The following is a 54136-nucleotide window of genomic DNA, read 5'->3' on the forward strand; positions in this document are numbered from 1 at the left end:
AGCGCCGCCCACCACCAGCGCGACAATTCGAGTCCGAAGCTCCAAGCTATACCCACGTACCCCGGCTGTATTCATGAAGCTATTATGTCAAATGCTCTAGAAGAAGCTCTAAAAAAATATACGACTAACCACGATTTAGAAATGATTACTCCCAGTTTTTCTTATGCAGACAAGACAGTTCAAGAAGCTAGTTTTTTCACAGGCCGCTCTGGTGAAAACACTAGCATTGAAAACAACCTAAAAAAGATTGCCTTCAATGCTAGTGGTTCAAGTAACTCCACTGAAGCAGCTTTTCTTATTACAAGTCGCCTCGACGGATAGAGAGAATAATATTACTGAATTAGTTCTTACATTAGTTCCACTCTCTTTCGGCCTGTCTACTTTCTAACGCCCAGCGCTCGCAGCCGCACATAGTCGGCCACCCAGGCTTCGCCCTTCCAGAGCCAGGGGTGGGCCAGCTCCTCGGCTCTGGCGATCACTCCGGCCCGCTCCGCTTCACCCAAAGGCGAAAGCCAGCCGGAGCCGAACCCCACCAGCCAGGCCCGGAAGCCGTCCTCGCCGCTCAGCATCGAGGGGCGCTCGAACAAGTGCAGGCGCTCGACGGTGAAGCCCGCTTGCTCCAGCAACGTTGCCAGTTCGGCGGACGTGGGAAAGACCCAGGGATGTTTCAGTGCCGGCAATCCCAGCTCACTCAGTGCCTGCTCCACCGACTCGCGCACGGCCAGCACATTTGCCCCGCCTCCCATTTCCAGCGCCAGCCGTCCGCCGGGCACCAGGGCGCGGGCCACACCTGCGAACACGCTGTCCAGCGGAGCCATCCAGTGCAGCGCGGCGTTACTGAAGACCGCTTCGAATGCGGCCTGGTAGGGGAGGGTATGGGCGTCCTGCACCTCGAAGGCCAACCCCGGATGCTGTGCTTGCGCCGCCGCGATCATGGCTGCAGAGGCGTCCACACCCGTGACCTGCGCGCCGCTGTGGGCGATCTGGGCGCTGAGCTCGCCGCTGCCGCAGCCCAGGTCGAGAATGCGCTCGCCTGCCGCTGGCTGTAGCCAGTCCGAAACCAGGTCACGGCTCGACTCGAAAACGAAGGCGTGGCGCTCGCGGTACTGCCCGGCATTCCAGTGATCGGTGGGGGAATCGTTCATCTGGTTTTACTGTACGCGGAAGAAGCGGGGGGCAGCGCCGCATCCCGCTTCCGGCGCGCTACACTCCCGGCGTGAAACTGGCCGACCTTCAATTGCTGCCGGCTGACCTGCGGACCGCTGCCCTGCGCCGTTGGGTTCCGGCGCAGGGCGAGACGTTGGGCGCGGCGGCGCTGGCCCTTGGCGCGGGGTTGCCCGGGCTGGCGCGGCGCTGGGCGCAGACGGGGGGTCCGGCGGGCGCGGCGCTGGAGGCGGCGGCAGCCCTGCGCCTCGGGCAGCTTCAGGAAGCCCTGGCCCTGATCGGCACGCTGCCCAACGATGCCCGACGCGCTGTGCTGCTGGGCCGTGCCCGCTGGCTCGGCGGCGATTCCGAGAGGTGCTGGGCCGAGGCCGCCCGCCGCCAGGCCCGCCAGGAGGGAGACGCTCCCGCCCTGATCGCCGCCGTGACGTTGCTGGGCGAGATGCAGCTTGGTGATCCCCACGCCGCCCTCAGGACGCTGGCCGAGGGACTGAAGGTGGCTGAGATCACCGGGGAGGCCGCCGACGCGCACCTGCTGGCGGTGCTGGCCTACACCCAGCGCTTTGTTGGGAGCGGCCTGGTGGGGAGCGCGGCCAAGGCGCAGCGCACTGCCCACAAAGCGCTGGAGCGCGCCGACCCCGGCAGTCCGGCACGCGTCTGGGCGCTGCTGGCCCTGGGCCGCGAAGCGGACGCCAGTGCCGAGGCCGCAGCGGGCCAACTGGCGGCGGGCTGGTGGCCCAGGCGCTGACCAACAAAGCGGTGCGGCCCCACCGGTTGAAAGGCGGGGCCGCACCGAAGAAAGCGTCTTGTCCGGACGCCGTTTTTACTTGTCGAGCGGATCGGGGTTGTTCGAAGCCTTCTCGCCCTCTTCCAGGGTGAAGGGATGGCGGCGCATGTGGTCGCGCTCGGCCTCGTCGCCGACGCCGCTGTATTCACGCCTGCGCGGCGGCAGTTCCTTGTTCGCATCGTCCATCACGGCCTCGTCGTCCGGCCCCACCGGATCGACCGGCTGGCTGGCCTGCTGCGTCTGGCTGCCGACTTGAAGAGGGATGCCCTCCGTGGGGGTGTCGTCACTCATGCGTTCTTCCTCCTTAGCCCGCCAGATGCGCGAGGCGGCGCTGACCACGCTCAGGCGCGGTGGGGACGGCTGATGGTCCACAAATGTCGGCGCATTGCCCGCTGCCGAACGGATTGGTGCATCTGAGGGGGGCACCGATCCGTTCGGTCCCAGGTCTGGCAGGTCACCGAGATTGGCCTCGGTCTGCTGACGGCCGGACTGGTCGTCTGACGGTTCACGCTTGGTCAGTTTGACCAGGGGCGAGCCTTCCAGCGCCGACACTTCGGCCGGGCGGGTGCGGGCCGCCGCCGTCTGAACCGCTTCGCGGTGCGTTTCGGCCTCGTCTGCCGCCTCGCCGAGTTCGGCAATCAGGCGTTCACGGGCCGCCGTCTCCTCATCGAGCCGCCGCACCTCCTCGCGCAGACCTTCAAGGACCGTGTCATCGGCCCCAGCGTGGTAGGCACGGCCCAGGCGAGCGTATAAGCTGTCGAGTTCGCGTGAGAGCTGGTAGACCTCCAGACGTAAGCGGGCGCTCTGGGCCACTTCCTCGCCCCGGCGTTGGACTTTCTCGGCTCCCCGTTTGACAGAACTGAAGATGGTATCAAGCATGCCCGCTCAGTCTGTACTGACCCAGCCGCCTTTGGGTGAAGGCGTACCAAGCGCAGTCTTCACGTTCTCGCGCTCCACGCGGGCGGCGTCCTCGGCGTCCTGGCGCTTGACCTGAAGGTCTTCCAGGGTCTGCGACAGCACGTGCTTTAGCTGGGTCAGGCCCTCGCCACTGTGGGCACTGACGGCCACACCGCCGAGGCGCATTCGCTCGCGCTCCAGCGTCTCAGCGTCAGTCCGGTCAGCCTTGTTGAGCGCCACCACCGTGGGCAGGTCACCGATCTCTAGGTCACCCAGAATGCGCTGCACCGCCGCGTGGCGCGTGTCGGCCCCCGGCGAGGCAACGTCCACCACATGCAGCAGCACGTCGGCGTCGCCGATTTCTTCCAGGGTGGCGCGAAAGGCCCGGCTCAGATCGCTGGGCAGATCACGGATAAAGCCCACCGTGTCGGTGAAGACCACCGGCCCAATGCCTTCCAGAAAGCCCTGACGGCTGGTGGGGCGCAGGGTGGCGAAGAGTTTGTTCTCGGCCAGCACCTTGCGAGGCTCCTCGGCAGCGTGGGTAAAGGCATTCAGCAGGGTCGATTTGCCCGCGTTGGTGTAACCCACGATGCTGATGACCGGCACGTCGTTGCGGCTGCGCTGCTTGCGGCGTTCCTCGCGCCGCACCGCGACTTCCCTCAGCTGCTGTTCCAGAAACGCCAGGCGGTCGTTGATGCGCCGCCGGTCGAGTTCCAGCTTGGTCTCGCCGGGGCCGCGCGTGCCGATGGCCCCGCCCGCTGCCGAGCCGCCCGACGCGCCGATGCGTGAGAGTCGGCTGCCGGCGCCCAGCAGACGCGGCTTCATGTAGCGTAGCTGCGCCAGTTCGACTTGCAGCCGCGATTCGGCCCCCTGGGCGTGCAGAGCGAAAATGTCGAGAATCAGCTGGGTACGGTCAAGGACCTTCAGGCCGGTGGCTTCCTCGATCTCGCGGGCCTGCGCCGCGCCGAGTTCCTGGCCAAAGATCAGCAAGTCCGCGTCCTCGTGGTAGGCCTTGCTGGTCAATTCTTCGAGCTTGCCCGCGCCGATCAGGGTGCCGGGCTTGAGGTGACGGCGGAAAATCAGCTCACGGTAAACCACCTCGGCCCCGGCGGTGCGGGCCAGTTCACCCAGCTCGTCGAGGCGCTCCTCGGCGTCGAACTCACCCTGGTCGATCTGCACCAGGATGGCCCGCTCACGGTCTTTCTTGGCTTCGCGGGTGCGCTGGGCGCGGGCGATTTCCTCTTCCAGCGCGCTGACCTGCGCGCCCAGATCGAAATTTTCCATCTCACCGGGGCTGGCCGGCGGATACACGCGCCAGTCCTCTTCCTCGCCCACGGTGCCGGGCGGCGTCAGGTGCGCCAGATGCACGTTGCCGGGAAGGCCCCCGTCGCGCACCTCGATGGCAGCCACTGCATCCAGGCGGCTGAGAAACAGCGCCGAGAGGTCGTTTTTACTCAGCCCGCCGCCTTTGGGATGGGTATGCAGCAGGTGAAAGCCCGAGAGCCGGGTCTCGCCCTTGCGGACGCTGGGCAGCTCAGCTCCCTTGGCGTCGGCCACCGACACGCTGATCACGCGGCCCCGCCGGTCGATCAGGACGCTGATTTCGCGCCGGATCTCGTGCGAGAGTTCGCTGAGGTTGCGCGCCAATTCGGGGCTGGTCACGCTGCCGGGCGCGAGGCGGCGGCGGTACAGGTTGCTGAGGCTCTTTTGCTGCGCGGTCTTGAGGCCCGAAATGTTACCGTGAACTTTCTCTATGGTCAGTCACTTCCTTGGAGGGAGAGGAGGAAAGGGCAAAGCCCCGGCCCAGGTGGGGCAGGGCAAGTTGAGATGTGAAGGGAGCCTAGCGCAGCCCGGCGTGCACAACCGTGCGCGGGTGCCGCATCGTGGCCGACTCAGTTAGGCGGGCGGCGGCTCAGCGCCGGACGATCAGGATCATGCGGTCAGTATCGCGCTGAACGGAGCCGTGGCGCATCGGCACAATGGCTTGCCCGGACTTGCTCTGGGTCCTGCGGCTCAGTCGAGCACCTGCGAGGCCAGCCAGCGCTCGAAGTCGGGCAGGGCCATCGGCGGCGCGTAGAAGTAGCCCTGTGCGGCGTGGCAGCCCGCCGCACTGAGAAGCTGCGCCTGGGACTGCGTCTCCACGCCCACCGCGATCACGTTGAGGCCCAGCTTGCGCGACAGGTCCACCGTGCCTTCCAGCAGCGCCAGCGGGCGCGGGCCGCTGAGCAGGTTGGCCACGAACGAGGGGTGCAGTTTGACACCGCTGAGGGCGAAGCGCTCCAGCGAGGTGAGGCTCGACGCGCCGTCTCCGAAATCGTCCACCCAGATCTGTGCGCCTGCTGCCCGCAACTCGGTTAGCGCCGCGTTGATGTGTTCGGGAGCGTTCAGCTGAGTGGGATCCGGCTGAATCAGGCTGCCCGCACTGAGTTCGAGGTCAAGGCCGCCCACGCCGCGCACCTGAGCACCGAGTTCGGCCAGCAACTCCGCGTCAAGCAGTTCGGGGGCGCTCAGGTTGAGGCTCAGCCGGAGTTTGGGGTGACTGCTTTGCCAGCGCTGCCGCTGGGCGCTCACCTCGGCCACCACCCAGCGTCCCAGCGTGGGCAGCAGTCCGGCGTGGGCCACCAGCGGCAGAAACTGAGCGGGCGAGAGCTGGCCGCGCGCCGGGTGCTGCCAGCGGAGCAGCACTTCCGCCGCCTGCACCCGGCCATGCTGCAAGCTCACCACCGGCTGAAACTGCAAGCTGAACTGCTCGGGCAACGCGGCGCGCAGATCGTGTTCGAGTTGCATCGAATCGGTCTCGAAGCTCATCAATTCGGGGCGGTAGGCCTGGTGTCCGGCGCGGCCGGTGCGCCGGGCGGCCAGCAATGCGGTGCGGGCGTGTTCGAACAGTTGATCGACCGGCTCCTCGCCGCAGGCCACGCCCACGCTGGCCGTGACCCGCAACTCGCGGCCACTGACCCGCAGCGGCAGGGTGAGCAGGTGCTGCACCTCGCTGGCCAGCAGCAGGCCCTGCGCGCCGCTGACCCCGTGCAGGACCAGCGCGAAGTGCTCGCCGTCGAGCCGGGCCACCTGGGCGTCCTTGCGCCAGTGGTGCAGCCGGGCGGCCACCTGAATCAGCAGATGGTCGCCCGCCGAACGGCCCAGCGCCGTTTGCAGCACGCCGAATTCGTCGATACTCAGGCCCAGCACGCATAGCGTCTCGCCCTGGCGCTGCGGCAGTTTTGAGCGCAGCCCCGGCCAGTTGGGCAATCCGGTCAGCGGATCGTGGGCCGCGTCGTGCTTGAGGCGGTCTTCGAGGTGACGCACGGTGGTCACGTCGTGCAGGTAGAGCGCCAGCGGCTCACCTTTGTGCGGGGTGCCCTCGCCGGTGATCAGGCGGGCGGCGGTGATGGTCACGTAGCGGCGCAGGCCGTCCGGGCGGGTCAGCACCGCCGAGAGGTCGCCGCCGTCCAGGCTGGCCTGGGTAGTCAGCGTCACCGGCGAAAGCGGCGTCAGATCGGGGCGCGCGAGCTGCACGCCCAGGCCGCGCAGCAGCTTGCCCAGCGCCATGCCGCCCGGCACGTTCAGGGCGTCCTTGTCGACGCCGAGCAGGGCGGCAGCGGCCTCGCTGGCCAGCCAGACCGGGCGCTCGCCGCTGTCGTCGGCGGCCCCCAGCAGCAAGGTCGCCTGCGGGCTGTGGGCGATGACGCCCGCCAGCAGGTTTTGCTGCACGCCGCTGAGCGGGTGGCGCTCGTGAAAGTGGAATTCGGCGACCAGCAGCGTCTCGTCTTGCTCAGCGCCGTGCTCGGTGGTCTGCGCGGTTCCCTGGCCCCGGTGCAGCGAGATGGTGGCGCGCTCGCCGCCCATCACCTGCACAGCACACTCGAAGCGTTGCTGCGGCGTGGCCAGGGCGTTTTGCAGCGCCTGCTTGAGCTGCTGCTGGGCGTTCGGCGTATCCGACCAGATCGGCCAGTTCCACAGCGCGCTGTACTGCGGGTCGGGCGCTTCGGGCAGGCTGCGGCGCAGCGACTCGCTGCGTTCGAGCACCTCGCCCCCGGCACTCAGCACGGCGGTGGGCAGCCGCGCGCCGTGCAGCAGCGCCTGCACCCTTGAGGAGAGCGAGACCTCGCGGGTGACGTCGTACATGGTCCACAGCACCCCCGCCGCTGCGCCGCCGTAGTAGGGCCGCACCTGCGAGCGCAGCCACACGCCGGGGCGCTCCGGGCCGCCCGGCAGCCACTCGCGGTCCTGGCGCGCGGCCCGACCCGAGGTCGCCTGCTGCAAGAGTTGCGCGGTATCGCGGCGCGCCGGGAACACCTGATCGAAGGTCTTCCCGATCACCTGGGCCGCGCTCAGGTCGTGCAGCTCCAGAAACCGGCGGCTGACCTGCTGAAACACCAGCTCACCGCTGAGCCAGGCGGCTCCCTCGGGCAACTGGGTAATCAGCACGTTGGCTTCGCGCTGCGCGCCGTCGTCCTGGGCGGCGGCCAGCAGCATGGTCAGCAGGTGCACGCTGCCCTCGGCCACCGCCTGGGCCGACCACAGCAGGCCCAGCAGCGCTCCGTCGCGGGTCAGCCAGATGAGTTCACCGCTGTCGAACCAGGCGTCGGGCGGCGTCAGGTCACGCACGGTGGTGGTCGGGGCATCGGCACTCAGCAGCAGCACCTGCTGCCCGAGACTGGCCAGCAACACTGCGCCGGGCGCGTGGCTTCTCAGCAACTCTCGTAAGGTATCAGGCAATGCTGGATTTACAGTCAGGGTCATGAATGCGGGGTCCTCTCTGCATTCCATTGTCCTCAGCGTGTCTTACAGTGCCCATGCAAACTGTCGCCGCGCCGTGAAGGACCCGCCTGAACGCGGCGAACAGCGGCCCGGCGCGGCGGTGGAACCTGATCGATCCGGTTGATGCCGCTGGGCCTGTAGCCTGACGGCATGACTGATCTCCACGACGCCACCCGCTTTGCCGTGTACTTCGTGCCGCCTGCCGGGAGTGCTGAGTACGAACTGGGCAGTGATTTGCTCGGCTACGATCTGCGCGCGCGCGCCGCAAGGCCCCTGCCCGACTTCCTGCGCCCCGAATGGCAGGCCGTCGCCTCACCCTACGGCTTTCACCTGACGGTGGTGGAGGGCTTTTACACCGACCCTGAGCGGCTCGGCGACATCGAGCGCGAAACGCGGGCCTGTCTGGCCTGCCTCGCGCCGGGCGCGGACGTGGGCCTGGAAGGCGGCCACATCGAGGTCTGGGACGAAGGCGAAACCTGGGTGCAGCGCTTCACGCCGAGTCCGGCACTCTTGGTGCTGCACACGCTGCTGCTGGCCCGGCTCGCCCGGTTCGTCACGGCCTCGCCATTCGCCGGGGAGGTGGCGGCAGGCCACTACGGGCGGCCCTTCGAGCAGGCCAGGATGGACCTGCTGCACACCCCGCGCGGTCTGGACAGTTTCCAGCCGCACTTCACGCTGGTGCAGCCCTACGGCGGTGATCAGCCGGAGGTGTTGCAGGCCCGGCTGGAAGCGCTGACGCGGCCCCACGCCCGGTTGACCCCCGCATCGCTTTGTCTGTGCCTCAAGCCGCAGGGCGAGAGCCACTGGCAGGTCCTCAGGGAGTTTCCACTTCAGCACGCCTGACCAGGCTTGGGCTGAAACTGATTGAGAGCGTCATTCTGTCTAGATGAGAGAGGCCTCATCATCAGAAAGGGCCGGGTCAGGCGTGGGCGCTCTACTTCACGCATGCTTTCACGTCAATGGATCGTCTGGCACGGCTCACGTTTCGCAGCCCAGCGTGAGACCGGCTTCGTGCGCGCCGGGCATCCGGAGCGGGTGCGTGAGATCGCCCTGCGGCTGGGCCGCGAACTGAAGCTCAGCCGTAGCGAGCGCCGGGCACTCGGCGAGGCGGCGCTGCTGCACGACATCGGGCGGGCGCTGCTGCCGCCGCACCTCGGCGAGAAGTCGCACCCCAGGGTGGGAGCCGACCTGCTGATCGGCCAGGAGCTGCCGCCCGGCACGCGGGACGCGGTGCTGCACCACCACGAGCGCTGGGACGGGCGCGGCTACCCGCACGGGTTGCGCGGCAGCGCCATTCCGCGCCTGGCCCGCGTGCTGGCGGTTGCCAACGCCGCCGACCACCTGGGCCGCCTGCTGCCGGAGATGCAGGCCGAGCGCCTGGCCTGGGAGCGCGGGCTGGCGCTCGACCCCGAGATCGTGAACGCGTATCTGCGGCTGATCTGCCCCGAAGCCTGACCAGCTCCCCCGGACTTTGACTCGTCGGTAACGGTTGCCCGCCGCCCGCCTCTCTACACTGAAGGCATGAAGCGCCGTCCACTGCTGCTCGCTGCCCTGCTGACCCTGTCCGCGCTGCTGAGCGCCTGCCTGCCCACGCCGCTGCGGACGCAGCCCGGCTCGGCCCTGACGCTGAGTGCCCGGCTGGACGACGCCCTGAAGGTGGCCGACGGTGAGTACCGCCGCCCTGGCCCGGCGCAGTTGCAGGTGGACGCCGGCTTGCCGGGAAGTTTCCTCTACGCGCTGCTGCTGCCCGACCAGAGCCTGGCGTCGGCAGCCCCGGCCCAGCTCCTGACGCCCCGGTCATCCGGCGAACAGAGCGCCACTTTCAATCTGCCGCCCGAAGTGGGCTTCACCCAGGTATTCGTGGTGGGCAGTCCGCGCCCGCTGACGTTTCCGGCGCTGGGCCGCAGCGTGGGCCAGCTCTCGGACGCGCTCAAGGCGGCCACCGCCGACCTGACTCCCGGAAGCTGGAACGTGACCACGCAGGTCTACCGTGTGGGCGACTACGGACAACTCAGGGTGCTGAGCAGTCCGTCCGACGCCAACGTGTATCTGGGCGGCACTTACCGGGGCCGCACGCCGCTCGATCTCAGCGCGGTGCCCGCCGGTGACGTGGCGCTGCGAATCGAGCGCCAGAACTACGTGCCGCTGACCCGCACAGTGACGGTGCACCCCGACCAGACCGCCGGGCTGAAGGTGGCCCTGCGCCCGCAGCCCGCCGTGGGCCATTTGACGGTGCAGAGCAGTCTGCCTGCGCAGGTGCAGGTGCTGGGCAACCGGGAGCTGGGCAACCAGGCCGTGCGCGGCCCCACGCCGCTGAGCGCCGATTTGCTGGCCGGAGACTATGCCCTGACCGTGACGCCGCTCAACTCGCCGCTCAAGGCCGCCTGGCTGGGCCTGACCCTGACCCGCAACCAGACCGTCAACGTCTCGTGCGCGCCGGAGGGTGAGCAACTGGTGTGCCGCACCCAATGAGGCCCCGGCCTGCTGTGACGGGTCCGCTCTCCAGGTCGCCGGAGCCGCTCGACTCGGCCCGCCGCCGGGCACGTGTCGCCGGGCTGATCACGGCAGCGCTGCTGGCCCTGATGTGGGGCCAGGAACTCACCGACCAACTGGTGTTTGGGGGCCGCCTGGACGCCTACGGCATCGTGCCGCGCCACCTGGGTACGCTCAGTCATGTTTTCACCGCGCCCTTCTTGCACGGCGACTTCACCCACCTGATCGGCAACTCGCTGCCGCTGGCGGTGCTGGCCTTTCTCAATGCCCTGCGCGGCGCAGTGCGTTTCGTGCTGGCCACCCTGATCGTTGCGGTGGTGGGCGGAGCGCTGGTGTGGCTGCTGGGGCGCGGCGGCAACCACCTGGGGGCCAGCGAACTGGTGTTCGGTTACTTCGGACTGCTGCTGGCCAGCGCCTGGCACGAGCGCCGCACCGGCCCGGTCATCGCCGCAGTGGTGGCCCTGCTGCTCTACGGCGGCGCACTCTGGGGCGTGCTGCCACGTGATCCCCGGATTTCCTGGGAAAGCCATCTGTTCGGCTTTGCCGCAGGCCTGCTGGCCGCCCGCTGGCTGAGCGCGACTGGCCGCCTCCCACCCCGCCGCCCCGCCACCGCCGGGCGCTTCAGGAGCTGAGATGACTGGACCTTCCATGCCCGATTCCGCCTTGCCTGCCCTGCTGACCCTGCGCCCTGACGCCGCCGAACTGAGCGTGTCCGATCTGGCCCGCAGCGTGGCCTTTTACCAGACAGTGCTGGGGTTCAGTGTTCTTTCGCAGACGGCAGGGCAGGCCGAACTGGGCGTCACGGGAGCCGGGTGGCCCCTGCTGGTGCTCCACGCCCTGGAGCGTCCCGCTCCGCCGCAGCGGGCCAGCGGCCTGTACCATTTCGCCTTGTTGCTGCCCTCACGGGCCGATCTGGGGCGCTTTCTGGGGCATGTGGCCGGGCTGGGCGTGCGTATCGGCGCGTCCGACCATCTGATGAGTGAGGCCATTTACCTCAATGACCCCGATGGGCACGGCATCGAGGTCTACCGCGACCGGCTCCGCAGCGAATGGCCGTATGAAGCGGGGTCACAGGGCCAGCAGCTGAAGATGGCCACCGATCCGCTCGACGTCCAGGGCGTGCTGGACAGCGCTGGAACCACCCTCTGGACTGGACTCCCGGTGGGCAGCGTCATGGGTCACCTGCACCTGAAAGTCAGCGACCAGCCAGCGTCCAGCCGGTTTTATCAGGCGCTTGGCTTCGAGCTGATGACGGAATTTCCCGGCGCATCGTTTCTGGCGGTGGGCGGCTACCACCACCACCTCGGCGTCAATGTCTGGGAAAGCCGGGGAGCCGGGCCGCCCGCACCGAACACGCCCGCGCTGCAACTGGCCCAGTTCAGTGTGGAGGCCGCCGAATTTCCGGCGCTGCTCTCGCGGCTGGAGGCCATGCCGGTGCCGGTGCAGGCCACCCAGGAGTGGGCCGAGCTGACCGACCCCAGCGGCATCCGGCTGCGCTTCTCGCGGCGCTGAAGGCGGCTTCATCGGGTTCTGAGCCGACCCCCACCGCATCCGACTAGAGTCGGGACATGACCCAACCTTCCAGCACGAGCGGCCCCGAACTCGACCACACCGATCTCAGCGTCGGTGGCATGACCTGCGACCACTGCGTGCGGGCCGTGACCCAGGCGCTCAGGAGCGTGCCGGGCGTGCTGGAAGCCTCGGTGGACCTCAGCAGCGGCCTGGCCCGGGTGCGCGGCGAGGCCGACCCCCAGGCGCTGCTCGAGGCCGTGAAGGAAGAAGGCTACACGGCGGCGCTGCGGGAGTAGGCCGGACCTGCGCGTTACTCCTCGAGCCGGCGAATCTCCCCGACCACCCGGTAAAAGCCGCCCGCGTCTTCGAGCTGATCGACGACGTAGCTTACGCCCGACTGCCGAAGCGTGCGGGGAAACTGGACATTCCAGTCCTGAAACGTCTGGGTGTTGCGCGCCGGATCGGGCCTGACCCTGAGCTTGCCGCCTTCCTGCACGACCCGGAGCACCACCTGCCCCGCTGCCTGGGCCGTGGTCGCCAGGGCTGTCACCGGCGCCTGGGTCTGCACCGTCGCCGCCATCTTGATGTCGCGCGGTGTGATCTGCACCCCCTGCCTGGCGTTCTCGATGGCCTGGGCGCTGACATCCAGGGCAGCCAGCGAGCCGCGTGAAGTCACCAGATACAGCCGCTCGTTGCTGTACTGCATGCTGAGGGCCGCGCCGTACTTCGTGCCGAGTTTCCACAGACGCTCCCCAGCCTTGCTGAAGCAGTAGACGGCGGAACTGCTGTCGCCCGCGAAGACGAACTCGCCGTCTGGACTGGTCGCGCACGAGAAGACGGCGGCGTCGCAGCGGTAATTCTGTACCGCCTGACCCGACTTGGTGAAGCGCTGAATCTGATTGCTGGAGGTACCCGCGTAGAGGTCGCCGCCTTCTTGCCAGCCGAACAGTACGCTGCCGCTGGTCTTGTGATGCCACAGCGGGAAGCCGCTCTCACGGTCGAGTTGCCCGACGCCGCCGGAGTGGCCGTAGTACACCCCTGCCGGATCGACCCGGACCATCCAGGCCATGTGGGCGTTCTGACCGATCTGTGCCCACTGCTGCTCGCTCTCGGCGTTGAAGGCGTGGATGCTGCCCTGGCTGTCGCCGACGCCCAGCATGCCGCCCTGCAAATCCATCCACAGAATGGAATGCTGACTGTCGGCCTCGTAGGCCACGAACGGCAGCTTGCCGCTCAGATCGTAGACGTTGCCATCATCACATCCGGCGAAGGTGCGGTGCTGATCGCTCACCAGGCATTTGACGCCGTCGGGCAGTTTGAACGAGCGCTGCACCTCACCGTCCGGTGACAGGGCATAGACCTCGCCCGCATCGTTGCCCACCCAGACACTGTGGTCATCCGCAAAGATGCCGAAGGCGGCGCTGGCCGTCTGAAACTTCCAGACGACCGGAGCTGCCGATGTGGTGGTGGAGGCCGTTTCGGTGATCTCGCGGCGAATGACGGTGCGCTTTTGCCGCACGCCCGGCACCGCTTCCTGATAGCCCTTGCGCAGCTTCTCCTTGATTTTCTTGGTCGCCTCGGCCTGGGCCTGTTCGGGCGTGGCAAAGCCCTTGGTGCTGGTCTGGCCGGGCGTACCGATGCGTCCGAAGCGCAGGGTCAGTACCGAATCTTCCACGCTCACTTCGTAGAACTTGTGCTCGCTTCCGACCTCGTCCGAGAGTTCCAGATATGTTTTCGACATGCTCCGAGCATACCGGCCCGGCCTACGGGTGCGCCCTGAGCGGTGGGAAGACCGCCCGGGCCTCTGACCCGGTCAGTTCATAAAAAAAGGCCGCAGGAGCGGCCTCTGAGCCAAGTTGAGCAGCCTTAGGGCTGGTAGCTGATGCGGTAGACCTTGGCGTTGTCGTCGTCAGTCAGCAGCATCGAGCCGTCGGGGAGGCTGAGCAGATCGACGGGGCGGCCCTTGGAACTCTGCCCATTCAGAAAGCCGGTCAGGAAATCCTGTACCTTGCCGGATTTGGGATCGACGGTGACGACCCGGTAGCCGCTCTTGGTGGCGCGGTTCCACGAACCGTGCAACGCCACGAACATCTGGCCCCGGTACTGGGCGGGGAAGACCTTGCCGGTGTAGAAGGCCAGGCCCAGCGGCGCGCTGTGGGCGATGGTGAGGGCAAAGGCCGGGGTGGTGGCCTTGCAGGTGTCTGCGTTCTTTTTGCCGAAGTCCTTGTCCCAGACCTGGGCCTCGCCCGGCTGTAAGGTATAGCAGTACGGCCAGCCGAAGTTGCGCCCCTGGGCCAGTTTGTAGAATCCCTCTGGCGGCACGTTGTCGCCGAGGTTGTCGCGGGCGTTGTTGGTGGCGTACAGGGTGTCTCCGTACCACTCCAGGCCCACCGCGTTGCGCAGCCCCGTCGCGTAAGGCTTGCCGTTCTTGCCGTCGGCGTCATAGACCCACACGGCAGCACGCTTGTCGTTGCTTTCCTCGCAGACATTGCAACTGCTGCCGGTGGCCACATACATCTTGTCGTCGGGGCCGAACACCACCGTGCGGGTCGAGTGGCCCGCGCCGCTGGGCAGATCAAGCAGCTTCTCGGGGCCGCCGCTGGCCTTCTGGTCGCCGGATTTGTAGGCGAAACGCACCACCCCGTCGGTGTTGGCGACATACAGGTAGTTGCCGTGAAAGGCCAGGCCGTGTGGCTGATTGAGGCCCTGGGCGAATACTTGCTGGCTGTCGGCCTTGGCTTTGCCACGCAGCACGTACACCTTCCCGGCCCCGGTATCGCTCAGGAACACGTCGCCGTTGGGGGCCACCACCATGAAGCGCGGGCGCTCGAAGCCACTGGCGTAGGTGCTGACGGAAAAGCCCTGCGGCACGGTGAAGCCGCCGGATGTGACGGCGCGGGCGAGCGGGGCGGGGGCATGCACGGCGTCCTGGGGATTGGCGCTCGCGCTGGCCTTGCTCTGCTGGGCACACGCCGAGGCGCTCAGCAGCAGCGTGCAGGCCACCGCGTTGGTGATGAATTTCAACATGCCCTTATCTGACCATGTTGCTGTGAGACCGGCCCGCCAGCCAGCTAAATGCCCGCCAAAGTGAGCCGGGCGACGGTGTTCTGCGCTGTGCTGCGGGCGATACCGTTAGCGCTTGGACAGACGCCTTCCCCGGTGGGGCGTCCGGCAGAATTTCCGTTCAGCCCTGCTGCGCCGCCGCTCTGAGCAGTTGCTCGGTCTCGTCCCAGCCAATGCAGGCGTCGGTCACCGAAACGCCGTACTGCAAGTCGGTGAGATCGGCGGGAATGCTCTGTTTGCCGGGGTTGAGGTGGCTCTCGATCATCGCGCCGCGCAGCACGGTACTTCCAGCCTGGCGCTGCGAGAGCACGTCAGCCCAGACCAGATGCTGGCGGGTGTGGTCCGAGCCGCTGTTGGCATGCGAGCAGTCCACGATGACGGCGGGCGTCAGGTGGGCCAGCGTCATCAGCCGCTCGGTCTCGGCCACATAAGACGCGGCGTAATTGGGGCCGTCTTGCCCGCCGCGCAGCACCACGTGACCGCCCTGGTTGCCGCGCGTGTGCACGATGCAGGCCTGCGCGTCGTCAGTGATGGTGAAAAAGGCGTGCGGATTGCGCGCCGCCACCGCCGCGTCCACCGCGATCTTGAGGCTGCCGCTGGTGCCGTTCTTGAAGCCCACCGGGGCCGACACCGCGCTGGCCATCACCCGGTGCGTCTGTGACTCGGCGGTGCGCGCGCCGATGCACACCCAGCTCAGCAGATCGTAGAGGTACTGCGGCACGAACGGGTCGAGCAGTTCGGTGGCGACCGGCAGGCCCAGGTCGTTGATGGCCAGCATCAGCTCGCGGGTGCGCCGCAGGCCGCCGCTGAAATCGTAGGCCCCGTTGAGGTGCGGGTCGGTGAGATAACCGCGCCAGCCCACCGTGGTGCGCGGTTTGTCGACGTACACCCGCATCACGATTTCGAGCTGCCCGCTCAGCTCTTCTCTGAGGGCGGCCAGTTTGCGGGCGTAGGTCACGGCCTGGTCGAAATCGTGGATGCTGCACGGCCCGGCGATGACCAGCAACCGGTCATCCGCGCCGTGCAGGATATCGAGCACCGCCCGGCGGGCCTTCGAGACGGTGACCTCGGCGCGGGCCATCAGCGGGTAGGCGTCCTTGAGCTGCCGGGGAGTGATGACGGTCTCGAAGGCGCTGACGTGCAGGTTCTCGGTGGGGCTACGGGACGGTTCGGGCAGCATGCTTCTCCTGGGGTGGGCGTGGGCGGCAAGGCAAACCCCCGCCGGGTGGAGGCGCGGGGCGAACCTGGCCGGACAAATTCAGTCTTTGGACCACTCGCTGACTGGAATGAACTCCACGCCCTCGGCCTCGGTTGAAGTGATGCGGTAATTGGCATCGAAGAACACGGCGATCTCGCCCCGGTCGAAGTGCTCGGTGCTGACCACCGGCTTTCTGAGCACGTAGCCCTTGCCCTCCTCGGCCACGCCGATGTGGGCCGACTTGGTAAAGCGCAGCGCCACCTCGTCGCCATGCCTGAGCGTGCGGACCCGGACGTTGTAGACGCCGCCGCCGACGTCCAGGACGTTGGGGTTGGCGGGAACTTTCTTTCTCCAGAACATGAACGCCTCCAGCGAAAACGACCGGGTCAGTCTACCGTCCCGGCGGCCCGGCGGCCTGCGAAGTTCACAAACCGCGCAGCAGGGCGGTCAGCAGGCGCACATGGTCGGGCCAGCGGTCCAGCCGGATGTGCTCGTGGGCCGCGTGCGCGCCGTCGCCGGGTGCCCCCAGGCCGTCCAGGGTGGGCACGAAGGCCGCCGTGAAGTTGCCGTCGCTGCCGCCGCCCACCACCTCCTCGGTCAGGGCGAAACCGAGTGCGGCGGCCTCCTGTCTGGCCCGCTCGAACAGGGCCATTGTTTCGGCGCTGCGCTCGAACGGTGGACGGTTGAGGCCGCCCGTCACCGTGAGGCCGACCCGCCCGTCGTGCGGCCTGAGCGACTGCATGGCCGCGTCGATGCGCTCGCCCTCGGCCAGGCTCGACACCCGCACGTCGACCTCGAAGCGGGCCTGGGCCGGAATCACGTTGACCGCGCCGCCACCCGAGAGAAAGCCCACGCTGACAGTGGTGCCCGCCGCCACATCGGCCAGCGCCTGCACCGCCAGCAGCTGGTGCGCCGCCTCGGTGATGGCGCTGGCTCCCTCGTGAGGCTTGTTGCCCGCGTGGGCCGCCACCCCGACCAGTTCCACGGCAAACTGGCCCACGCCCTTGCGCCCGGACTTGAGGGCGTGGCTGTCCGACACCGGCGGCTCGACCACCAGCACGGTGCGTGCCCGCCGGGCGGCCGCCTCGATCACCGGGCGGCTGTGCAGGCTGCCGACCTCCTCGTCGGGGGTCAGCAGTACCTCGATTCCCCCTGCCGGATACTGACCGTCCAGCGCCCGCAGCGCGGCGAAGAGGCCCACGATGCCGCCTTTCATGTCGTAGCTGCCGGGGCCGTAGACGCGGTTGCCTTCGGTCCGAAACGGCATCTGGTCGAGGGTGCCGTGTGGCCAGACGGTATCGGCGTGCGCCAGCACCAGCAGGGGGCGTTCGCTGCCTGCTGGATCAGTGTGCGCCTCCGCCGCGCCGAACAGAAACTGCCGGGTGCCGCCGGGCAGGCTGTGGGTGCTGGCATGCATGGCCCTGGCCCAGCCCTCCACCACGTCCTGCACGGCACACACCGCGAGCGCGTCGGAACTGGGCGATTCGAGTTCGACGAGTTGCTGAAGGTCGCGCAGTAGCGAGGCCAGCGGCTCGGATTCGGTGTCGGGCAGGAGGTCGGACGGGGAATGGGTCATGGCCGTATGCTAGTCCAGTCGCCCGAGCAGGTGTCGATCTGACCTGAGCAGATCATCACTTTCGTGTCCAGCATGGGTTTTTCCCGGCACGGTCAAACAAAAAAGGGTCGGGCGTCAAAGCAGATCGCTGACACCCAGCCCGGTTGGGCAGTTTGCAGTTTGCCGCCGCGCTCCAGGTTCAGTTCTCGCCGCAGGCCGAGGTCTACTGCTTTGGCGACGAGTTCGCGGCGGTGTGGCTCAGGCGGACAGCCGAGGACGAGGCGCTGGGCCGCGAAATCAGGTCCGGCAATGACTGAGTGCCGCTGATGCTGGCGCAAACTGAGCCGAGCCGCGCCCAACCGTGACCCCGCTCCCACGCTACGCCCACAGCAGAACGCTAGACTGCCCGGCAGATGACGGGAACCCTGACAGCGCTGGCGCTCGACCCGCAGCGCGGCAAACTCAAGGGCAGCGGCCACGGCAAGCTGCCGCCGATGCTGGAGCAATATGTCGCGCTGCGTGACGAGATTGACGCGCAGTATCCCGGTGCGCTCCTGCTGTTTCAGTGCGGCGATTTTTACGAGACCTTCGGTGAGGACGCCGAGCGGGCCGCCCGGCTCCTCAATATCGCCCTGACCCACAAGAGCAGCAAGGATTTCTCCACGGCGATGGCCGGAATCCCGATTCGCACCCTCGACAGCTTCGTGCAGCGCCTTCTCAACAAGGGCGTGTGCGTGGCGGTGGCCGAGCAGATGGAACTGCCCGGCGCGGGCCTGGTCGAGCGCAAGGTGACGCAACTGCTGACCCCCGGCACCGTCACCGAGGAGCGCCACCTGACTGCCGACGAGAATTATCTGGCGGCGGTGGCGACCGGCGACGGCTACGCGCTGGCGCTCCTGGACGTGTCCACCGGGGAGTTTCGCTGCGCCGCGTTCAGCAGCCGCACCGCTCTCTACGACGAACTGGCGCGCTGGCGTGCCCGTGAGGTGCTGCTGGCCCCCGAACTCTCCGAGAATGCCGCACTGCTGAGCGATTTCAAGAGTCGCTTTCCGCTGATGCTCTCGCACGGCAACTTCGAGGAATTGGCCTGCCACGCAGCACTCAATGCCGTGCTGGGAGAGGTGCCCGGCGTGCTGGAGAACCATACGGGCCTGACGCGGGCCTGCGGCTCGGTGCTCGGCTATGCCCGCAGCATTCACGCCGGGGTGCAGGGCGGCGAATTGAAGATGGTGCGCCGCCTGACGCGTTTCGAGCCGGGCGCGCAGATGCGCCTGAGCGAGTGGGCCCTCCGGGCGCTGGAAATCTTCACGGCCCAGTCGCCGCAGGGCCGTACCCTGATGGACGCTCTCTCGGAGACGCGCACGGCGGGCGGCAGGCGGCGGCTGCGGGCCTGGCTGCGCTCACCGCTGCTGGATAGGCTGAGCCTGGAGTCGCGCCTGGACGCGGTGGAAGCGCTGACCCGCGCCAGTGATCTGCGCGGCGGCGTGCGGGCGCTGCTCTACCGCGCCCACGACCTGGAGCGGCTGGCTGCACGCGTGGCCTCGGCCCGCGCCACGCCCCGCGAAGTCGCCTCACTGGCCCGCACGCTCGAACTGCTGCCCGACGCTTCTGACTTGCTGAGTTCAGTCAGTGGGGGAGGAGTATTGTCCGGCGTCCGTGCCCGGCTGGGCGCACTGCCGGACGTGGTGCGCCTGATTCGCGCCGCGCTCGTCGACGAGCCGCCCATCCGCGCTTCCGACGGCGGGCTGATTCGCGAGGGCTTTCACGCCGAACTCGACGGTCTGCGTAGCGAGGCGCTGGGCCACCGCGCCTGGCTGGCTGAGCTGGAACGCAGCGAGCGCGAGCGCACCGGTATCGGCAGCCTGAAGGTCGGCTACAACAACGTCTTCGGCTATTTTCTGGAAATCACCAGCGCTCACCTGGGCAAGGTGCCGAGCGATTATCGCCAGATCGCCACCCTCAAAGACCGCGCCCGCTTCACCCGCCCCGACCTGCGCGAGCGTGAGCGCGAGATTGCCCGGCTGGAGCAGGCCGCCGAACGCCTGGAAGTGGAGGTCTTCACCGAACTCCGTGCCGGACTCGCCGCCCACGCCGACGCCCTGAGCGAGGCTGCCGGTGCCCTGAGCGAACTGGACGTGCTGTGCGCGCTCTCCGAAATCGCTGCCACCCGCGCCTGGATCCGCCCGCACACCCTGGGCGACGACGTTCAGACGGTCACACTGAGGCAGGCCCGCCACCCCGTCGTGGAGCTGGTGGGCAGCGGCAATTTCGTGCCCAACGATGCCGAACTCTCGCCCTTGCGCCGCACCCTGCTGCTGACCGGGCCGAACATGGCGGGCAAGAGCACCTACCTGCGCACCGTCGCCATCTGTGCGCTGCTTCACCAGATCGGCTCGTTCGTGCCTGCCGACGCTGCCGAGCTGCCGATCTTCGACAGCATCCACACCCGCATCGGCGCGTCCGACGATCTGGCGGGCGGGAGAAGCACCTTCATGGTGGAAATGCATGAGCTGGCGGGCATCTTGCACCACGCCACGCCGAAATCGCTGATTATCCTGGACGAGATCGGGCGCGGCACGTCCACCTTAGACGGCCTGGCCATCGCCCAGGCGGCGCTGGAACACCTGCACGACACCGGAGCGTATACGCTGTTCGCCACCCACTACTTCGAGCTGACCCGGCTGGAAGGCCAGTTGCCGGGGCTGATCAACCTGCACGTGGCGGCCGAGGAGGACGCTGGGGCGTTGACCTTTTACCATCAGGTCATTCCCGGCGCGGCCCGCCAGAGCTACGGCGTGGAGGTGGCGCGCCTCGCCGGGTTGCCCGCCCGCGTGACCACCCGCGCCGCCGCCCTGCTGAGCGCGCTGAACACCCGCGAGGTGGGCAGCAGCACCCAGTTGTCCGCCGAACTCGCCGCCCTGGATTTGACCCGGCTGACACCGCTGGATGCGCTGGCGCTGCTGCACAAGTGGCAGGGAGAGCTGTGAGCGTGTTCGTCCTCGCTGCACTGCGCCCATGACGCCCATCCGGCTGCTTTCCCCCGAAACGGCCCGGCTGATCGCTGCTGGCGAGGTCGTCTCTCGCCCGCTGGACGTGGTGCGCGAGCTGCTGGACAACGCCCTGGACGCCGGGGCCAGCCGAATTGAGGTGGACGTGGAAGGCGGCGGTCTCGCGCTCATCCGGGTGCGCGACAACGGCAGCGGCATCCCGGCGGTGGACGTGCCACTGTCGCCGCTGCGCCACGCCACCAGCAAACTGGAATCGGTCGATAGGGTGACGACCCTGGGCTTCCGGGGTGAGGCGCTGTGGGCGGCGGCCCAGGCGGGGCACCTGAAACTCGTCACGCGCCCGCCCGCGCAGCTCGGCGCGGTTCAGCTCACCGCACACGGCGAGGCGGTGGAAGTCAGTAAGGTCAGCGCCCCGGCAGGCACCAGCGTTAGCGTGTCGGATCTGTTCAAGCACCTGCCTGCACGTCTGCGCACCCAGCTTCCGGCGGGGGCCGAGCTGCGCGAGATCACGGCGCTGTTGACCCGCTATGTGCTGCACTGGCCGGGGCTTCACTGGAAACTGACGGTGGACGGCGACACCAGACTGCTGCATGCGCCCGCCGATCACCGGGGCGCGGTGGCCAGCGTCTACGGCCCGCTCAATGCCAACCGGGTCATCGGGATCGACGCGGCAGGCGTGAAAGGTGTGCTCAGCCGCCCCGAACTGACCCGCCCGCGCCGCGACCGAATGCACTTTGCCGTCAATGGCCGCCCGGTCCTAGCTCCGCCCGAGCTGGAGCGCGCCGTGATCGACGCCTACGCCGAGCTGCTGTCCGCCGGACACGCCCCGCTGTGCGTGCTGAACCTGACATTGCCCCCGGAAGACGTGAATCCCAACGTGCACCCAGCCAAGGCGGTGGTGGCGCTGGCCGAGCTGCCGGAACTCTGCCTCAAGATTACGGCGGCGGTGCAATCGGCCCTCAGTGGGCACCCGCTCTCGCGCCCGCTGCCCGAACTCCGCGCGCCCGCGCCCGCTTCCAGCCCGGTCAGCGGTGGCAACTTTCCAGCGCTGAGTCTGGTCGGCCTCTACCGCGAAACCTACCTGCTGGCCGAGGGCGAGGGTGATCTGTGGGTCATTGACGCCCACGCCGCCCACGAGCGGGTGCTCTATGAGGAACTCGCGCGCCGCCTGCGGACCGAGCCGCCCTACGAGTTGCCGGAACCCGAACTGCTGCAGCTCGGCCCTGAGCAACTCGCCCGGCTGCACGAACGCGACGCCGAACTCAGGAGCTGGGGGCTGACCCTGGAGGAATTCGGCGCAGGCCTGGCGCGGTTGCGCACCCTGCCTGCCGTGCTGGCCGCCCTGCCGCTGCTGAGGCTCCACGAGCAGATCATCGAATCTGCGCTGGGCCTGGGTTCCTCACCCGAGCGCGAGGTGCTAGGCCGCCTGGCCTGCGCTCCGGCGCTCAAAGCCGGGATGCTGACGCTGGAGCGCGGCGCGGCGGTGCTCGCTCAGCTGGCGGCCTGCGATCAGCCGTGGGCCTGCCCGCACGGACGGCCCACCGTGCTGCGGCTCTCCGAGCGCGACCTGATGCACAGCTTTGGCCGCCGCAACGTGCGCGACGTGGCGCGCGGCCGCGACGAGACGGAGCTGAAGGTGGCGCTGAGCCTGGAGGCCGACTAGTGGATGACCACAGGCATGAGGCACTGAAAACTCGCATGAACCAAGATTGCAGATATTGCGTCCTGAACAGCTTTCAAAATTCTCATCATCGTGGAGTCATAAACCAAGCCATGCCTGTGGCAGACCACTAACTGAGGGGCCGGAAACCTGCTATACTCTTTCGGTTAGCCCGGTCACGCACCCAAGACGTGCCGGCGAAGGAAACGACCATGCAAAAAGACATTCATCCCAAAGCGGTTCCCTGCAAAATCATCTACCAGGGCAAAGTGGTTCTCGAAACCATGAGCACCCGGCCTGAAATTCACGTCGACGTGTGGAGCGGTGTGCACCCCTTCTGGACCGGTGAGGAGCGCTTCCTCGACGCCGAGGGCCGCGTGGACAAGTTCAACAAGCGCTTCGGCGACAGCTACCGCAACCGCGGCAAGTAATTCTCCCAAAGAAAAAAGGCCACCGCAACCGGGTGGCCTTTTTTTATTCTCTATCGAGCGGGTTTGGCTCAGTTTCGCAGACATTGTCCGGATCGCCAGGACAAAAAGAAGGGGTGGAGGCGAACGGCAATGCTCATGCCGCGCCCCCAACCCCCTTCAACACATCCTCCGGCAAGGCGATTCTCCCTTTGATTGCCGTTGCCGCCGCCACTGCTGGCGAGGCCAGATAAATCTTGGCGTCCTTGTCGCCCATGCGGCCGATGAAGTTGCGATTTGAGGTGCTCACGCAGACCTCGCCGGGGGCCAGCACGCCCTGGTGCCGCCCCATGCACGGCCCGCAGCCCGGCGTGCCCAGCACCGCGCCCGCCTGAATCAGGGTGAGCAGCGTGCCGTCGGCCATCGCCTGCTCCATCACCTCGCTGCTGGCGGGAATGACCAGCAGGCGGGTGGTCGGGTCGACCTTCTGACCCCTTAAAACGTCAGCGGCGGCGTGGAGATCGTCGAGCCGTCCGTTGGTACAGGTGCCGATAAAAACCTGATCGACCTTGAGGCCGCGCAGCTCCGAGACGTCGTGCACATTGTCCACCTCGCTCGGCGCACTCATGCGCGGGTTGAGGGTGCTCAGGTCAATCTCCACCTCGCGCACATACGTTGCGCCCGCCTGCGGGTAGACCCATTCCGGCACGTTGTACATGGTCAGAATCTCGCCGCCCGGTACCACCAGTCCGGCCTTCGCGCCCGCCTCCACGCAGAGGTTGGCCAGCGTCATCCGCTCGCCACGCGTGAAGCGGTCCCCGGCGTGAATCTCCACACTTTGATAGGTGGCTCCGTCCGCGCCCAGCCGGGCGATCATTTCCAGTGCCACGTCCTTTGCGCCGACGCCGGGCCGCACCTCTCCCGTCAAGGTGACTTTCACGCTCTCCGGCACCCGCAGCCAGGTCTTGCCGCTGGCTGCGGCCAGGGCGATGTCGGTGGCCCCCATGCCGCTGCCGAAGGCCGCCACCGCGCCGTAGGTCGTCGAGTGGCTGTCGCTGCCCAGCACGATCCAGCCGGGCTGCGCCAGGCCCTCTTCCATCAAGACTTGATGGCAGATGCCGCGCCCCACGTCAAAGAGCCGCACGCCAGTCTGGGCGGCATACTCGCGGGCCTCTTTCTGTGCCTGCGCCACGCTGACGGTGCTGGCCGGGGCCACGTGGTCGATGACGATACTCACGCGCTCGGGGTATTTGGGCACGGCGGCCAGATCCTTCTGCATCCGCTCGATGAAGCTCTGGGCGATGGAGTCCACGACCATCACCTGATCGACCTCCACCACCGCCAGATCGCCCGCGTAGAAGGTGCCGCCCCCGCGCCGCGACAGAATGCGCTCGGCCATCGTCTGGGGTCGTCGTGGGGTGTCTGTCGTGTGTGAAGCGGTCATCGGTGGGCCTCCTGGGCGGGGAGCAGTATCGGGGAAAGACAGGTCTGCATTCAAGCCGGGTGGAGTCCGGCGAAGCCCAGCCCGGCGCGCTCGTCCCAGCCGCGCGCGATATTCAGGGACTGCATGGCGTGGCCTGCCGTGCCCTTCATCAGATTGTCGATGGCCGCCATCAGGACCACCCGGCCGGTGTCCACATCCAGCTCGAAGCCGATATCGCAGAAGTTGGTGCCGTCGAGCAGCTTGGGGTCGGGGTAGCGGTGAATGCCCTTTTGTACCTTCACGATGCGGATGAACGGCTCCTCGCCGTAGATTTCGCGGTACGCGCCCCACACGTCGCGCTCGGAGTAGCCGTCGGGCAGCCAGGTCTGGATGGTGGTCAGGATGCCGCGCACACGCGGGGTGCTGATGGCGGTCAGGTGAATCGGGAAGTTGCCGGGCAACTCCTGCATCACCTCGGCGGTGTGACGGTGGCCCACCGGCTTGTAGACGCGCAAACTGCCCTCGCGTTCGGGGTGGTGCGAGGCGTGTGAGGCACTCGCGCCCGCCGCGCTGCTGCCGACCAGCCCGGTGGCGATGATGTCCTTGGGGAGCACCGTGCCGAGCTTCAGCAGCGGATACAAACCCAGAATAACCGAGGTGGCAAAGCAGCCCGCGCAGGCAATGCGGGTCGCGCCGCGAAGCTCCTCACGGTGAAGCTCTGGGTTGCCGTAGACCCACTCGCCGAGTTTGTCCGGCGTGGGGTGGGCCTCACCGTAGTACCGGGCATACAGCTCTGGATCTTTGATGCGGAAGTCGGCCGACAGATCGATGATGACCTGTCCCAGCGTCTCGAATTTCTCGATCTGTTTGGCCGCCGAGTTGTGCGGCAGCGCCAGCACGATCACGTCGGCCGCTTCGAGATCGGCCAGCTTGCGAAACTTGAGGTTGGTCAGGCCGCGCAGGTTGGGGTGAACCATCGGCACCGGCATCCCGGCGTTGCGCTCGGACGTGACCTGTGTGACCTTGAGGTGCGGGTGCGCGAGGGCCAGCCGCAGGAATTCGCCGCCCGCATAGCCGGAAGCGCCGACGATGGCGACAGAGAGAGGTTCGGTTGAAACGGAGACAGTCATGCTTTCCAGTAAAGCACATCGGTGCTATACAAATTGGAAGTCAAAGGTCCTGAAAGTTGGCGAATGATAGGCGATTTGGTGATTTCTGCTGCGCTGCACGCTCGGCGTCCCGGCTGCGCTAGCCTGGAAGGGTGTGTCAGGATCTGTGGTTGGCGTGTCGGTTCGGGTGGCCCCTTCAATCTGGAGCGCGCCGGTGAGTCAGGCGAGTAGCGGCAACTCGCTGGAAACCTTCGACTTCATCGAGTTGCTGGCGATGCTGGCCCGGGGCGGCAAGACCGGTGCGCTGCGGGTCGAGCGCGGCACCCAGGTGTTCACCCTGTGGCTCTCGGCGGGCCGGGTGCGCCATATGGACGGCGCAGGCCTGGCGACCGACGCCCGGGCGCTGGCCGATCTGCTCGAAGACCCGCGTGGCCGTTTTCAGTTCGAGGAAAATGAAACCGCGCCGCCGCCGACCCTCGATCTCTCCCACGACGCCTTCGCCTACGAGGCGCTCAAGCTGCTGCCGCCGCCGCCGCTCAAGTTTCCCGGCGCAGGCCGCCTGGAATCGCCGGAGCGCCTGGCCGAGCTGAGCCTCAACCTCTACGAGCAGGAAGTGCTGCGCGGGGTGGCCGAGGGCAAACTGCTCTCGGAGCTGGCGGCGGCCCGCGACCCCCAGGCAGCGGCGCTGCTGGGCCGCCTGGGACGGCTGCGGCTGATCGGCGAGCGCCGCACGCGGGTGGCCCGGCTGCTGGTGCAGGTCAGTCGCCGGGGCGGTGCGGCGGCGGTGGTCGACGAGAGCATCTACCGCCGCTGGCGCGAGGCGGTGGGCAGCCGCATCGAGCAGGTTCAGGTGCGGGGGGAGCGCGGCGGCAAGGTGCACGTGTTGCCGGTCGTTTCGGGGGTGCAGGTCGGCACGGTACTGGAATTGCCGCCCGAACTGCTGATCCAGACCGGGCTGCGCGGCGGCGACGCGGTGCTGGTCCGTCCGATGTGATGTGGTGGTTGTGATCCGTTCTTCGAGCGCGCACCACAACAGAAGATAAACCCGTTGACCAGACACAGCGGGCGGCGGCGCGGCACAATATGGGCATGACTTCTTCCCGCTCCGAAGCTCCCGGCACCCTGCTGTTCAGTCCGCTGCGGCTCAACCAACTGACGCTCAAAAACCGGGTGGTGGTGTCGCCGATGTGTATGTACAGCGCCCAGGATGGCCTGGCCAACGACTTTCATCTGGCGCATCTGGGCTCGTTCGCGCTGGGCGGCGCGGGCCTGATTCTGACCGAGGCCGCTGCCGTCTTGCCGGAGGGCCGCATCAGCCCCGACGACCTGGGGCTCTGGAACGACCAGCAGATCGGGCCGCTCGCCAGGGTCGTGGACTTCGTGCATCAGCAGGGCGCGCATATCGGCATTCAACTGGCGCACGCCGGGCGCAAGGCCAGCACCTTCGCGCCGTGGAAAGGCAGCGGTCTGGTTGTGCTGGAAGAAGGCGGCTGGGAGGTGGTGGGGCCGGACGATCAGGCCTACTCGCCGCGCTACGGTCAGCCCCGGCCCATGACCACCCAGGACATCGCGGACGTGGTGGTGGCCTTCGGGGTCAGCGCCGAGCGCGCCATGATCGCAGGCTTCGATACTGTCGAAATCCACGCCGCGCACGGCTACCTGCTCCACCAGTTTCTCTCGCCGCTGAGCAACTCGCGCACTGACGAGTACGGCGGCTCGCTGGAAAACCGTGCCCGGCTGCTGCTGGACGTGACCCGCAAGGTGCGCGCGGTGTGGCCCGCGCACCTGCCTGTCTTCGTGCGCCTGTCGGCCACCGACTGGGCCCCCGGCGGCTGGGACCTCGAACAGACCGTGGAGTTGTCGAAGTGGCTCTCGCGCGAAGGGGTGCAGGTCATCGACGTGTCGAGCGGCGGCCTGACGGCGGCGCAGGAGATTGTGCCCGCGCCCGGCTACCAGGTGCCGTTCGCCGAGCGCCTGAAACAAGACACCGACCTGACCGTGATGACCGTCGGCCTGATCACCGAGGCGGCGCAGGCCGAGCAGATCCTGCAATCCGGGCAGGCCGATCTGGTGGCGCTGGCCCGCGAACTGCTGCGCGACCCGCACTTCGCCCAGCGTGCCGCCGCCGAACTCGGCGCGGAGCTGATTGCCCCGGTGCAGTACCAGCGGGCCGGGCCGAAGCCCAGGTAAATCCCTGGTGACGGTGCCGCGCGGAAAGCCGTGCGGCTCACCTCGGCACGTGACTAGCCTCGATGACGATCTGGCCGTGCAGCAGCCGCGCCACTTCCGACTCCACCCCGCTGCCGAGTTTTTTCATACTGCTCAGGCTGCTGCCTTCCGGCGCACGTGCCACTGCGCCCGCGATGCGGATCTGGGCGCTGGCAATCGGCCTGCCCCAGACGATGGCACTCTCGCGTCCATCGGCTCCGGCATGCACCACCCCCCGGAGCGCGCCGAGCACGATCACGTCGCCGCCGGCCACCAGTTCCGAGCCGGGATTGACGTCGCCCAGCACCACCACGCTGCCGCCGTACTCGCCCCGGAAACCCGCCCGCACGCTGTTAGGCAGCACCACCGTATGGCTGTCCAGGCTGGACGCCACGTTGACCGGCATGGCGCTGGCCGTCGGCAGCACCGTGACCGGTTGGCCTGTCTGCGCGCCGCTCCCGGTGTCGGGCGTGGCTGGGCCGGGCACCGCAGCGGGCGGGCGCGGCGCACGCAGTCTGGCGATGTATCCGCCGGCTGCCGTCACCGCGCTGCGCACGGCATCGAGCGTGTCCAGACTGGTTTCCTGGTCGATTTCCAGCGTGACCTCGCTGGCCAGCAGGGCAGCGCGGGCGGCCAGCGGTCCGGCCACCGACTGCGGAGTGTCTGAGGCGTCGAGCTGAATGTTCAGGCCGCCGAGTGTGCCGCGAAACTTCATGAACCTCACTTTACAGCTTCGCAGCGGGCGGCGTCGCTCAGCATCTACTCCGGCACGCCGCCTGCGCTCGGCCAGCCCTGTCCTGATCAGCTAGCCCCAGCGCGCCGCGATGGTGTACCATGCGCTTATGCTTCTTTTGGAGGGCACTCTTCGTGCAACTTGATTCCGGCGCGGTCGCTGAAGGCCGCGTCACCCGCGTCACCGACTTCGGTGCGTTTATTCAGTTCGACAACGGCGAAACCGGGCTGGTTCACATCTCCCAGATCGCGCACTCATTCGTCCGCAACATCCATGACCATGTCCACGAGGGGGACAGCGTGGAAGTCAAGGTGCTGGGGCGTGACGAACGCGGCAGACTCGACTTGTCGATCAAAGAGCTGCTCGAAGAACCGGAAGAGATTCCGCGTCCGCGCGCCATCGGGCGGCAAAGCCCCCAGTTCGAGGCCAAGCTGCGCTCGTTCATGCGTGACGCCAAGGAGCGCACCACCGCTGGCGGCAAAAAGCCCGCGACGGCCACCAAGCGCAAGAAGTAAGCGCCAGCCACACAAGGATGAAGTCCGCTGAGGCGCTGACGCTTCAGGTTCGTTCACGACGCGTTGCCGGGTATTGTGCCGGGCGGCGCGTTCTCATGTGTATGTTCCGGGGCCGTGTTCCGCGCCACCCAGCCAAGAGCATGGGTTGCAGGCCATGCTCTAGACTGCCGGACATGAACTCTTCAAGCGACCTTCAGACCCCGGAGGCTGGCGCGACCGAAGCGCAGGCCGCGCTGCGGGGTCATGCCATCTCGCTGCTGCTGGTCGATGATCATCCGGTGGTGCGCAAGGGTACCCGTGAGCTGCTGGAGGGCCAGAGCGATCTGCACGTGGTGGGCGAGGCCGACAGTGGCGAGCTGGCCGTTTTGCGTGCCCGCGAACTGCGGCCCGACGTGATCCTGATGGACGTGTCGATGCCCGGCATGAACGGCATCGAGGCCACCAAGCTGATCAAGGCCGAGCGGCCCGGCGTGGGCGTGCTGGTGCTGACCAGCTACGACGACGACGCTTACGTGTTCGCGCTGTTGGAGGCGGGCGCGGCGGGGTACCTGCTCAAGAATGCCGGGGAGGAGGAACTGCTCGGCGCAGTGCGGGCGGTGGCAGCGGGGGAGAGCGCCCTGACCCCGGCGGTGGCCCGTAAGGTGCTCAAACGTTTCAGCGCCCAGAGCACCCCCAGTCCGGTGGACGAGTCCCTCTCGCCGCGCGAACTCGAAGTGCTGCGGATTGCCGCCACGGGCCGCACCAACAAGGAAATCGCTCGCGACCTCGACATCTCGCCGCGCACGGTGCAGGTGCACCTCGCCAACATCTTTTCCAAGCTGGACGTGGGCAGCCGCACCGAGGCGGTGCTCTACGGCATCAAGCGCGGCTGGATCGATCTGGGCAGCGTGGAGTAGCGGCCCAGATCGCTGCGCTGCGGCTGCTACACTCCCAAACGTCATGCTCAAATCCCCCTATTCCGGCGGCCACCTCGAAGTGATCGTCGGCCCGATGTTCAGCGGCAAGTCTGAGGAACTGATTCGCCGGGTCAACCGCTCGGTGATCGCCCGTCAGCGTGCGGTGGTGTTCAAGCCCGCCATCGATACGCGCTACCACCTCAGCCGCGTCGCCAGCCACTCCGGCCAGAGCGCCGAGGCGGTGGCCGTGGGCAGTACCGGGGAGGCCCGCGCCTACCTCAGCGGCGAGGGCGATCTGTTCGGCCTGCCCACCGATCTGCCGCAGGTGGTGGCCTTCGACGAGGCGCAGTTCTTCGACGCCGGGCTGGTGCCGCTCGCGCTCGAACTGGCCGATCAGGGCGTGCGGGTTATCCTGGCAGGCCTGGACCTCGATTTTCGGGGCGAGCCGTTCGGCGTGATGCCCGAGCTGCTGTCACGGGCCGAGAGCGTGGAGAAGTTGACGGCCATCTGCCTGGTGTGCGGCGCACCGGCCACCCGTACCCAGCGATTGATCGGCGGTGTTCCGGCCCGCTTCGACGACCCGGTGGTGCTGGTCGGCGCGCAGGAGGCGTATGAGGCCAGGTGCCGCGTTCACCATCAGGTGCGCTCGGCCGCCAGTGGTTCCTGAGCTTACTTGAACTTGATGCTGCTGAGCATCTTGCCGAGTGCGCCTTTCTGGGTCTGGGTCGCCTGCTTGGCAGAGGTCGCCTGGAACGACAGCAGGTTTCTGGCACTGACGCCGTACCAGATGTTGGTGTGAACCGTGACCCCGTTGGCCTTGACGGTCAGGTCGTATTCACGCTGGGTGCCCTTGACGCCGCCAACAGTGACGGAGCGGGTGCTGAGGCGTTTGACGGTGCCCCGGCCGTCGCCGATCATGGAGCCCTCCACGCCGCCGATAAACTCGGCCAGGGCTTTGGCATCGTTGCCAGCGCTCTTGTAGGGCGCATAGAACAGTTGCAGCACCACTGGCGGCGGCGTGCCCGGCGCAATCACCAGAATGCCGGGAAGGTCGTTGGGGTAGGCGCGCTGTGCCCACCCGGCGGGCACGTCGGCCTGGAAGGGAGCGGTGGAACTGGTCAGCGGCACGGCCAGGGCCGTCGTCAGGGTCAGGGCCGTGAGCACGCTCAGGACCGAAAAGGGTGAACTGGTAAACATCAGGTCCGGAGTCTACCCTGGCTCATACGGATTTCGATAACTTCCCGCCCCGTTGGGAACGCATCGCCTGCGCGTCCATAGCGTGAAACCGGTATGGTCTCGTTCTTCCGCTTCTTGGGCGGAACGGGGCACCTCTAGGAGAGGAGTGGCGTCCTCATGGGCGTCCGTTTACGACAATGACCTGCCTGCCTGGTCAGATTTCGCCGGTTCCACGGGTCGATACAGGTCGGAAGCCGTCTCAGGCGAGGGCGGGCTCGCCCACGGTGTTGCCGATTCCGCTGCTCCCCACTGCCGGGCTACCCACCAGCGCTTGCCAGCTCTGGACCTGGCCGATCTGCACCGTGACGAAGCGCTCCAGCGCCCGCCACACGCCGGGGCGCTGACCGGGCGGCAGCGGGGCGTCCATCAAGGCCCGCACGCTGCGCCGGGGCACCTCGCGCAGAAATTCGAGGCGCTCGGCGGGGTGCGGCGGCTGGTTGGAGCAGCCGCCGCACAGCAGTTGCCCGCCCAGCGGGTCGGGGTGCGCTGGGTCAGCCGCGCCGCAGCGGGCGCAGTGACGGGTGCGCGGCGCAAAACCGGCCAGCGAGAGCAGCTTGTAACTCATGACCAGCGTCACCCACTCGGGATCGGCGTGGTGCGACACCCCGCGCAGCGCTCCGGCGTAGAGGTCGAAGGCCTGCTCCGAGAATTCGCCCTCCTGAAACAGAGCGTCGGCCAGTTCCGAGAGCAGGTGGGCATAGGGGTGACGCTCCGGCTCACACAGGTGCGGCAGTGCACCTTCCAGAATGCTCTGCTTGACGGTGGCGAGGTCACCCTGCGGCGTCTGGTAAAGCTGCACACCGACATGGTGAAACAGGTTCAGGCGGCTGGCCTGCGGGCCACGCACCCCGCCGCGCGCAATCGCCTTGATCTTGCCCTGCGGGGTCAGCAGCGTCACGATGATGTCGCCCGCCGGGGTGACCCGGCGGCGCATGACGATGCCGCTGCGGTTGGTGCTGCGCGTACTCACGGTCTGGACCTCACCTGAAGATGTTAGCGCCTGAGCAGAATGAAGGGGGCGTTCTTGTTACGGTTCGGAAAAAGTCTGCCGATCTAGAGGGATGCGTGGCGGAAAATGGGCGGCAACTTCCATTGGCCGGGGCCGCCTTTTTTATACTGCCGAACATGAGTGACCACACCGAACACGACCTGCTGCGCGAACTGTTCCCGGAAACGGCGCGGGAACTGTTCGGTGACGCCCACATTCCCCGCGAGACGCTGGGCCTCTACCCGGTGGCCGACGGCAGGCTGGCCCTGATCAGCGGCGCGCAGCTCGCCGAGTTCACACCGATTGACCCGAAAGGCAACAAGGCCCTGCACTGCGATTTGTGCCATTACACCCGCTCGCGCAGTGAGGCTGCGGTGTACCGAGTGGTGGTGGGCGCGCGCCGCAGCCGCTACCTGACGCTGTGCATCGCTACCGAGAGCTGTCAGCAGCGGGCTGGGAAAGACGGTGTGCGCGGCCTGGCCGAGCGAATTTTCCCGACCGAATCGCCCTACGCGGAATAGCTCCTGGTGAGGCGGGAAGCCCGGCTTTACAAGCGCTGACTCGATTGTATACAATATCCACATGACGCCGAGTGAGGTGAAACTGCCAGCTTTCGAGCGCCCGACGCTGGTGCGCGAGGGCGTCTACCAGCATCTGCGCGGGGCCATTCTGGGCGGTGAGTTCTCACCGGGCGAGCGGCTGGGTGAGGTCGAACTCAGCGCACGCCTGGGGGTCAGTCGCACGCCGGTCCGCGAGGCCATGATGCGGCTGACCCAGGACGGCCTGATTGACACCGAGGCCAACAAGGGCATGCGGGTGCGGCAACTGGCCCTGCCGGAAATCACCGAAACCTACGTGGTCCGTGAGGAACTCGACGGGCTGGCGGCGGCGCTGGCTGCCGAGCACCACACCGCCAGCGACGCCGCTGCCCTGCGCTCGGCGCTGGCCCAGCTTGACGCCGCCAGCCCGAGCGCCGATCAGAGCAATAATTATCGCGAACAGACCCTGCTGGACCTGGCCTTTCACCGCCGTGTGGTGGAGGCCGCCCACAACGCTGTGCTGCTCTCGCTCTGCCGCGACCTGGAAGTGCGGGTGGCGCTGATCAAACATCAGACCCGCACCTTCAATGCCTACCTTCACACCCACGACCAGCACGCCGCCATTCTGGAGGCTGTGCTGAGCCGCGACGCTGAGGGTGCCCGTCGAGCGGCCCGGCACCACGTTCGCACGTTCGGCGCGCTGGTGCTGGCCGATCTCGCGGCTGCCCCGGCGCACGCCGCCCACACAGGAGAAACAGCATGATCGAGCAGCTTTATCGCAAGACGATACTGACGGTGGCCGGAAACAAGGCGGTCGAAGGCGTGATGCGCTCACGCGGGTGGGGCCTGGCCCAGCGATTCGTGGCAGGCCATCAGGCCGAGGACATCATTCAGGCGGTGAAAGAGCTGCAAAAAGACGGCATCGGTGGCCTACTCGATCTCCTCGGCGAGTTCGTGGACAGCCCCGACACCGCCAACGCCTTTGCCGAGCAGATTCTGAGCCTGATCGATCAGGCCGCTGCCGCCGGAATCCAGCCGTACATCACCGTGAAGCTGTCGGGGCTGGGGCAGGGCCTGACCGTTGACGGCGAAGACCTGGGCCTGATCAACGCCCGCCGCATCCTCAGTCGGGCCAAACCGCACGGCGGCTTTCTGGCACTCGATATGGAAGACCACCTGCGCGTGGACGTGACCCTGGCGCAGTTCCGAACGCTGTCGCAGGAATTCGGCCATGAGTCCGTCGGGACGGTGCTGCAAAGCTACCTTCACCGCACGGCGGACGATCTGGCGGCGCTGGCCGACCTGAGGCCCAACTTACGAATCGTCAAGGGCGCGTACCTGGAGCCGGAGAGCGTGGCCATGCAGGACAAGGCCGACATCGACCCCAGCTACCGCAGGCTGGTCTACGCCAACCTCAAAGCCGGAAATTACACCAACGTCGCCACCCACGACGGCGGCATCATCGAGGACGTGAAAATGTTCGTGCTGGCGCACGGCATTCCGCGCGAGCAGTTCGAGTTTCAACTGCTCTACGGGGTGCGCCGCGACCTTCAAAAGCAGCTGGCGGGCGAGGGGTACCGTGTCCGGGCCTACATCCCCTACGGCCACGACTGGTATCCGTACTTCTCGCGCCGCATTGCCGAGCGCCCCAGCAACGCCCTGTTCGTGCTGCGCGGCATGTTCGGCGGCTGAAATGACACCGTGAGCGTCCACTTTCCCGACCCCGACCACGTCAACGGCTTTTACCTGGGCCAGTTCCTCGGACTGCTCGGCTGGGCGGCGCGTTCCGGTGAGGCCGACCACACCCTCTCGGCCTTCGATCCGCAGCGCCCCGAGGACGTGGCTTACCTGGCCCAGTTGCTGCTGCCCTGCCTGGACAGCCTCAGCGAAGCCCAGGACGCCGCGCTGGCCCGCACCTGGGCCTACGCCATATCGGAGTTCGACGACCGCGATCTGGGCTGGTTTTTGCTGGGCTGCCTACCCACTCTGCCCCAGTACCCCCGCGAGTTTCTGGGTCAGGTGGCTGCCCAGTTGTACCCGCAGGGCTTGCCGCAGGTGGACGCCCAGATGCGGCGGCTGGATTTGCCGAACGAGTCGCTGTTTGATCTCGCTTGACCGTTTGTTACACCGCTTCTTAAGGAGTCTTCCATGATCAAAGTTGAACCCTACCGCCCGCAAGCCTTCATCGATTTCACCGTGCAGGCCAACGTGGACGCATATCAGGTGGCCCTCGCCAAAGTCCGCGCCGAATTGCTGGGCAAGCACTACCCGCTGATCATCAATGGCGAGCGGGTGGACACCGCTGAAAAGCTCTACAGCACCAACCCCTGCGACACCTCCGAAGTGGTGGGCAGCACCGCCAAGGCCACCACCCAGGACGCCCAGCGTGCCCTCGACGGCGCGTGGGCGGCCTGGGCCGAGTGGAAAACCTGGAGTATGGACGCCCGCGCCCGGATTCTTCTAAAGGCGTCGGCCATCCTCAAGCGCCGCCGCCTGGAAGCCTGCGCCCTGATGTCCATCGAAGTCGGCAAGAACTACGCTGAGGCCGACGTGGAAGTGGCCGAGGCGATTGACTTTCTGGAGTACTACGCCCGCGAGGCCATGAAGTATTCGGGCTTTGGGGCCGCCGAGACCACCTGGTTCGACGGCGAGGAAAACGGCCTGATGTCCATTCCGCTGGGTGTGGGCGTCAGCATCTCGCCGTGGAACTTTCCCTGCGCGATTTTCGCCGGGATGCTGGCCGCGCCGATTGTCGCCGGCAACTGCGTGATCGCTAAGCCTGCCGAGGACTCGGGCATGATCGCTGGGTTCGTCGTGGACATTCTGATTGAGGCTGGAATGCCCGCTGGCGTGCTGCAATTCCTGCCGGGCGTTGGTGAAGAGGTGGGCGAGTACCTCGTCCAGCACGCCAAAACCCGCTTCATTACCTTCACTGGCTCGCGCAGCGTGGGCCTGCACATCAACGTGGCGGCGGCCAAAGTTCAGCCGGGCCAGAAGTGGCTCAAGCGCGTGATTATGGAACTCGGCGGCAAGGACGCTTTGATCGTGGACGAGACCGCCGATCTGCCCAACGCTGTGACCGCGGCGGTGCAGGGGGCCTTCGGCTTCAACGGCCAGAAGTGCAGCGCCATGAGCCGCCTGATCGTGGTGGACGAGGTGTACGACGAGGTGGTCAGCCAGTTCGTGGAGCGCACCAGGGCCTTGAGCGTCGGTACCGGCGAGGCCAACGCCAATGTTACCGCCGTCGTGAATCAGGAATCGTTCGACAAGATCGGTCAGTACATCGAGATCGGCAAGGGTGAGGCCACGCTGCTGACCGGCGGCGAGACGCCCGGCGAATGCGGCGGCAAGGAGGGCCACTATGTGCAGCCCACCATCTTCGGTGACGTGCCGCAGGACGCCCGCATCGCTCAGGAAGAAATCTTCGGGCCGGTCATCTCGGTGTTCCGCGCCCGCGACTTTCAGCACGCGCTCGAACTGGCCAATTCCACCGAGTACGGCCTGACCGGCGGCGTGTGCAGCCGCAACCGCGCCCGGCTGGAGCAGGCCCGTGCCGAGTTCGAGGTGGGCAATCTGTATTTCAACCGCAAGATCACCGGGGCCATCGTAGGCGTGCAGCCGTTCGGCGGCTACAACATGTCCGGCACCGACAGCAAGGCGGGCGGCCCGGAGTACCTGGGCAACTTCTTGCAGTTCAAGGCCGTGACCGAGCGGTTCTGAGTCTGGAATCGAGAGAGGGGCCGCTTGAATGAGCGGCCCCTCCCTTGTTTTCTGTTGCTGCCAAATAAAAAAGTCGCCCCGCGAGGCGACTTTGATTCAAGCTATAACTTTACTTGTTCAGCACTTTCTTGACCAGCTCGATGATTTCCGGCATGGTGTCGGCCACCGGAACGTTGGCGTCCTTGAAGGCGGCCAGCTTGCTCTCCGGGGTGCCGATGTTGCCCATGATGATGGCTCCGGCGTGGCCCATCCGCTTGCCCGCTGGAGCGCTGCGCCCGCTGATAAACGCCACCACAGGCTTCTTCATGTTGTTCTTGATGTACTCGGCGGCGGCTTCCTCGTCGGCTCCACCGATTTCACCGATGACCACGATGGCGTCGGTATCGGGGTCGGCCTCAAACAGCGGCAGCACATCGGCAAAGGTGGTGCCGATGACCGGGTCGCCGCCGATGCCGACGGTGGTGGAGGTGCCGAGTCCGGCGAGTTGCAGCAGCTTGCCCGCCTCGTAGGTCAGGGTGCCGGAGCGCGAGATCAGACCGATGCGGCCCTTCTCGGCGTAGATGCTGTTGGGCATGATGCCGATCTTGCACTCGCCGCTGCTGATCAGGCCGGGGCAGTTGCCGCCGATCAAGCGCACGCCTTTGCCGCCCTGCGAGAGGCTTTCCTGGTTGAGGCGGTTGACTTCCTGCACCGCTTTCATCATGTCCACGGTGGGCACGCCCTCGGTGATCAGGATGACCAGCGGCACGCCCGCATGGGCCGATTCCAGCACCGCGTCGGCAGCTCCGGCGGGTGGCACGAAGATGATGCTGGCGTCCACCGGATGGTTGGCCTTGGCCTCGGCAACGCTGTTGTAGATGGGCAGGCCCTCGTGCGTCTGGCCGCCCTTTCCGGGGGTCACGCCCGCGACGACCTGGGTGCCGAACTCGCGCATGGCCTTGGTGTGGTTCGCGCCCTCGCGCCCGGTCATGCCGACGACGATCACGTGCGTGTCTTTGTTGACGAGGATGCTCATTTCTTCTCTCCAGCGTTGTTGGCGTCCTGGGCGGCGGCTTCGGCAGCCTGGAACATGTCGGGATACATCTGAATCAGCGGGCTGTTGACCTCGGCCAGCAGCGCCTTGGCCTCGGTCTCGGCAGTCCCGGCGATGCGCATGCGCACCGGCTTGGTCAGGATGCCCTCGTTCAGCGCCTGAATGACGCCCTTGGCAACCTCATCGGCGCGGGTGATGCCGCCGAAGATGTTGATGAAGATGGCCTTGACGTCGCTGTCTTTACTGACCAGCTTGACCGCGTTGTAGACGATCTCGGCCTTCGCGCCGCCGCCGATGTCGAGGAAGTTGGCGGGCTTGGCCCCGGCCCGGTTGACCACGTCGAGAGACGTCATCACGATGCCTGCGCCGTTGCCCAGCACGCCCACGTTGCCGTCGTCGAGCTTGACGTAGGCGAAGCCGTACTTGGCCGCCTCGATTTCCAGCGGGTGCTCGGCCTCGGTCTCGCGCCAGCTCAGCAGGTCTTTGTGGCGGTACATGGCGTTGTCGTCGATCTCGAACTTGGTGTCCAGCGCCAGCGGGGTGCCGTCGGCGTCGATGAACAGCGGGTTGATCTCGACCAGCACGGCGTCGCGCTCGAGGGCGGCCTTGCTCATCTTGACCATCATGTCGGCGATCTTGTTGAGATTGCCCTTGAATCCGGCCTTGATGGCGACCTCGCGGGCCTCGTAGGGGCGCAGACCGGTCACCGGATCGACGCGGTGGCGAATGATCTTCTCGGGGGTGGCGGCGGCGACCTCTTCGATTTCCACACCGCCCTCGGCGGAAGCCATCAGTGTGAAGCTCTGCACGTTGCGGTCCACGATCATGCCGACGTAGTACTCCACGCCCGCGTCGATGTCCACGGCCTTGGTGACCAGCACCTTGTTGACGGTCAGGCCCTTGATGTCCATGCCCAGAATCTTCTCAGCGTTTTCATGCGCCTTGTCGATGGTGGGGCTGAACCTGACGCCGCCGGCCTTGCCGCGTCCGCCGACGTGGACCTGCGCCTTGACGACCACTGGCTGACCGTACTCGCGGGCGATGGTGCGCACCTCGTCGGGGGTGTAGGCGACCTTTCCGTCCTGCACATTGACGCCGAACTGGCGCAGAAGTTCCTTGCCCTGGTATTCGTGAAGTTTCACTGGTGCTCCTTGACTGAAAACCTAGACGATAACGTCTAGAAAGGAAGGCGCGGCTTAAACCCGCGCTGATCGGTGCTTGAGGTGTTGGATTGTGGCATCCTGCTTACCCGGTAAAGAAGTATACCGTTTCGGGGCGACTTCTCATCTATAGCCGGCCTTGTTGTTCCTGGGCTGGGAACAACCGTACTGCCGGGTTTCTTAGCGCCGCCACTACTCGCCGTGCATGCCGGAGCGGGTGCGCAGCCAGGCCGAGAGCAGTTCGTCGACCAGTTCCGAGACGCTCTCGCCGCCCTCGCGCTTGACTTCCCTCCACACTGCCCGCAGCACTTCCTTGCGGACATAGACGATTTCCAGCGGCTCCAGACTGTCGGGGTCGGGCTTGGACTTATCGCGCTTTTTCTTGCGCACACGCTGGCCTTCCAGGTAGACAAACCGCTTGCTCATCAGCCGTGCCTCACGGTGCCGCGCTCACAGCAGCTCTCTCGACAGGGTTACGATGTCGGCCCAGGCCTGCGCCGCCCGGTGATCAAGCACGTCGCGGCACAGCACGCCGAGTTCGGCGGCCCGCACGTAGGCGGCATACGAGCGCACCAGGGTATTGCAGACGGTCACGCCGCTCTCACGCAGGTCCTCGCGGGCGCCTTCGCCGGCCCGGCCAATCGGTGGTACCCGGTTGACCACCACGCGGGTGCGGCGGCGGGTCTGGGGGTCTTCGTGAAAGAAGTTCATCAGCTCCGTGGTGGCGTCGAGTTCCAGCATCGACACTCCGCTCGGCACCAGAATTAAGTCGGCCCGCTCGCCCAGCGCCCGCAGTTCCCTGCGTTTTGGGCGGCCCTCAGTGTCAATGACGATCACGTCGGCTTCCCTGAGTTTTTTTGGTTTGACGTTTTCAGGTTCCAGTACCGCGAAGGGCAGCCCCGGTCCGCGCCCGGCCCAGCGCACGGCGCTGCCGACCCGCCCGTCCTCGTCGATCAGCACGGCACTCAGGCCGCGCTCGGCAAAGGCCCCGGTCAGGTGAACGCTGAGGGTGCTTTTGCCCACGCCGCCCTTCTCGGAGGTGACGGCGATCACCTGCGGCATGTTGTTTTTTGCACTCGCTTCATGAGACTCAGCCTAGCAGGGGAGGCCCGCCGGGGTGTCAGCCGCGTCGTGCCCGCGTCCAGCAAGGTAAGTGGGTTCCAAAAAAGCCGCCCGGAAGCCGAGAGGTCCGGGCGGCTTTCATCGGGTAGAGGGATTGTCGGCCACGGGTTTGACAGCCGCGCTAGTACCCGAATGCCACCCGCGCTTTCTCTGCGTTTCGCGAAAGTTCCAGCGCCCAGTTGCCGCTCATCCACAGTTGGGTCTGGCCGCTGAGGGTGCTGCCAGTGGCGCTCAGCGCCAGCGCTTGGTCGGGCATGGCGTGGTCGAGCATGATCAAACGGGCCCGCACGTCCGGCAGGGCTGGCGTCAGGGTCAGTTCGAAGTCGCCGGGGCCGCTGAGCACCACTTGACCGCTGAGGGTTTGCTGGCCTAGTTTCACTGAAACCGGCACGACCTGCCGCTGAATGAGCGCCGTGCTGGGCGGCGGCGAGGTCGCCAGCGCGCCCGAGAGGCCCAGCACGCCGATCATCAGCGCACCTTCCAACAGCAGCGGAGCCAGCCAGCCCGTCCGGAGCGAGCGCCGCACCAGCACCGACACCGGCACCACCGCGATCAGCAGCCCCAGCTTGATCAGCAGGGCCACGCCCCAGGTGCTGCCCCACAGCGCGGGCCACAGCGCGGTCAGCGGCACGTGGCAAAGCGTGGCGGCCACACCCGAAGCCACGAGTACGCTGATGCACGAGAAGGCCACCACCGTGAACCTGCGCCCGGTGTCCAGGCTGGGCCGCCGGTAGGCCAGCGCCAGCACCCCGCCCACCCAGATGGCCGCCGCGCCCGCGTGGGCCATGTCGAGCAGCAGCCAGACGCCGCCCAGTTCGCCGGAGTGGCCGGCACTCGCCGCGCCCCAGAGGCTCAGCACCCCCGCCCCCAGCCCCAGCAGCCACCAGCCTTGCAGCCCGGCAGCCAGCACCATCGCTGCGCCGATCACACGGACGACGGCGGCCCGGCCGGTGCGGGTGGTCGCCAGGAAGTCGGCCACGTCGCCAGGGGCCGTGAAGCCCAGATCGATCAGGGTGCTACCGACTTCCAGCAGCGCACCGATCAGGATCAGCCCCGCACCCAGCGCCAGCCACCCCAGCGGTACCACGGCCAGTCGGGTCCGGCGCATGACACTGCCGCCCAGTAGCAGGGCCAGGCCCAGATAGGTCAGCAGTTTGGCCAGGGCCAGTCCGCTTAAGCCCAGCCCGCTCATCGCCCGCCCTACCTGACGCTGAAGCTGCTCTGGCCGCTGACCGGGTGGCCGTCATACGACAGGATCTGCCACATCACCACGTAGGCACCAGGCTTCAGGTTGGTTTTCAGCGGCAGGTCGAGCCTGGCGGCCATGCTGGAGGAGCTGCTGTACGTGTCGGCGCGGGCCTCGGCGTCATTTTTGAGATTGATCTTCGTTCGGGTCAAGGCGGCCGCGTTCATCCTGGCAGGCAAGGCGTAGACCTTGAAGGTCGAGAAGCGCAGATTGATCGGCTCGCTGAAAGTCAGCGTGACCATCTTGGGCGCGGCCACCGTGCTGCCCGCCGCCGGAGAGAAGTGGGTGATCTGGGTGTGGGCGGCAGCGGTACCGAACAGCAGCGCCGTGAATAGGAGAAGCAGTTTTGGCATGGGACTCCTCACGTGGGGCAAGCGGTCTGGCCTGCTCCCGAATGCTCAGCTTTTACTTGATGGTCGTCTTGCTGGCGGGCGTCTGCGGGTCCACGCCGTCCCAGGCCACCACGCTGCCGTCGGCGTAGGTCTGATACACGTTCCAGCTCAGGTCGCCAGCGGCCTCGGGGTTGCGCGCCTGGAAGAAGAAGCTGACGTATTCCATCGGCGCGATGGTGCCGGTCCAGGTGATCTCGGTGACCAGTCCAGCGGTGTCGGTCTTGACGGTCCGCGTGAAGCCGGGCGTGACCTGAAAGCGGGTGATGGTCAGGCCCTTGGGAACCAGCATTCGGACAGCGGTGGTATTCAAGTCCTTCTCGACCGGCACGTTCAGGCGGTAAGTCTCACTGGCTCCCGCCGCGCTCTCGGCTGCGCCCGTCTCGGTACGGACGACGGCGTGGGCCAGGGCGGGCGTCAGTGACAGAACAGCAACCGCCAGCAGAAAACTGAGTTTTTTCATGGGATGATCCTTTCTGGAATCTGGGAATGGAAGGCTCGAAGACAGGGTTCTTCAGCTCCAGAAAGGCGGGGCGCGTGCCCGTTGGTGCCCGGCCAGCAGGCGCGGCGCGGCGGGCCGGGCACGGTCCTGGGCCACCCTCTGGGGCGCGGGCTGGGCCAGCAGCTCAACCGAGAAGACCGCCAGCGCGAACGCCGCCGTGAAACAGAACGGGCAGTGTCCGGCGTGGGTGTCACTGTGCGGGGCGGGCGCGGGCGGCGCGTTGGCGTCGTGCTGCCCGTGGCTCGGCTGAACGTGCGGCGGCGCGGCACGCTTCCCGGTCTGTCCGGCTGGCCCGGCTCCCGACGCATTCATCGGCAGTTGCATCGGCTCGGCGCGCTCGGCAGGCGGCGCGGTCTGAACCGTTTCGACCGCCGATGACATGGTCCCCATGACGACCATGCCCGGCATGGTCGTCATGGGGACCATGTCCTGCTGGCGGATCAGGAAGGCGAACGAGGCAATGAGCCACAGCAGCGCCGCCAGCATGCGCTGGAACCGGAGCCGGGCGGAGCAGGGCATCGGCCCCAGCCTATCCCGGCTCCCTGAGGACAAAACAGGCGGCGCGGCCCACAATGCAAGCGTGACCTCCTCGCCCGAATCCGATTCACCCGCAGACCAGCTCGCCGTGCTGACGGCCCAGCTCACCGCCCAGCCGTACTGGACGGCCCTTGCCATGCAGGAACAGGGCAGCCGGTTCTTCCAGCATCTCGGCGCGGCCCTGGCGGCAGCCGACCCCGCCAACCGCCGCCGGATTTTTCAGACCTGGCCGGGCGAGTGCTGGGACTTTTATCAGCGTGGCCTAGTGCTTGAGCAAAATGCCGAGGACGCTTGAGCCGGGCCTCACGGTGCTGCCAGGGCCGCGGCATTAAGCTGGGTCATGACCACATCCGATCAACCGACTGCTGAAGCGACCAAGGCGGCCTTCAGCAAGCCCAGCGACGCCGAACTCAGAGCGCGCCTGACCGCCGAGCAGTACCAGGTGACCCAGCACGAGGGCACCGAGCGGCCCTTCACCGGCGAGTACTGGAACAACGACCAGCCGGGCATCTACGTGGACGTGGTGTCGGGCGAGGCCCTCTTCAGCTCGCTCGACAAGTACGATGCGGGCTGTGGCTGGCCCAGCTTCACCCGTCCGATTGCCGACGCTCAGATTCAGGAGCGTACCGACCGGCGGCATTTCATGACCCGTACCGAGGTCCGCTCCGGCGCGGCGGACTCGCACCTGGGTCACGTTTTCGACGACGGTCCGCGCGAGGCGGGTGGTCTGCGCTACTGCATCAACTCGGCGGCCCTGCGTTTCGTGCCGGCGACCGAGCTGAAAGCGCAGGGCTACGGCCAGTACAAAGCGTTGTTCGGGTAAGGCCAGCTTGACCCCGAACCTGAAAGAATCGGGTTCAGATGGTCTTCTCTTCGTCCAAATTCAGGAAGCTCAGCGGCCCCGTGCTTCTAGGCTTCTTGCTGGCGCTGGGGCTGGTCCTCGCCGCGCGTTCGTCGCCCATCCCGGTGGTGCTCGTCGCGCGGCTCAATTACAAGGTAGACGGCCTCAAGATCAACGGTCTGATCTGCCGCCCGGACACCCGCCTCAGCAGGCCGCTGCTCAATCTGGTGCACGGGGGGCTGGATTCGCCCATCGATGAGGCCCTCTGTCGGCGCTTCGCTCGACTCGGCTACGTGGTGGCGGCCAGCGCCCTGCGCGGCCAGGGCGGCAGCCAGGGCAGACCCGAGATCTGCGGCGGCGAGGTCAATGACGTGCGGGCGCTGGGCAGCCTGGCAAGGCAGCGCTTCCGGGCCGATCCCCGGCGGGTCGGGTATCTGGGGGTCAGTCTGGGCGGCTGCATCGCCCTCAAGGCGGCGGCGCTCAGCAGCGGTGTGCGGGCCGCCCTCACCCTGCTTTCGCCCACAGACTTTGCCGAGCAGCTCCGGCTCTTGTCGCACCGGCCTGGTGCGGTGGCCCGCTGGGAAGCGCTGCTGGGCGGGTCCGCCGCGCAGGTTCCCGCCGCCTACGCCGCCCGCAGGCCGCTGGACGCGCTGGCCCGCCTCAAGGCCCCGCTGCTGACGGTGGCCGCTGCCCGTGACCAGCTCATTGCGCTGCGGCAGAGTTGCGAGGCCGCCGATGTGCGCCGGGCGGCGGGCCACCGGGTCGTCGAGGTGCGGCTGACCATAAGCGGCTCACCCGGCAAGCTGAACCAGGGCTGTCCGAAGACGGCGGCCGTCGGTCAGTTGCCCAGCCTCCGAGGCCAGGACGTGCTACTGATCTATGAAAATCTGGATCATCTCAGCACACCGAACATGTGGCAGGCGGCGGAGGCGTATCTGGCAGCCAACCTCGCACCGCCGCGCTGAGGCTGAGTTCCCCACCGATCAGGAAAAGCGCTGTTCCTCGATTTGCACCGCCGCCGCCTCGGGCGTGAGGGTCTCGTGGCTGAGCACCGTATCGGCGGCTTTGGCGCTGGGCGCAGCACTCCGGCTCAGCAGACTGCGCGGCTCGGGTGCGGACATATCACCGATCTGGCGATGCGGCAGTCCAACGGTGTCGGGCAGGAGGTGGGTGTTGGCGGCCTGGGCGAATGCCTGCGACACCGCCCGGTACTGCGACATGAACTGGGCGTACTCGGCGTGCGCGGCACTCAGCCGCCCGCTGAGGTCGGCGTAGCGGGCGTTGAACTCGCGCTCCAGGGTGGCCGAGCGCTCGCGGGCGCGGTGCTCGAGTTCGTGCTCCTGGGCCTGATAGAGCGATTCGAGCTGGGCGCGGCGCACGCTGAAGGTGCTTTCCAGTTCGCGTAGCCTGGATTCGTGGCGCGCGAGCGCTTCCTGCTCTCGGTTCTTGGCGACGTCCTGAATCAGTGCGGCGCGGTGCTCGGCTTCCTGCAAGGTCAGCATGGCTTCCTGGCGCGACTGCTCCTTGAGTTCGTGGCCGATGCGCTCGGCGGCCACCACCGTCCGGCGCAACTCGTCCTCGGCGTCCTTGTACTCATGCACCTGGCGCTGCAATTCCTGGAGACGCTGGGTCAGCTGGGCACGCTCGCGCAGTCCCGCTTCCAGGGCCTGGGCCACCTCCGAGAGGTAAGCGCGCACCTCACCCTGACGGTAGCCGCGCCAGCCAGCCGCGAAACTGCGGTGCTGCACGTCGAGCGGCGTGAGTGCCTGGCCCGGCGCAGTGTGTCCCGCGCCGAACTGTTCGGTGTTTTCCGGGGCACCGGGTTGTCCGAGAAAGGAACCGGGCATCGCCGCGCCAGCACTGGTTTGATTGAAATCGGCTGAACTGCTCCTGGCCGGGTTGGAAGAAGCCGAAGCGCCGTCAGCGCTGCTGCCCCCGCTGGACGAGTTCACAAGAGGAGAGCGCACCGAATTGGTCGAGTCATTCACGTAAACAGCCGCCTTCCGATCCGCACCAGCGTCGCGCCCTGCTGAATGGCGGGAATAAAGTCGTCACTCATGCCCATGCTGAGTTCGCTCAGGTTCAGGTCGGCAGCGCACCTGGCCGCTTGTCCGAAGACCTGCCGGGCTGCCTCGGGGTCGCCGTAAGGGGCCATCACCATCAGCCCGCGCACTTCCAGACCGCTCTGCACCGCTTCATGGTACAGCGCGGCGGCGTCTTCCGGGGCCACCCCGTGCTTCTGGGCCTCGCCGTTGTGCAGCTGAATCAGCACGGCGGGCGCATGGCCCCAGCCCTCGGCTGCCTGGGCGATGGCCTGCACCTGCCAGGCGGCTTCCAAAGTGTGAATCAAACTGACCGGCTCCAGATACTTGATCTTGTTGCGCTGCAAGGGACCGATAAAGTGCCACTCGGTGGGCAAGAAGCGCTCCTGCCAGCCGCGCTCACGGGCTTCTTTGACCTTGTCTCGCAGCTCCTGGCCCCGGTTCTCGGCCAGCATCACCGGCGCGGCCAGGGTGCTGGAGCCAGCGAGAATCTGGGTTTCAATGGCGTCCAGACTCTGTCCCTTGCTCACCACCACCAGCCGCACACTGCCTTCCGGACGGCCCGACTCGGCCTGGGCGGCCTGCAACTCCGATAAGACTTGGTTCAGGGTCATCTGCCCATACTCTAGAGCGTTTGTCCATTCGCTTGCCCGGGCACGGCGGTACCTGTCGAGGGCCTGCCCGCTCGCACCCTCTCTCGCACGAGGATCGAGGTCCCCCTTCCTGAGCACCTTTCGGCGGCCTGGCCGCAAAGCGGTTAAAAAACTCACCCGCTGTTGGCTATGCTTGCGGTGCGCCGCGCCGCTTGGTTCTGGGCCGCCGCTGCCCGGCCCACTGTGGCCCGGTTTCGCTCCGCGCCTGCCCGGCTGGTTTCACGGTTCTCAGGAATGTCCTGCACAATGTGACACAGCGTCTTTTCAAGCGTCGTCCTCCAACCTGCTTCTCGTTCTCGCCCCGGTCAGTGACGGCCTCTTTGCTCCATTGCCCCTGACCGCTTTTGTCCGCCGCCGGTTTACCCAGGAGACACTTCGATGAAACACCCGCTCACCCTGGCCCTTTCGCTGGCGCTCGCTGCCCCGCTGGCCGCTGCCCAGACCACCGCTCCCGCGCCCACTGCGCCCGCGTCGCCTGCGCCCACCACCGCTCCCCAGACGGCCACCCTCGGCGACGTGGTGGTCACGGGCGCGCCGGATCTGCTCGGCAACTTCCTCAAGGCCAGCTTGACGGTGCAGCCCGGCGCGGCGCTCTCCGGCCTGAACCTGCGCCAGATCGAGCAGGAAACGCTGGCCACCGGCTACTTCAGCAGTGCAGTCGCCTCGCTCGGCACCCAGAACGGCCAGAACGTGCTGACCCTGGCGGTCAAGGCCAACCCGGTGATCAGCGCGGTGGAAGTCAGCGGCCTGAGCTACTTTCCGGCAGACACATACAAAGCCCGCATTGCCGATCTGCTCAACATCGCGCCCGGCGCGACCCTCAACACCGACCGCATCGAGCAGAGTAAAGAGTTGCTGGCCCAGAACTTTCGCGGCGAGGGCTACCCGTTCGCGCCGAACATCAGCACCCAGACCAAGGCCGCCGCTGACGGGAGCGTGACGCTGACTTATGTGGTCGACGAAACCGCGCCGATCAGCCGGGTGGAAGTCGAGGGCAACACCCGCCTGCCGCGCGACGCCGTGGTCAACGCCTTCAAGCCGCTCTACGACGCCAAGAAGTTCACCCCTGACGAGTACTTCAAGGCGGCCCAACAGATCGCCCAGGCGTACCAGGCGGCGGGCTTCTTGCAAAGCGGCGTGGACGTGACCGGCACCACCCTGGAAGACGGCGTGCTGAAAGTTCGGCTGGCCGAGGGCGTGGTGAGTAGCGTGGACACCAGCAACCTGGGTGCGGCGGTAAGCGCGGCGGGTCTGAGTACCCAGATCGGGCAACCGCTGACCCTCGCCAACCTCGAAGCCGATACCCGTACGCTGGCCAACCAGACCGGCAAGTCGGTGGGCTTTGCCCTGCAACCTGATCCTCAGAACCCGGCCAAGGTCACGGTGCTGTTCGGCGACGCCCAGACCGCCACCGGCCCGGTCAAAGAAATCCGCTTCACCGGCAACACCAAACTCACGAGCGCCGAGCTGACGGCGGCCCTCAAGGTCAAGGTCGGCGACGTGTATTCCAAGCAGCTCGCCGAGAGCAGCTTCTTCTCGCTGCGCGACGCTTACCGGGCCAAGGGCTACGAGGTGTCCACCCGCGACCCGATCACCTTCGATCAGGGCGTGCTGACCTACACCCTGCGCGAGGCCAGCCTCGCCAAGTTTGAACTCAACTGGGCAGGTACCCACCGCACCAAGGACCGGGTCATTCTGCGCGAGTTGCAAGACCTGAGGGGCGTGGTCACCGACGCCAGCGTGCGCGACGGCCTGGACCGCATCACCCGGCTGGGCATCGTCAAGGTGGCCAACCTGACCACCCGCTCGGACGATCCCAAGAACCCCGAGGCGTTGACCTATGTGATCAGCCTCACCGAGCAGAGCAGCACCCGTAGCATTCCGCTGGGCATCACCTACGACACCGCCAGCGGATTTCAGGGCAGCATCGGCGTGAGCAACAACAACGTCTTCGGCCTGGGCCACACCCTCGACGCTTCGGTGACGGCCCAGCCCACCGATTCGGGGCAGTTTCTGGGCGGCGGCGTGTCGTACACCATTCCCTGGCTCGACATCGATTTCGCCGACTTCCGCAAGACCCGCACCAGCCTGTCGCTGAGCCTGAGCAGCAATCTCTCGCCCAACAACGTCATCCTGAACACCGACAGCAGCGTCACCGGGCGGCAGTTTACCCAGCGCTCCAGCGGCTTCAGCGTGCGGGTGGGCCGCAGCCTGGGCCAGTACCTGACCGGCAGCTTCGGGGTGGGCACCAGCTACGACGTGAGTTACCTCGAAAAGGTGACGGCAGCTGACCAGACCGCCGCCGACACGGCAGGCACGACCCTGCTCGACGACGACACGGCCCGCGCCCTGCTGCCGCAAAACGGCGTGGTGACCCGCCTCAGCCCGGCGCTGACCTACGACTCGAGCAACAGCAGCGACTTCCCGACCCAGGGCATTCGCGCCAACCTCTCGCCGTCGTACAACTTCGGCTCGGCGGGCAGCACCAGCCTGGGCTGGTTCCGGCTGGAAGGCGGGGCCAGCACCTACTTCGGCTTCGGCAAATCGCTCGACAAGGGCTTTAACCAGCAGACCAAACAGCAGGTCTTCGCGGTGCGGGCCAATGCGGGGACCCTGACCGGCACTTACCCCAGCGGCAGTCTGTTTACCATCGGCGGGGCCAGCATCGTCAGCGCCTACGAGTTGCGCGGCGTGCCGAGCGGCACCCTGAAGGGTAGCAGCTACATTACCGGCAGTGCCGAGTACCGCTACGACTTCGGGGTCAGCAACTCGGTGGCACAGGGCCTCTACGGCATCGCCTTCGTGGACGCGGGCACCGCTTTTGCCGCAGATGGGACCCAGACCAGCGACTATGGCCTGGGCCTGGGCGTGCAGCTCAATCTCGGCGTGGGCGGCGCGCTGTTGCCCGCACTGCGCTTCGACTACGGCTTCTCGCCGAGCAACAACAGCTCCAAGTTCACCTTCCGCATCGGGCCGGTGTTCTGAGCCGCTGAACAACCGGGGGTCTGGGTCCGTTGCGGCCCAGGCCCCGCTTCATTGGGGCCGCAAGCGGGTGAAGTCGCCGGTTACCAGGGGCGCTCGCCTTTCGACTGATGCGCGCCCAGGGTTCGGGCGGTGTCTTCCTGCGCCTGCCGCTGCGCTTGCTCCAGCGACTTGCCTAATCCCGACATCCGGCCCCACACGAACAGACCGATCGCCACCACCGCAGCCAGTATGAGCCAGAGCCATTCCATACTGCTCAGTACGCGGGCAAGCGGCTCAAGGTTGCTCAGCCCGCGCGGCAAACCCAGGTCAGCGGCTTGCCGCCTTGCTTTTTTGGCGCTTGGCCGCAGGCTGCCCGCGTTCCCTTTTTGAGTTGCCCGTCCACAGGCGGCCTCCCGCCTCCATCAGCCAGTCACCGAAGACGCCGAACCCCAGTTCCCAGAGCCAGGTATGCATACCCATCAGTACGAGCGGGCAAGCTGGAAGTTGCGCCACCTGCCGGTGTGGTTCAACTTCCGACTTTTTCCGGCGCACCAGTTCAGCGCAGCACGGGTTCGGCGGTTTCCTCGGCAGCCCTGGGCGGCTCGATTGGAGTTGGCTCCGTCACGTCCAGCCCGGCATCCCGCGCCCAGGTCACGAAGGCATTCAGGCCGAGTCGGTACAGCACGGGCCGCTTCTCGCGCTTGCCGAGCTTCTTGCGGCCTTCGGGCACCGGCAATTCGGGGACCAGCGCCCAGTTGACATTCATCGGCTGGTAGTTTTTGGGGTTGGCACTGGCGAGGTAGCGGGTCAGGCCGCCAAGCATGCTCTCCTGCGGCGGCACGATGCTGCCCAGGCCCAGTGCGGCGCGGGCGGCGTTGGTTCCGGCCAGCCAGCCGGTCGCCGCCGATTCTAGGTAGCCCTCGGTGCCGGCCAGCACGCCCGCCACGAAGGTACCGGGGCGCAGCTTGAGTTGCAAGTCGGCCTCCAGCACCTTCGGCGCATTGAGGTAGGTGTTGCGGTGCATCACGCCGTAGCGCACGATCTCGGCGTTTTCCAAACCGGGAATGAGGTGCACTACCGCCAACTGGTCGCCCCATTTCAGCCCGGTCTGAAACCCGACCAGCGACCACATCCGGCCTTCCTGGTCTTCCTGGCGCAGCTGGGCCGCCGCGTAGGGCCAGCGTCCGGTGCGCGGGTCGGTCAGGCCACGCGGCTTCATCGGGCCGAAGCGGGGGGTGTCCTTGCCGCGCCGGGCGATTTCCTCGATGGGCATGCAGCCCTCGAAGAATTCCAGCTTTTCCCAGTCGTGGGGGGTATGACTGCGGGCCTGTTCCAGCGCCGCATAAAAGGCGTCGTATTCCTCTTTGTTCATCGGGCAGTTGAGATAATCGGCACTCTGCTCGTAGCGCCCGGCCCGGAATACGATGTCCATATTGATGCTCTCGAAGGCGATCACGGGTGCGGCGGCGTCGTAGAAGGCCAGCTGCTCGTCGCCGGTCAGCCGCGCCAGTTCGCCGGACAGGACCTCGGCGGTCAGCGGGCCGGTGGCGATCACGCACAGCCCCACCGGGAGTTCGGTGACTTCCTCGCCGTGAACAGTGATCAGCGGATGACGGCGCACGGCATCGGTGATGCGCTGCGAGAATGCTTCGCGCTCGACGGCCAGCGCTCCGCCCGCGGGCAGCCGTGAGGCGTCGGCGCTTTCCAGAACGGCGCTGCCCACCGCTCGCATCTCGCTTTGAAGAAGGCCCTTGGCCTGCAATTCGCCCTGGCCGCCGAGCGAGTTGCTACACACCAGTTCGGCAAAGTTGCCGCTGCGGTGCGCCAGGGTCATCACTTTGGGGCGCATCTCGTAAAGATCAACGCGCACGCCCAGCCTGGCGGCGGCCAGCGCGGCTTCCGATCCGGCCAGGCCCGCGCCGACGACGGTGATCGAGGGGGTTGGAGAAGTCATCCGGGTAGTCTAGAGCATGGGTCATAAAAATCTGTCTCTTTTTATGACCGAGCGAACTTGCCAGGCGGTGAAGCAGAGCGGGTAGAAGCGGTCCAGTTCCATCGCCCGTTCACGACGAAGGTGCCGCTGTGGCCTGACAGTGGTGTGAATGGGTTGCATCTCCCTGCCCACGGACCGAAAAAATGCTCCAGTGGCTTAGCGCGGCGAAGCGCTTTTGACGCCAATTTGACGTCGTGCCGGGTAGAGTACGCGGACATTCGAGCTTCGAAAGGAAACCCCATGACCCAGCCCGCCGAAGCCGCCCTTCACGCCGCCCAGATGTACGAACACTTCATGGTGCCGCTGATGTTCGCGCCCTGGGCGACGGTGCTGCTGGAGTTTGCCGGTGTGCAGGCAGGCGAGCGGGTGCTGGACGTGGCCTGCGGTACCGGCAGTGTGGCGCGGCAGGCGGCCGTGCGGGTGGGGCCGGGCGGCGCGGTCAGCGCCCTCGACATCAGCCCGGCGATGCTGGCTGTGGCCCGACAGAGCGCCGCGCCGGACGCACCCGCCATCGACTGGCAGCAGGGCAGCGCCCAGGAATTGCCATTCGCGGACGCGACGTTCGCGGCGGTGCTGTGCCAGCAAGGGATGCAGTTCTTTCCCAGTCCGGTGGGCGCGCTGCGCGAGATGCGCCGGGTGCTGCGGGTGGGCGGACGTGCCGCGCTGCTGGTCAATCAGCCTCTGGAGCGCAACCCGCTCTATCAGCGGCTGAGTCAGGCCGGGCAGAAACGAACCGGCGTGGAGCTGTTCGCGGCAGCCTTCGCCCTGAGTGATCCGGACCGATTGGAACTGCTGCTGACCACCGCCGGGTTCGTGGACATCGAAGTCAGCTCCCAGTCGCGCCCGGTACGCTACGCCGAGCCGCAGCGCTTCATCGCGTCCATCTTGCAGGGTGCAGCCGCCGCCGTTCCCGCGCTGGCGGCCATGAGCGAGGCGCAGCGCCTTCACCTGACCGATCAGTTCCAGGGCGATCTGGCCGACTGGCTCTCGGACCAGACCGAGGGCGGCGAACTCGTCACTGAGATGGCCGTGCATCTGGCGCGGGGTCGCCGCCCGGATGAGGTGACGGCGGCAGGCTAGGCTGGGGTCATGCCTCTTCGCCTTATCGCCACCGACCTTGACGGCACCCTCCTGCGCAGCGATCTGAGCGTCAGCCCACGCACCCGCCGGGCGCTCGACGCGGCGAGGGCGGCAGGCCTCCAGGTGGTGCCGGTGACGGCCCGGCAGCCACACGGCGTGCGGATGATCGCCGAGGCGGCCGGATTTACCGAATACGCGCTGTGCAGCAACGGCGCTCACGGCGTTCACCTGGGCACCGGCGAGACCTTGTTCGAGGTTCACGTGACAGAGGCCGCCCAGCGGTCTATCGCTCAGGCCCTCTCGGCGCGGGTGCCGGGTGTGCTGTTTGTCAGCGTGCGAGACGGCGGTCAGGTGTTCGTGGCCCAGCAGGGTTACGCCGAGATCGCCCATTTCGAGGACCACAAGCGCTGGCCCCACGAGATGGGCGCAGCCACGCTGGAAGCGGTGCTGGCCGCGCCCAGCCTCAAGTTCATCGTGCGCCACCCCATCCTGACGCCGCGCGAACTGCTGCCCGAACTCAGCGCCCTGAAGCTGCCCGGCTTCGCCGTGACCCACAGCGGCGCGCCGTTTCTGGAAGTGCTGGCCGAGGGGGTGAGTAAAGCCTGGGGCCTGGCGAAACTGTGCGCGCTTCTGGACATTGATCGCTCTGAAGTGCTGGCCTTCGGGGACGCGCCCAACGATGCCGAGATGCTGGCCTGGGCGGGGCGCGGCGTGGCGATGGGCAACGCCGACGAAGACACGCGGGAAGTCGCCGATGAGATGACCCTCACCAACGACGAGGACGGGGTCGCCGACGTGCTGGAGCGGCTGGTCAATTGAGTGGGCGCTTGCTCGGTCAGAAACGCAGCCTTGAGCGTTCGTTTACGCAGCGGGTCAACGGTGCTGCGGCGCAGAGCAATCGTCACCCATCTGACCACTGGACGGTTTGGCTGCGACTTACGCTGGAGCATGACCTCCACACTGCGCCGGTTGTTGCTGCTGGGCACCTTGATCGGCCTGCCCACCGGGTCCGTGTCTCTCGCCGCTGCCCCCGCCGCCCCCACGGCTTCCCAGACGGTGGCCGAAAAGAGCGCCGAGGCCCGTGCCAGGACGCTGCTCAAGGAGTTTTACGCCGTCAAACTGGGCAACATCTGGGCCGCCTTCACGCCGGAGGTCAAGGCGCAGTGGGGCACCCTCGACGGGTTTACCCAGTACCGTCAGACCGGGGTCGAGCAGTTCGGCGCGGAGCAGGAACTGGTGGGCGAGAAGACCTTCGTGCGCGGCAACGTAACCTACTACGTTCGCAGCGCCACCTTTGTGAAGGTTCCCGAGATCGTCTGGGCAGTGGCCTTCGGCTTCGATCAACTGGGCCGCATCAGCGAGTTCGGCATCACGCTGGAGCATGATCGCTCGACCGATCAGGTGGCCATGAGCGCCCCCTGATCGGTCGGGCCCTGTGACTCAGCCCTTGACCGCCCTGGCCAGCCGCTCCAGCCCATCTTGCAACAGCGCGCGGCTGGTGGCGAAGTTCAGCCGCACGAAGCCCTGGTAGTCCGAGCCGAAGTTGAGGCCGTCGTTGAGGGCAAGCTGGGCTTCTTCGAGCAGGTACTTTTGAATGTCGGCGGCGCGCGGGTGGCTTCTGAGGTCGAACCAGGCCAGGTAGGTCGCCTGCGGCGGCGTGTACGGCACCTCCGGCAGTTCGCGGGCCATGAACGCGCTCACGAAGTCGCGGTTGGCCTGCAAGTACTTGAGCGTCTCGGCCAGCCATTCGGCCCCGCTGCTGAGCGCGGCTTGCCACATGGTGATGCTCAGGGCGCTGGCATGGCCCATGATGCCGTGGGTAGCCTTCTCCAGCCGGGCCACCAGTTCGGGGTTGTGGCTGACCATCGCCCCGATGCCCAGACCCGCCGTGTTGTACGCCTTGCATGGCCCCGTCAGCGTGACGACGCGCCCGGCGAGTTCGGGCCGCACAGCGGCAAACGGCACGTACTCCGGCGCGTCCGGGTAACGCAGATCGGCGTGCAATTCGTCACTGACGACCCAGAGGTCGTGCTTGAGGGCGAAGTCGGCTAAGCCTTCCAGTTCGGCACGGGTCCACACCCGGCCCGCCGGATTGTGCGGGTGGCAGAGCATCAGCAGTTTGGTGTTGGGTGTCATGGCGGCGTCCAGGGCAGCCATGTCCAGCCTCCAGCCCTCCTTGCTCTCGGTCAGCGCCACGGCGTTGAGTACCCGCCCGTGATCGGTAATGGCGCTCAGGAATGGCGGGTAGATCGGCACCACGGTCATCACCGCGTCGCCCGGCTGGGTTAGGGCCTGCACAGCGGCATAAAGGCCTGGCACTACGCCCGGTAGAAAGCCGACGCCCTCGGGAATCAGATTCATCAGGCCGTCGCGCGCCAGCTTGGCGATCAACTGCGCCTTCAGCACTGGGTCGCCCGTCACCTGGGCGTAGCCGATCGAGCGGGTCAGGCGGTCTTGCAGCGCGGCCAGAATCGGCTCGGCCACCGGGAAGTCCATGTCGGCCACCCACATCGGCAGCACGTCCTCGCCGTAAAAGGTCCACTTGATGTTGTCGGCGTGGCGCAGCTGCTCGGGCGAAAGGGTGTCGTGGGGAGAGGGAGCAGTGTCGGTCATGCCCGTCAGTCTACGCCGCCCGCCGCCGGATCAGTGTGCGGGCAGTTCGTCCCAGAAGGCCTGCAGATCCGCTGCCAGCGGCACTTCGACCC

Annotated in this window: 58 protein-coding genes (1 of these 58 cut by a window edge); 29 read left to right on the forward strand and 29 right to left on the reverse strand. The window is 66.9% G+C overall.

The features are described from left to right. A partial coding sequence (locus tag GUI70_RS17355; protein ID WP_237725004.1) for a hypothetical protein occupies positions 1–321 on the forward strand: 321 nt, incomplete at its 5' end. A 56-nt stretch (positions 322–377) separates the two neighbouring features. Here the strand turns inward: GUI70_RS17355 and GUI70_RS17360 are convergent. Continuing rightward, the gene (locus tag GUI70_RS17360; protein WP_161883578.1) at positions 378–1145 is read right to left on the reverse strand and encodes a class I SAM-dependent methyltransferase; all 768 of its coding nucleotides are present in this window, start codon (positions 1143–1145) and stop codon (positions 378–380) included. A 71-nt stretch (positions 1146–1216) separates the two neighbouring features. Between GUI70_RS17360 and GUI70_RS17365 the strand changes: the two genes are divergently transcribed. After that, the gene (locus GUI70_RS17365; protein ID WP_237725005.1) at positions 1217–1909 is read left to right on the forward strand and encodes a hypothetical protein; all 693 of its coding nucleotides are present in this window, start codon (positions 1217–1219) and stop codon (positions 1907–1909) included. 75 nt (positions 1910–1984) lie between these two features. Here the strand turns inward: GUI70_RS17365 and GUI70_RS24060 are convergent, their stop codons facing one another. The 3 genes from GUI70_RS24060 to GUI70_RS17380 all read right to left on the reverse strand — a co-directional run bounded on the left by GUI70_RS24060 (position 1985) and on the right by GUI70_RS17380 (position 7588). Further along, entirely contained in the window at positions 1985–2827 is an 843-nt protein-coding gene (locus GUI70_RS24060; RefSeq protein WP_202630515.1) for a hypothetical protein, read from the reverse strand. Positions 2828–2833: 6 nt separating this feature from the next. Continuing rightward, positions 2834–4600, reverse strand: a complete 1767-nt coding sequence (gene hflX / locus GUI70_RS17375) for a GTPase HflX (protein ID WP_161883631.1) — start codon at positions 4598–4600, stop codon at positions 2834–2836. 258 nt (positions 4601–4858) lie between these two features. Beyond that, on the reverse strand, positions 4859–7588 hold the full coding sequence (locus tag GUI70_RS17380; RefSeq protein WP_161883579.1) for a sensor domain-containing protein: 2730 nt from the start codon (positions 7586–7588) through the stop codon (positions 4859–4861). Positions 7589–7756: 168 nt separating this feature from the next. Between GUI70_RS17380 and GUI70_RS17385 the strand changes: the two genes are divergently transcribed. The 6 genes from GUI70_RS17385 to GUI70_RS17410 all read left to right on the forward strand — a co-directional run bounded on the left by GUI70_RS17385 (position 7757) and on the right by GUI70_RS17410 (position 11907). Further along, on the forward strand, positions 7757–8449 hold the full coding sequence (locus GUI70_RS17385; RefSeq protein WP_161883580.1) for a hypothetical protein: 693 nt from the start codon (positions 7757–7759) through the stop codon (positions 8447–8449). 102 nt (positions 8450–8551) lie between these two features. Then, complete coding sequence (locus GUI70_RS17390; protein WP_161883581.1) at positions 8552–9061, forward strand: HD-GYP domain-containing protein; 510 nt, start codon at positions 8552–8554, stop codon at positions 9059–9061. Between the two features lie 66 nt (positions 9062–9127). Beyond that, a complete protein-coding gene (locus GUI70_RS17395; protein ID WP_161883582.1) occupies positions 9128–10078 on the forward strand; it encodes a PEGA domain-containing protein in 951 nt (316 codons plus the stop codon). 14 nt (positions 10079–10092) lie between these two features. Continuing rightward, positions 10093–10731, forward strand: coding sequence for a rhomboid family intramembrane serine protease (locus tag GUI70_RS17400; RefSeq protein WP_306468316.1), 639 nt, complete (start codon positions 10093–10095; stop codon positions 10729–10731). 1 nt (position 10732) lies between these two features. Beyond that, positions 10733–11611, forward strand: coding sequence for a VOC family protein (locus tag GUI70_RS17405; protein ID WP_161883584.1), 879 nt, complete (start codon positions 10733–10735; stop codon positions 11609–11611). Positions 11612–11667: 56 nt separating this feature from the next. Then, positions 11668–11907, forward strand: a complete 240-nt coding sequence (locus GUI70_RS17410) for a CopZ family metallochaperone (protein ID WP_161883585.1) — start codon at positions 11668–11670, stop codon at positions 11905–11907. A gap of 14 nt (positions 11908–11921) precedes the next feature. Here the strand turns inward: GUI70_RS17410 and GUI70_RS17415 are convergent, their stop codons facing one another. The 5 genes from GUI70_RS17415 to GUI70_RS17435 all read right to left on the reverse strand — a co-directional run bounded on the left by GUI70_RS17415 (position 11922) and on the right by GUI70_RS17435 (position 17448). Then, positions 11922–13352 (reverse strand): WGR domain-containing protein, encoded by a 1431-nt coding sequence (locus GUI70_RS17415; protein WP_161883586.1) that lies wholly within the window; start codon positions 13350–13352, stop codon positions 11922–11924. 125 nt (positions 13353–13477) lie between these two features. Then, positions 13478–14638, reverse strand: a complete 1161-nt coding sequence (locus GUI70_RS17420; protein ID WP_161883587.1) for a PQQ-dependent sugar dehydrogenase — start codon at positions 14636–14638, stop codon at positions 13478–13480. 157 nt (positions 14639–14795) lie between these two features. Then, positions 14796–15854 carry a 3-deoxy-7-phosphoheptulonate synthase gene (locus tag GUI70_RS17425; protein WP_161883588.1) on the reverse strand — a complete coding sequence of 353 codons (1059 nt, stop codon included), beginning with the start codon at positions 15852–15854 and terminating at the stop codon, positions 14796–14798. A gap of 78 nt (positions 15855–15932) precedes the next feature. Continuing rightward, positions 15933–16232, reverse strand: a complete 300-nt coding sequence (locus GUI70_RS17430; RefSeq protein WP_161883589.1) for a hypothetical protein — start codon at positions 16230–16232, stop codon at positions 15933–15935. A gap of 64 nt (positions 16233–16296) precedes the next feature. Beyond that, positions 16297–17448, reverse strand: a complete 1152-nt coding sequence (locus GUI70_RS17435; RefSeq protein ID WP_161883590.1) for a M20 family metallopeptidase — start codon at positions 17446–17448, stop codon at positions 16297–16299. Positions 17449–17600: 152 nt separating this feature from the next. On the opposite strand from GUI70_RS17435, the gene GUI70_RS17440 reads away from it, so the two are divergent. The 4 genes from GUI70_RS17440 to rpmE all read left to right on the forward strand — a co-directional run bounded on the left by GUI70_RS17440 (position 17601) and on the right by rpmE (position 22526). After that, on the forward strand, positions 17601–17744 hold the full coding sequence (locus GUI70_RS17440) for a hypothetical protein (RefSeq protein WP_237725006.1): 144 nt from the start codon (positions 17601–17603) through the stop codon (positions 17742–17744). 96 nt (positions 17745–17840) lie between these two features. Next, positions 17841–20414, forward strand: coding sequence for a DNA mismatch repair protein MutS (mutS, locus tag GUI70_RS17445; protein WP_237725007.1), 2574 nt, complete (start codon positions 17841–17843; stop codon positions 20412–20414). Positions 20415–20442: 28 nt separating this feature from the next. Continuing rightward, positions 20443–22098 carry a DNA mismatch repair endonuclease MutL gene (mutL, locus tag GUI70_RS17450; protein WP_161883592.1) on the forward strand — a complete coding sequence of 552 codons (1656 nt, stop codon included), beginning with the start codon at positions 20443–20445 and terminating at the stop codon, positions 22096–22098. Between the two features lie 209 nt (positions 22099–22307). Then, a complete protein-coding gene (gene rpmE, locus GUI70_RS17455; RefSeq protein ID WP_161883593.1) occupies positions 22308–22526 on the forward strand; it encodes a 50S ribosomal protein L31 in 219 nt (72 codons plus the stop codon). Between the two features lie 133 nt (positions 22527–22659). Here the strand turns inward: rpmE and GUI70_RS17460 are convergent, their stop codons facing one another. Beyond that, the gene (locus GUI70_RS17460; RefSeq protein ID WP_237725008.1) at positions 22660–23946 is read right to left on the reverse strand and encodes a 3-isopropylmalate dehydratase large subunit; all 1287 of its coding nucleotides are present in this window, start codon (positions 23944–23946) and stop codon (positions 22660–22662) included. Between the two features lie 50 nt (positions 23947–23996). Continuing rightward, positions 23997–25055: an N-acetyl-gamma-glutamyl-phosphate reductase gene (gene argC, locus GUI70_RS17465; RefSeq protein WP_161883594.1), complete on the reverse strand. Its 1059-nt coding sequence runs from the start codon at positions 25053–25055 to the stop codon at positions 23997–23999. A 193-nt stretch (positions 25056–25248) separates the two neighbouring features. Between argC and GUI70_RS17470 the strand changes: the two genes are divergently transcribed. Together GUI70_RS17470 and GUI70_RS17475 are read left to right on the forward strand one after the other, a co-directional pair. Then, complete coding sequence (locus tag GUI70_RS17470) at positions 25249–26028, forward strand: DUF4388 domain-containing protein (RefSeq protein WP_161883595.1); 780 nt, start codon at positions 25249–25251, stop codon at positions 26026–26028. Positions 26029–26123: 95 nt separating this feature from the next. Beyond that, entirely contained in the window at positions 26124–27224 is a 1101-nt protein-coding gene (locus GUI70_RS17475) for an NADH:flavin oxidoreductase/NADH oxidase (RefSeq protein ID WP_161883596.1), read from the forward strand. Positions 27225–27261: 37 nt separating this feature from the next. Here GUI70_RS17475 and GUI70_RS17480 read toward each other — a convergent pair whose 3' ends face one another. Next, positions 27262–27957: a septum site-determining protein MinC gene (locus GUI70_RS17480; RefSeq protein WP_161883597.1), complete on the reverse strand. Its 696-nt coding sequence runs from the start codon at positions 27955–27957 to the stop codon at positions 27262–27264. Between the two features lie 119 nt (positions 27958–28076). Here GUI70_RS17480 and GUI70_RS17485 point away from each other — a divergent pair, with 119 nt between their 5' ends. From GUI70_RS17485 to GUI70_RS17495, 3 genes are all read left to right on the forward strand, one after another. Further along, positions 28077–28490, forward strand: a complete 414-nt coding sequence (locus GUI70_RS17485) for a S1 RNA-binding domain-containing protein (RefSeq protein ID WP_161883598.1) — start codon at positions 28077–28079, stop codon at positions 28488–28490. A gap of 173 nt (positions 28491–28663) precedes the next feature. Further along, the gene (locus tag GUI70_RS17490) at positions 28664–29386 is read left to right on the forward strand and encodes a response regulator (RefSeq protein ID WP_161883599.1); all 723 of its coding nucleotides are present in this window, start codon (positions 28664–28666) and stop codon (positions 29384–29386) included. Positions 29387–29429: 43 nt separating this feature from the next. Further along, the gene (locus tag GUI70_RS17495) at positions 29430–30053 is read left to right on the forward strand and encodes a thymidine kinase (RefSeq protein ID WP_161883600.1); all 624 of its coding nucleotides are present in this window, start codon (positions 29430–29432) and stop codon (positions 30051–30053) included. 2 nt (positions 30054–30055) lie between these two features. Here the strand turns inward: GUI70_RS17495 and GUI70_RS17500 are convergent, their stop codons facing one another. Next, a complete protein-coding gene (locus tag GUI70_RS17500; RefSeq protein WP_161883601.1) occupies positions 30056–30583 on the reverse strand; it encodes a DcrB/PsbP domain-containing protein in 528 nt (175 codons plus the stop codon). Between the two features lie 238 nt (positions 30584–30821). Next, on the reverse strand, positions 30822–31592 hold the full coding sequence (recO, locus tag GUI70_RS17505) for a DNA repair protein RecO (protein ID WP_161883602.1): 771 nt from the start codon (positions 31590–31592) through the stop codon (positions 30822–30824). A 155-nt stretch (positions 31593–31747) separates the two neighbouring features. Between recO and GUI70_RS17510 the strand changes: the two genes are divergently transcribed. From GUI70_RS17510 to pruA, 5 genes are all read left to right on the forward strand, one after another. Further along, positions 31748–32131 (forward strand): hypothetical protein, encoded by a 384-nt coding sequence (locus tag GUI70_RS17510; RefSeq protein ID WP_161883603.1) that lies wholly within the window; start codon positions 31748–31750, stop codon positions 32129–32131. Positions 32132–32192: 61 nt separating this feature from the next. Beyond that, the gene (locus GUI70_RS17515) at positions 32193–32912 is read left to right on the forward strand and encodes a GntR family transcriptional regulator (RefSeq protein WP_161883604.1); all 720 of its coding nucleotides are present in this window, start codon (positions 32193–32195) and stop codon (positions 32910–32912) included. Next, on the forward strand, positions 32909–33841 hold the full coding sequence (locus GUI70_RS17520; RefSeq protein ID WP_161883605.1) for a proline dehydrogenase family protein: 933 nt from the start codon (positions 32909–32911) through the stop codon (positions 33839–33841). Before GUI70_RS17515 ends, GUI70_RS17520 begins: the two co-directional genes overlap by 4 nt. 9 nt (positions 33842–33850) lie before the next feature. Continuing rightward, the gene (locus tag GUI70_RS17525; RefSeq protein WP_161883606.1) at positions 33851–34264 is read left to right on the forward strand and encodes a hypothetical protein; all 414 of its coding nucleotides are present in this window, start codon (positions 33851–33853) and stop codon (positions 34262–34264) included. A 33-nt stretch (positions 34265–34297) separates the two neighbouring features. After that, positions 34298–35869, forward strand: coding sequence for an L-glutamate gamma-semialdehyde dehydrogenase (gene pruA, locus GUI70_RS17530; protein ID WP_161883607.1), 1572 nt, complete (start codon positions 34298–34300; stop codon positions 35867–35869). 109 nt (positions 35870–35978) lie between these two features. Here the strand turns inward: pruA and sucD are convergent, their stop codons facing one another. From sucD to GUI70_RS17570, 8 genes are all read right to left on the reverse strand, one after another. Beyond that, complete coding sequence (gene sucD / locus GUI70_RS17535; RefSeq protein ID WP_161883608.1) at positions 35979–36884, reverse strand: succinate--CoA ligase subunit alpha; 906 nt, start codon at positions 36882–36884, stop codon at positions 35979–35981. Then, positions 36881–38044, reverse strand: a complete 1164-nt coding sequence (gene sucC, locus GUI70_RS17540; RefSeq protein WP_161883609.1) for an ADP-forming succinate--CoA ligase subunit beta — start codon at positions 38042–38044, stop codon at positions 36881–36883. The genes sucD and sucC overlap by 4 nt, the downstream gene beginning before the upstream one ends. Before the next feature lie 210 nt (positions 38045–38254). After that, positions 38255–38488, reverse strand: coding sequence for a hypothetical protein (locus GUI70_RS17545; RefSeq protein ID WP_161883610.1), 234 nt, complete (start codon positions 38486–38488; stop codon positions 38255–38257). Positions 38489–38512: 24 nt separating this feature from the next. Continuing rightward, positions 38513–39124, reverse strand: coding sequence for a division plane positioning ATPase MipZ (locus GUI70_RS17550; RefSeq protein WP_161883611.1), 612 nt, complete (start codon positions 39122–39124; stop codon positions 38513–38515). A 181-nt stretch (positions 39125–39305) separates the two neighbouring features. After that, positions 39306–40376 carry a CopD family protein gene (locus tag GUI70_RS17555; protein ID WP_161883612.1) on the reverse strand — a complete coding sequence of 357 codons (1071 nt, stop codon included), beginning with the start codon at positions 40374–40376 and terminating at the stop codon, positions 39306–39308. A gap of 8 nt (positions 40377–40384) precedes the next feature. Beyond that, complete coding sequence (locus tag GUI70_RS17560; protein WP_161883613.1) at positions 40385–40783, reverse strand: copper resistance CopC family protein; 399 nt, start codon at positions 40781–40783, stop codon at positions 40385–40387. Between the two features lie 52 nt (positions 40784–40835). Further along, complete coding sequence (locus GUI70_RS17565; RefSeq protein WP_161883614.1) at positions 40836–41282, reverse strand: DUF1775 domain-containing protein; 447 nt, start codon at positions 41280–41282, stop codon at positions 40836–40838. A 51-nt stretch (positions 41283–41333) separates the two neighbouring features. Next, positions 41334–41840 carry a hypothetical protein gene (locus GUI70_RS17570; RefSeq protein WP_161883615.1) on the reverse strand — a complete coding sequence of 169 codons (507 nt, stop codon included), beginning with the start codon at positions 41838–41840 and terminating at the stop codon, positions 41334–41336. A 61-nt stretch (positions 41841–41901) separates the two neighbouring features. Between GUI70_RS17570 and GUI70_RS17575 the strand changes: the two genes are divergently transcribed. From GUI70_RS17575 to GUI70_RS17585, 3 genes are read left to right on the forward strand one after another with little or no spacing between them, the layout of a single operon-like run. Beyond that, a complete protein-coding gene (locus tag GUI70_RS17575; protein ID WP_237725009.1) occupies positions 41902–42153 on the forward strand; it encodes a hypothetical protein in 252 nt (83 codons plus the stop codon). Positions 42154–42198: 45 nt separating this feature from the next. Further along, complete coding sequence (gene msrB / locus GUI70_RS17580; protein ID WP_161883616.1) at positions 42199–42681, forward strand: peptide-methionine (R)-S-oxide reductase MsrB; 483 nt, start codon at positions 42199–42201, stop codon at positions 42679–42681. A 38-nt stretch (positions 42682–42719) separates the two neighbouring features. After that, complete coding sequence (locus tag GUI70_RS17585; protein ID WP_161883617.1) at positions 42720–43664, forward strand: alpha/beta hydrolase family protein; 945 nt, start codon at positions 42720–42722, stop codon at positions 43662–43664. Between the two features lie 18 nt (positions 43665–43682). Here GUI70_RS17585 and GUI70_RS17590 read toward each other — a convergent pair whose 3' ends face one another. Together GUI70_RS17590 and GUI70_RS17595 are read right to left on the reverse strand one after the other, a co-directional pair. Next, on the reverse strand, positions 43683–44546 hold the full coding sequence (locus tag GUI70_RS17590) for a DivIVA domain-containing protein (RefSeq protein ID WP_161883618.1): 864 nt from the start codon (positions 44544–44546) through the stop codon (positions 43683–43685). 137 nt (positions 44547–44683) lie between these two features. Continuing rightward, complete coding sequence (locus tag GUI70_RS17595) at positions 44684–45355, reverse strand: YggS family pyridoxal phosphate enzyme (RefSeq protein WP_161883619.1); 672 nt, start codon at positions 45353–45355, stop codon at positions 44684–44686. 417 nt (positions 45356–45772) lie between these two features. Here GUI70_RS17595 and bamA point away from each other — a divergent pair, with 417 nt between their 5' ends. Next, a complete protein-coding gene (bamA, locus tag GUI70_RS17600; RefSeq protein WP_161883620.1) occupies positions 45773–48379 on the forward strand; it encodes an outer membrane protein assembly factor BamA in 2607 nt (868 codons plus the stop codon). Positions 48380–48459: 80 nt separating this feature from the next. Here the strand turns inward: bamA and GUI70_RS17605 are convergent, their stop codons facing one another. The 3 genes from GUI70_RS17605 to trmFO form a co-directional block, all read right to left on the reverse strand. After that, positions 48460–48627 (reverse strand): hypothetical protein, encoded by a 168-nt coding sequence (locus GUI70_RS17605; protein WP_161883621.1) that lies wholly within the window; start codon positions 48625–48627, stop codon positions 48460–48462. A gap of 58 nt (positions 48628–48685) precedes the next feature. Further along, a complete protein-coding gene (locus tag GUI70_RS17610; protein WP_161883622.1) occupies positions 48686–48832 on the reverse strand; it encodes a hypothetical protein in 147 nt (48 codons plus the stop codon). A gap of 82 nt (positions 48833–48914) precedes the next feature. Continuing rightward, positions 48915–50312 carry a methylenetetrahydrofolate--tRNA-(uracil(54)-C(5))-methyltransferase (FADH(2)-oxidizing) TrmFO gene (gene trmFO, locus GUI70_RS17615; RefSeq protein ID WP_161883623.1) on the reverse strand — a complete coding sequence of 466 codons (1398 nt, stop codon included), beginning with the start codon at positions 50310–50312 and terminating at the stop codon, positions 48915–48917. Positions 50313–50591: 279 nt separating this feature from the next. Between trmFO and GUI70_RS17620 the strand changes: the two genes are divergently transcribed. From GUI70_RS17620 to GUI70_RS17630, 3 genes are all read left to right on the forward strand, one after another. Then, positions 50592–51431 (forward strand): class I SAM-dependent methyltransferase, encoded by an 840-nt coding sequence (locus GUI70_RS17620; protein WP_161883624.1) that lies wholly within the window; start codon positions 50592–50594, stop codon positions 51429–51431. A gap of 9 nt (positions 51432–51440) precedes the next feature. Next, positions 51441–52250 (forward strand): Cof-type HAD-IIB family hydrolase, encoded by an 810-nt coding sequence (locus GUI70_RS17625; RefSeq protein WP_161883625.1) that lies wholly within the window; start codon positions 51441–51443, stop codon positions 52248–52250. A 129-nt stretch (positions 52251–52379) separates the two neighbouring features. Next, positions 52380–52853 (forward strand): hypothetical protein, encoded by a 474-nt coding sequence (locus tag GUI70_RS17630; protein WP_161883626.1) that lies wholly within the window; start codon positions 52380–52382, stop codon positions 52851–52853. Positions 52854–52871: 18 nt separating this feature from the next. On the opposite strand, the gene GUI70_RS17635 is transcribed toward GUI70_RS17630, so the two are convergent. Beyond that, entirely contained in the window at positions 52872–54044 is a 1173-nt protein-coding gene (locus GUI70_RS17635; RefSeq protein ID WP_161883627.1) for a MalY/PatB family protein, read from the reverse strand. 30 nt (positions 54045–54074) lie between these two features. Next, positions 54075–54136: the end of an RluA family pseudouridine synthase gene (locus tag GUI70_RS17640; RefSeq protein ID WP_237725010.1), read on the reverse strand. 685 nt of this gene lie beyond the right edge of the window; only the last 62 of its 747 coding nucleotides appear in the window; its start codon lies off the right edge, out of view; the stop codon is at positions 54075–54077.

The sequence above is a fragment of the Deinococcus alpinitundrae genome (assembly GCF_009982895.1).
GTDB classification, from domain to species: Bacteria; Deinococcota; Deinococci; order Deinococcales; family Deinococcaceae; genus Deinococcus; species Deinococcus alpinitundrae.

What these genes read in the sequence shown, in the direction of transcription:
- GUI70_RS17420 (WP_161883587.1), bottom strand. Translation starts at nt 14,638, where the DNA reads ATGTTGAAATTCATCACCAACGCGGTGGCCTGCACGCTGCTGCTGAGC.
- GUI70_RS17620 (WP_161883624.1), top strand. Translation starts at nt 50,592, where the DNA reads ATGACCCAGCCCGCCGAAGCCGCCCTTCACGCCGCCCAGATGTACGAA.
- GUI70_RS17390 (WP_161883581.1), top strand. Translation starts at nt 8,552, where the DNA reads ATGCTTTCACGTCAATGGATCGTCTGGCACGGCTCACGTTTCGCAGCC.
- bamA (WP_161883620.1), top strand. Translation starts at nt 45,773, where the DNA reads ATGAAACACCCGCTCACCCTGGCCCTTTCGCTGGCGCTCGCTGCCCCG.
- GUI70_RS17430 (WP_161883589.1), bottom strand. Translation starts at nt 16,232, where the DNA reads ATGTTCTGGAGAAAGAAAGTTCCCGCCAACCCCAACGTCCTGGACGTC.
- GUI70_RS17595 (WP_161883619.1), bottom strand. Translation starts at nt 45,355, where the DNA reads ATGACCCTGAACCAAGTCTTATCGGAGTTGCAGGCCGCCCAGGCCGAG.
- GUI70_RS17475 (WP_161883596.1), top strand. Translation starts at nt 26,124, where the DNA reads ATGACTTCTTCCCGCTCCGAAGCTCCCGGCACCCTGCTGTTCAGTCCG.
- trmFO (WP_161883623.1), bottom strand. Translation starts at nt 50,312, where the DNA reads ATGACTTCTCCAACCCCCTCGATCACCGTCGTCGGCGCGGGCCTGGCC.
- GUI70_RS17555 (WP_161883612.1), bottom strand. Translation starts at nt 40,376, where the DNA reads ATGAGCGGGCTGGGCTTAAGCGGACTGGCCCTGGCCAAACTGCTGACC.
- GUI70_RS17480 (WP_161883597.1), bottom strand. Translation starts at nt 27,957, where the DNA reads ATGAAGTTTCGCGGCACACTCGGCGGCCTGAACATTCAGCTCGACGCC.
- mutS (WP_237725007.1), top strand. Translation starts at nt 17,841, where the DNA reads ATGACGGGAACCCTGACAGCGCTGGCGCTCGACCCGCAGCGCGGCAAA.
- GUI70_RS17545 (WP_161883610.1), bottom strand. Translation starts at nt 38,488, where the DNA reads ATGAGCAAGCGGTTTGTCTACCTGGAAGGCCAGCGTGTGCGCAAGAAA.
- GUI70_RS17625 (WP_161883625.1), top strand. Translation starts at nt 51,441, where the DNA reads ATGCCTCTTCGCCTTATCGCCACCGACCTTGACGGCACCCTCCTGCGC.
- GUI70_RS17605 (WP_161883621.1), bottom strand. Translation starts at nt 48,627, where the DNA reads ATGGAATGGCTCTGGCTCATACTGGCTGCGGTGGTGGCGATCGGTCTG.
- rpmE (WP_161883593.1), top strand. Translation starts at nt 22,308, where the DNA reads ATGCAAAAAGACATTCATCCCAAAGCGGTTCCCTGCAAAATCATCTAC.
- pruA (WP_161883607.1), top strand. Translation starts at nt 34,298, where the DNA reads ATGATCAAAGTTGAACCCTACCGCCCGCAAGCCTTCATCGATTTCACC.
- GUI70_RS17495 (WP_161883600.1), top strand. Translation starts at nt 29,430, where the DNA reads ATGCTCAAATCCCCCTATTCCGGCGGCCACCTCGAAGTGATCGTCGGC.
- GUI70_RS17590 (WP_161883618.1), bottom strand. Translation starts at nt 44,546, where the DNA reads ATGCCCGGTTCCTTTCTCGGACAACCCGGTGCCCCGGAAAACACCGAA.
- GUI70_RS17510 (WP_161883603.1), top strand. Translation starts at nt 31,748, where the DNA reads ATGAGTGACCACACCGAACACGACCTGCTGCGCGAACTGTTCCCGGAA.
- GUI70_RS17550 (WP_161883611.1), bottom strand. Translation starts at nt 39,124, where the DNA reads ATGCCGCAGGTGATCGCCGTCACCTCCGAGAAGGGCGGCGTGGGCAAA.
- GUI70_RS17560 (WP_161883613.1), bottom strand. Translation starts at nt 40,783, where the DNA reads ATGCCAAAACTGCTTCTCCTATTCACGGCGCTGCTGTTCGGTACCGCT.
- GUI70_RS17585 (WP_161883617.1), top strand. Translation starts at nt 42,720, where the DNA reads ATGGTCTTCTCTTCGTCCAAATTCAGGAAGCTCAGCGGCCCCGTGCTT.
- GUI70_RS24060 (WP_202630515.1), bottom strand. Translation starts at nt 2,827, where the DNA reads ATGCTTGATACCATCTTCAGTTCTGTCAAACGGGGAGCCGAGAAAGTC.
- GUI70_RS17610 (WP_161883622.1), bottom strand. Translation starts at nt 48,832, where the DNA reads ATGCATACCTGGCTCTGGGAACTGGGGTTCGGCGTCTTCGGTGACTGG.
- GUI70_RS17395 (WP_161883582.1), top strand. Translation starts at nt 9,128, where the DNA reads ATGAAGCGCCGTCCACTGCTGCTCGCTGCCCTGCTGACCCTGTCCGCG.
- GUI70_RS17460 (WP_237725008.1), bottom strand. Translation starts at nt 23,946, where the DNA reads ATGACCGCTTCACACACGACAGACACCCCACGACGACCCCAGACGATG.
- mutL (WP_161883592.1), top strand. Translation starts at nt 20,443, where the DNA reads ATGACGCCCATCCGGCTGCTTTCCCCCGAAACGGCCCGGCTGATCGCT.
- GUI70_RS17385 (WP_161883580.1), top strand. Translation starts at nt 7,757, where the DNA reads ATGACTGATCTCCACGACGCCACCCGCTTTGCCGTGTACTTCGTGCCG.
- GUI70_RS17630 (WP_161883626.1), top strand. Translation starts at nt 52,380, where the DNA reads ATGACCTCCACACTGCGCCGGTTGTTGCTGCTGGGCACCTTGATCGGC.
- GUI70_RS17500 (WP_161883601.1), bottom strand. Translation starts at nt 30,583, where the DNA reads ATGTTTACCAGTTCACCCTTTTCGGTCCTGAGCGTGCTCACGGCCCTG.
- GUI70_RS17360 (WP_161883578.1), bottom strand. Translation starts at nt 1,145, where the DNA reads ATGAACGATTCCCCCACCGATCACTGGAATGCCGGGCAGTACCGCGAG.
- GUI70_RS17435 (WP_161883590.1), bottom strand. Translation starts at nt 17,448, where the DNA reads ATGACCCATTCCCCGTCCGACCTCCTGCCCGACACCGAATCCGAGCCG.
- GUI70_RS17565 (WP_161883614.1), bottom strand. Translation starts at nt 41,282, where the DNA reads ATGAAAAAACTCAGTTTTCTGCTGGCGGTTGCTGTTCTGTCACTGACG.
- GUI70_RS17635 (WP_161883627.1), bottom strand. Translation starts at nt 54,044, where the DNA reads ATGACCGACACTGCTCCCTCTCCCCACGACACCCTTTCGCCCGAGCAG.
- GUI70_RS17520 (WP_161883605.1), top strand. Translation starts at nt 32,909, where the DNA reads ATGATCGAGCAGCTTTATCGCAAGACGATACTGACGGTGGCCGGAAAC.
- GUI70_RS17485 (WP_161883598.1), top strand. Translation starts at nt 28,077, where the DNA reads ATGCGCTTATGCTTCTTTTGGAGGGCACTCTTCGTGCAACTTGATTCC.
- msrB (WP_161883616.1), top strand. Translation starts at nt 42,199, where the DNA reads ATGACCACATCCGATCAACCGACTGCTGAAGCGACCAAGGCGGCCTTC.
- argC (WP_161883594.1), bottom strand. Translation starts at nt 25,055, where the DNA reads ATGACTGTCTCCGTTTCAACCGAACCTCTCTCTGTCGCCATCGTCGGC.
- GUI70_RS17380 (WP_161883579.1), bottom strand. Translation starts at nt 7,588, where the DNA reads ATGACCCTGACTGTAAATCCAGCATTGCCTGATACCTTACGAGAGTTG.
- GUI70_RS17415 (WP_161883586.1), bottom strand. Translation starts at nt 13,352, where the DNA reads ATGTCGAAAACATATCTGGAACTCTCGGACGAGGTCGGAAGCGAGCAC.
- GUI70_RS17570 (WP_161883615.1), bottom strand. Translation starts at nt 41,840, where the DNA reads ATGCCCTGCTCCGCCCGGCTCCGGTTCCAGCGCATGCTGGCGGCGCTG.
- sucD (WP_161883608.1), bottom strand. Translation starts at nt 36,884, where the DNA reads ATGAGCATCCTCGTCAACAAAGACACGCACGTGATCGTCGTCGGCATG.
- GUI70_RS17490 (WP_161883599.1), top strand. Translation starts at nt 28,664, where the DNA reads ATGAACTCTTCAAGCGACCTTCAGACCCCGGAGGCTGGCGCGACCGAA.
- GUI70_RS17425 (WP_161883588.1), bottom strand. Translation starts at nt 15,854, where the DNA reads ATGCTGCCCGAACCGTCCCGTAGCCCCACCGAGAACCTGCACGTCAGC.
- GUI70_RS17515 (WP_161883604.1), top strand. Translation starts at nt 32,193, where the DNA reads ATGACGCCGAGTGAGGTGAAACTGCCAGCTTTCGAGCGCCCGACGCTG.
- GUI70_RS17405 (WP_161883584.1), top strand. Translation starts at nt 10,733, where the DNA reads ATGACTGGACCTTCCATGCCCGATTCCGCCTTGCCTGCCCTGCTGACC.
- GUI70_RS17410 (WP_161883585.1), top strand. Translation starts at nt 11,668, where the DNA reads ATGACCCAACCTTCCAGCACGAGCGGCCCCGAACTCGACCACACCGAT.